Here is a 57,276-nt window from a genome sequence, read left to right as displayed (position 1 = left end):
TCCCGTTTTAGATTTAGATAAATTTTCAACGGCTTCACCAACTTCATTAATTACTCTTTCCATTACTTCATCATCATCTAAAAGATGTTTTTCAGTAAAAGTACTTCTTCCTATATGTTCTAATGCTCTTCTTATTTCTGGCTGAAATATTATTATAATTGTAAGAATACCTATTGTTATTGTTTTATTTAAAATCCAGCCTAACATTGTAAGTTTAAGAATTGAACTTATAGGTATAAGCAAAAGAATTAAAAGTATTCCCTTTAAAAGCTGTTCAGCTCTTGTTTCTCTTATAAGCATATATGCTTTATAAAAAATATATGATACCACAATAATATCCAGTATAGAAAACACGCTTATAGTTTTTATACTGTTTAATAACATTTTAAAGAATTCTTCCAAAATTCCCCCTCCTTTGTTGTATATTTTTGCTACTTCTATTTATATACAATTATACACCAACACATCCTTTTATAGTATAAAATTATTGCTAATTTTTTTAACTTTAATCAACTTATGTTCATAATATTTAAATTCTGTATAAATTTTAAAGTTTGGTGTTTAGTCTATGTTTAGTCTAGTAAAATAATAATCCTCTCTGGTCAGATAAAAGATATTCCCTGCTCGGATTATTATTTTACTAGACTAATATTTAAAGTTTAGTGTTAATATCTAGTAAAATAATAATCCTCTCTGGTCAGGCAAAAGATATTCCCTGCTCGGATTATTATTTACTAGACTAATATTTAAAGTTTAGTGTTAATATCTAGTAAAATAATAATCTTCTCTAGTCAGGCAAAAGACATTCCCTGCTGGGATTATTATTTTACTAGATTGTATCTAATTTTTATGTTTTATATATAATAAAAGTAATTTTTAAGATTATAATGGAATATTTATATATAAGTACAAATGATAGTAAAATAAGTTTACATTTAAAGGGTTGGTGATAATTTTGGAAAATAAAAAAATCAAGAAAAATAAATTATTTATTTTTGAAATTTTAGTTTTTATAATTTTAATTGGAGTAATTTTTTATGAAACATATTTTATATTTATAAATAATTCTTCAAGTTCTTATGAAAAAAACATTAAAAACAATATAAAAGAATTAAACATTATAAATGATGAAATGGGGAAATACAATTTAGGGCAAGCACTTAATGCAAAAAAACTTGAAAATTTAAGGGAGAGCATGCCTCAATATGTTGAAAAACTTAATAATATTAAAAATAATTTTGATAAGATGGTTCCAGAAGAAAAGTATAAATCAGACCATACTAATTTAATGAATGGTTTAGAAAAAAATATACTTATATTTAGACAAGCTGAAGCTATATTGAAAGATCCTGAAGGAAAAGATGTAAATGTAGCTGCAGATAATTTGAAAAAGTATCGTGATGATTGTTTAAATTATTATTCAAAAATAAATTCAAAAAAAATGAAAGTTTCTTTATCTTCAAATTGCATAAATTTTATTAATAACACTTTAAATTATGCAAACACTATGGCTAGAATTACAAAAGATAAAGAAATATCTTTAAATCAAAATATTGAATTTATAAACAATATGGATTTAATTATATCTAAATTTTCTTCTATAAAAATAGATCTTTCTCCCGAGTTATTAAACGAAAATAAAGATTTAAATAAGATTATTTCTATTGCATCTAATAAAAGTGATGAACTTTATATTTTAAAACAAGATTTTTCAAATATAAGTGTTCCACCTAAAGCATTAGAAACATATAAGCTTTTAAATGAAACTATTGAAAGTTATGCAAATTATCTTCAAAAATTTACAGATTTAAGCCAAAATCAAAATGAATCAATATCTAATGTTTCTTCAAAAATTATTGATAATCTTTATAAAGACAGCAGTTCTTTATTTAATACAGTAGAAACAAATTTTAATAAATTTTTAAAATCTTACACTGAATTTAAAAATTCAAATCTCTAATAAAATAATATTTAATATAGTAAAATAATAATCCGAGCAGGGAATATCTTTTATATGATAAGAGAGGATTATTATTTTACTTAATATTAACATTAAATTTTAAATATATAACATAGTAAAATAATAACCCGCGCAGGGGATATCTTTTATCTGATCAGAGAAAATTATTATTTTGCATATTATAAAATATTATTTGGCATACTATAAAAATGGTATGCTGATTTTTTTGAACAATTTTGTATTATTTTTTAAAACTGTGGAATAATAATCCTAGCCTAAGTTTTAAAAACGCGGGGAAACCACTTTTTTGGGGTGAATCGTTTTTTGTAGGTTATGCCTTTACCGAACCCGTCAGCTAACCCCGTAGGTAAAAGGAGGAAAATAATGAAAAAAACTATTTTTATATTATTTCTTATTTGTGTTATTTTAACTATTCCTTGGTCTAAAGTTAGTGCAAAAGATGAAATGGAATGCGATCTATACAAAGAAGAAATAAATACTGTTCAAGTTTTTAATCTATCTGAAAATAAAACTATAAATATAACTGAAGATGATTTATATCTTATGGCTCAAGTAGTATATGCAGAAAGCTGCTCAGAACCTTATGAAGGAAAAGTTGCTGTGGCTTCAGTTATATTAAACAGGGTTAAAAGCCCAGGTTTTCCTAAATCTATAGAAGGCGTCATAAAACAAAAAAATGCTTTTTCTTGTATTAGAAATGGCAAAATAAATGTTATACCTGATGATGCAAGTTATAAAGCAGTCTTAGACGCATTAAAAGGCATAGATCCAACTAATAATGCACATTTTTTTTATAATCCTAAAATATCAACTTCAAAATGGATGGATCAAGTAAGTAAAGTTAATATTAAACCTATAGGTAATCATGTTTTTTTTGCCGTAAATAAATAGTAACATTAAAAACTTTCGCAAAATAAATTATTCATATCTACGTATTAAAAAAACATATCTATATATTAAATTAAAGTAAATGACATATGTGTAATGAACATTTAGTAAAGTCATTTAATAAAATATAGAATTTCTTTACTAAAGAATAGCCGCAAATTAAGTGCTTTCTCTTTGTTTAAACATTAAAGTTTAATTAAAGCACTTAACTTGCGGCTATTTTAATTTTAAAGTTTCTTTAAAGAGTCAATATAAGCTACTGCATTTAAAGCTGCTACTTGACCTTCTCCAGCAGCCTTCATGTATTGGTATGGTCTGCCAACACAATCTCCAGCAGCATAACACCCTTTTATATTTGTTTCCATATTTCTATTTACTTTTATATGAGAGTTTTCTATAAGAAGTCCAGGTACTAACTGCCCTGGAGGTACACTATCTTTTAAAATAAATATTCCATCTGTTTCTATTTCTCTATTGTTTAAAATTAACTTTGATACAAAATTATTACCTTTAATTTCCAAAGGTTTGCCATTTAATAATTCAATTTTTTCTTTAAGCTTATATTCTCCTTTATACATTGGAATATAATAAGTCTTAGATGCAAGTTCACTTACATAATTTGCATCTTCTTCAGCTTCATTGTTATATCCTATAATTGTAACTATTTTACCTTTATAAAGCGGTGCATCACAAGTAGCACAATAACCTACACCTTTTCCTAAAAATTCTTCTTCACCTTTAATAGATTTTGTATACTCTACACCTGTGGCTAAAATTAAGGCAGTAGACTCATATATTTTTTCATTTACCATCAAGGTAAAATAGTCTCCCATAGAATAAACAGCATTTATTCTTTCATAAGTTATATTAATATTCATTTTATCAAGATGTTTTTCAAATTCTTTTTTTAAAATTTCACCTGATATTTCTGGAAAGCCTAAATAATTATTTATTTTAGGTGCTTTATAAAGCTTTGCACTTAAATTTTTGCTTCCAAATATTATTATATTTTTATTTCTTATTTTAGCATTAATTGCAGCTGATATACCAGCTGGTCCACTGCCTACTATAGCTATATCATATCTATCAACCACGTGATCCACCTCATTTGTATTAAAATATGCTTTTAGTTAAATATGTTTTTCAATAAATTCTTTCATAGCATCCTTTGGTCTAAATCCAATTATTTGATCTTTAACTTCACCATTTTTAAATATCATAACTGTTGGTATACTTGCAATTCTAAATTTTTGTGAAACTATAGGATTATTATCTACATTCACCTTTATGAATTTTACCCTTCCTTCATATTCTCTCTCAAGTTCCTCTAAAACTGGTCCTAACATCTTACATGGTCCACACCATGGAGCCCAAAAATCAACTACTACAGGCATATCACCTGCATTTATTTCTTCATTAAAATTATTATCCATTACTTCTTTAATCATTTTTATCCCTCCTATATTTATCATACCCAATAGGGGTATAAACATATTATAATTTTAACTTATATTTTTATAAAAATCAATACTTGTAACAATTATTTAATAATAATTATTGTATCTAATATTATTTTTACAAAGATTTTTCATAATGTAAAATAGCTTCCATAGCCATAACATATCCAAAAATCCCAAAACCACATATCTGTCCAATGCAAGCAGGTGCTATTACAGATTTTCTCCTAAATTCTTCTCTTTTATGTATGTTGCTTATATGTACTTCAACAGTTTTTATATTTACACTTAAAATTGCATCATATATAGCTATGCTATAATGTGTATATGCTCCAGGATTAATTATTATTCCATCATATTTTCCATATGCATCTTGAATAAAATTTATTATTTCTCCTTCTATATTGCTTTGAACCATATCTAATTCTATATTTAATTCCTTTGCTTTTTCATTAAGATATTTGCACATAGTATCAAAGCTTTCGCTACCATAAATATTTTTTTCTCTTATACCAAGCATATTAATATTAGGACCATTAATAATAAGTATTTTCATTATAAATCACCTTCTAATATTTTTATTATTTTATTTATAGATTCTTCGATTGTTCCAGAATTTTCCACTTCAAAATCACAATATTTTTTGTATAGATTATATCTTTCTTCGTAAAGTTTGTATAATCTGTTTTTTTCTTCCTTAAGAAGCGGTCTTTTAGATACATCTATATCAAGAGCTATTTTATCTACTGGTCTATTTATAAAAATTATAATTCCATTTTCTTTTAAAAAATCAATATTTGTTTTTCTTAATACAATACCACCGCCAGCAGAAATAACATAACCTTTTAATTTGCTGATTTCTTTTACAGATTTTTCTTCTATATCTCTAAAATATGTTTCACCATATTTAAAAATTTCGTCTATGGTCATATTTTCTTTTTCTTCAATATATATATCTAAATCACAAAATTTCATATTAATTTTTTCTGACACTATTTTACCAATTGTTGATTTCCCACATCCTGGCATACCTATAAATACAATATTTTTATTTAAATTTCTCATAAACTTCATCTACAACTTTCTCTTCAATTTTTTTATTCATCCATAACTCTTGCGATTTTACAGCTTGAGCAATAAGCATATATAAGCCATTTATAGTTTTAAGTTTTTTTTCATAAGCATATTTCAAAAATTTAGTTTCTTTAGGATTATAAATTAAATCTATTGCTGTGGCATAATTTTCAAAAATTTCTTTGTTTACAGGAGATTCTTCAATGTTAGGAAACATTCCACATGGCGTACAATTTATAATTATATCTTGATTTTTTATATTATTTAATTCATTATAATCTATAATTTTATTTTTATTTCCACAAAATTTATTTTTATCTCTTGTAACATATGTTATCTCTTTTGCATTATTATCATAAAGATATTGAACTATTGCTTTTGAAACTCCACCTGTACCTAATAATACTATTTTTTTATCTCTTACATTAATATTAAACTTATCAAGTGTCATTCCAAATCCATAATAATCAGTATTATATCCATAAGTCTTATTATCTTTAAACACTATTGTATTTATAGCACCTATCTTTTTGGCTTCAATGGATATTTCATCTAAAAACTCCATAATTTCTACTTTATATGGAATAGTAACATTTACACCTGCTACCCTTAAAACTTGAAGAGCTTTTACAGCATCTTTAATGTCTTCTTTTTTTATTTCAAATAAATGATAATAAGCATCAGCATTAGTCTTTTCAAATATAATTGAATGAATTTCAGGCGAAAAACTATGAGAAAGTTTTTCGCCCAGTAGACCATATAACTTTTTCAAATATTTTCACCTTCTTAAACGATATATTTTATACACTAAAAACATAATTCAAGATAAATTTTCCATACATATTTATTGCCGTTTATTATAACATTTCACCTAAAATTTGTAAAGATAATAATGTTTATATTCTCACCTTATTGAGAATATTTTAATAATTTATAATTATTAAAATTTAATTATTTTTTAGTATTTCTTTAACTATAGAATTATTATAAATAGAGTTAGGATATAATTTAATTAATTTTCTCGCATAATTTTTAGAAGCTTCATCATCTATGTCTTTATATATTAAAGCAAGCTCATAAAGCACTGTTTCTTCATAATCTCCATTTGGATATTGGCTATCATATTGTTTATAATATTTTATTGCATTTTCTATATCTCCCATTTCTTTATATGTTAATCCAAGCATATAATTTATATGAGAATATAAATAACTTTCACTTCCATATATATAAGCTTTATTTAAATTTTCTATAGCTTTAGTATAATCTTTCGAAGATAAATATTCTCTTCCTTTATTATAAAAATATAAAGCTCCATTATTTTTTAAAATTTCTTCAGCTTTTGCAATTAATTTAGTATTTTCATATGATGTATTATCATTTTTTAAATTTGATAATATAGTATAAAGTTTTTCATAATCTTTATTTTCTAAAGCTTTATTTATTTCTTCTTTAGGGAAAATTTTATAAGAATTCTCTTTTATTTCTTCTTTTTTATTTTCGCTTTCATTTTTTAAATCATTTTTTATGCTCATATTATTTTGAATTTTATTGCTTGAATTATTATTTATGCTTTCTATGTTTTTACTATAATCTTTAGTTTTTTTTGAAATTTTTATAAATGTACTAGAAATTATAAATATTAAACTTAAAATTATTATAGGTGCAAAGTATCTATTGTATGATTTATTTTTAATAATTCCAAAATCTATAAGTTCTTTTTTTAAAGAAAGAGCTGTTTTATTATTTTTATCTATATTTAACACTTTTTCTATAAAAATTTCAGCCTTATTATACTCGCCAAGTTTAATATAACAAAAGGCAATAGAATTATTTACATTTATAAAATTAAAATCACTTTCAAGGCAACTTTCAAGTTTGTACAAAGCCTCTTTTATCTTTATTTCTTTAATATAATTAATAGCTTCTTTATAAAGCTTATTCTTTTCTTTATCATTTTTACTATCTTCTAAATATTTTTTAGATACCATATCTTCATTAATTTGATAGTTCATATTCCATAAAGCTTGTGCATTGTCAAGTTCTCCCTTTAAATAGTATAAAAGTCCTTTAAGGTTAATGGCTGATGAATTTTTTAAATTTTCAGATATACTTTTTTCGCAAAACTCTAAAGACTTATCTATATACCCATCATTATAAAACTTAATTGCCTTTGCATATAATTTAGTAGATTTATCCATATAACTATTACCTCTTTATATCTTAAAATAAAGTTTTTATCATTATTAATTATAATATCATGATTATTTTGCAAAAAGTATGTAAAAAGTATTTTTATTAAAAATTTACTGAAATATTTATTACTAATATCTATATAATAAAATTTATCTCTAAATAAAAACAGGCACAAATCCTATCTCTTTTGGTTAAACTTTAGTGAGTTAAACCAAAACACTTGATTTGTGCCTGCTTTATTATTTTATGATAGTGCAGTTTATTACATATTCATAATAATCTGTTTAGCTTTAAGTATAGATGAAGCACTCATAGAAAATTCATCTAAACCATATTCAACTAAAGTAGGTATTGCTCTTTCATCTCCTGCCATTTCTCCGCACATACCACACCATTTTCCTGCTTTATGAGCTGCATCTATAGTCATTTTTATAAGTTTTAAAACTGCTGGATGCATTGGATCATATATATAAGAAACTTTTTCATTCATTCTATCTGCTGCTAAAGTATATTGAATTAAATCATTTGTTCCTATGCTAAAGAAATCAACATATTTTGCAAATTCATCCGCAATAACAGCAGTAGCAGGTATTTCTACCATTATTCCTATTTCTATATTATCATTGAAAGCTTTTCCTTCTTTTCTTAATTCTTCTTTACATTCTTCTAAAAGTTTTTTAGCTTCAAGAAATTCATTAACTGAAGAAATCATAGGAAACATTATTTTGATATTTCCAAAAGCTGAAGCTCTTAAAAGTGCTCTAAGCTGAACCTTAAATATATCCTTTCTATCAAGACATAATCTTATAGCTCTATATCCAAGGAAAGGATTCATTTCTTCTGGCATTTCAAGATAAGGAAGTTTTTTATCTCCACCTATATCAAGAGTTCTTATAACTAATGGTTTACCTTCTAATTTTTCTGCTACATATTTATAAGATTCAAATTGCTCTTCCTCTGTAGGCATGCTATCTCTATCCATATATAAAAATTCAGTTCTAAATAAACCTACACCTTCTCCACCATTTTCTAATACTTTATGTATATCTTCGCTTTTACCTATATTCCCAACTACTTCAATTCTTTTGCCTGATTTTGTTTTTGTTTTTACTTCTACTAATTTTTTTAGTTCTTGTTTTTCTTTTTCAAATTGTTCCATTTTAACTTTATATTCTTCAATTTGAGCACTAGATGGATTTACTATAACTATTCCTTCTATTCCATCTACTATAACAGTATCACCATTTTTTACACAGTTAGTTATATCTCCTAATCCAACTATAGCAGGTATTTCTAAAGTTCTAGCCATTATAGCACTATGAGATGTTCTTCCTCCTATATCTGTTAAAAAAGCCACTACCTTACTTTTATCAAGTGAAGCAGTATCAGAAGGAGTTAAATCATGAGCAACTATAACTGCATTATTAAAAGAAATATTCATTCCTTCTGCACCTTTTCCTAAAAGATTATTGGTAATTCTATCACCAACATCTTTTATATCTGCTGCTCTTTCTTTCATGTATTCATCTTCCATAGCCGCAAAAATGTCCATATACATATCTACTACATCTTTTAAAGCTTTTTCAGCATTAATCTTATTTGTATCTATTTTAGATTCAATACTTCCTATAAATTCAGGATCATCTAAAAGCATTATATGACTGCTAAATACAGCTGCTTTATCTGTTCCCATTTCTTTTTCTGCTTTTTCCCTTATTTTCTCCAATTGCTCTCTAGAGGCATTTACAGCATCTTGAAGTCTATTTTTTTCTTCTTGTACATTTTGTATACTTTTTTCTACTATTACCTCTTCATTTTTTTCTTTTAAAACGACCTTCCCAATTGCGTATCCTCTTGAAGCTGCAATTCCTTTTTTCATGTCTTTTACCTCCATACTAAAATATATCATATAAATATTAATAGCAAAATTCGTGCCAATTCTACACTTATTTATTATCAATATTTTTTAAAATGTTATTGATATTTTTTATCATCATTCTTATAGTTTATTATTTGTAAACTATATTTTTTTATTATAAAATTATTATAAATTAATGTGGACATGCTGTTTTGTTTAATGTATTATATAGTTGATACTTTTTATCATATTTATAATTGTTATTGATATTTTTTATTAAGAGGAGGGTTTTATGTATAAAAATAGTGTTGTAGTAAATTCACGTTATGGAATACATACTAGAATTGCAGCTATGATAGTTAATAAAGCTGCTGAACTTAAAGGAAAATATAATATAAATTTATATATAAGAACTATGGAAAGTAAAGAGCCTATAGCATTAAGCATGCTTGCTCTTTTGTCTTTAAAAATTAAACAAAATGAAATAATTGAAATTTCATGTAAAGAAGATAATTTAAATGGAAGAAAAGCTGTGCTTGAGCTTTCAAATTTTATAAATACTCAAATTGAAAACGAAACTTCTTCTAATATGTCAAATATAGATAAATTAATTGAAGAAAGTACTATAGCAAATGAACAGATAATTCAAAGTCTTCCTCTTGGAATAATTATTATTGATATAAATAGTAACATAACTTCTGCTAATTCTTATATTTTAAATATTTTAAAAAAGAATCCTAAAGAAGTTTTAGGAAGAAATATAAAAGATATAATTCCTTCTTCCAAGCTTTCTGATACTATAAAAAATAAAGAAAAAAGTATAGGAGAAACTATAGAAATTAAAGATACAATAGTTATATCTAACCGTTCTCCAATTTTTTTAAATGATAAAGTAATTGGTGCTATTGGCGTTTTTCAAGATATTTCAGATCTTGCAAGAAAACTTGAAAATTATAAAGAAGAATTAAATTATTATAAAGAAGAATTAAAAAAACATACTAAATTAAATAGTTCTTTCTATAATATAATAGGTTCTAGCAGCAATTTAAGAGAAGCTCTTATTATTGCAGAAAAGGCATCTCTTTCTACATCAACAGTTTTAATAAGGGGAGAAAGCGGAACTGGTAAAGAACTTATTGCTAAAGCTATACATAATCATAGCAATAGAGCAGATAAACCTTTTGTAAAAGTTAATTGTGCATCTATTCCTGAAAATCTTCTTGAAAGTGAACTCTTCGGTCATGAAAAGGGAGCTTTTACTGGTGCTATTAAAAACAAGCCTGGTAAATTTAAAATTGCAGATGGCGGTACCATATTTTTAGATGAAATAGGGGATATGCCAAAATCTATGCAAGTTAAACTTTTAAGAGTACTTCAAGAAAAAGAATTTGAAAGTGTAGGCGGAGTTGAAACACATAAAGTAGATGTAAGAGTTATTGCTGCAACAAATAGAAATCTTGAAGAAATGATAGAAAAAGGTGAATTTAGAGAAGATTTATATTATAGGTTAAATGTATTATCAATAACTCTTCCTCCTCTTAGAGATAGAAAGTCAGATATAAATTCGCTTACAGAGTATTTTATAAAAAATTTAAGCAAAAATTTAAATAAAAAAATAACAGGAATTTCTTCAGAATGTTTAGATAAATTTTATAAATATCATTGGCCAGGTAATATCCGTGAACTTCAAAATATAATTGAACGTGCTATAAATATGTGTGATGGTTCTATTATAACTTGTAAAGATCTTCCTTTTTATATAAACAACTCATCATCAAACAGTGAATCTTTAATAAATTTAGTTAATGAAGAACTTCTTCCACTTGAAGAATACGAAAAGGAAATTATAACTATAGCTATGAAAAAATACAAAAGCTATAATAAGGCTGGAAAAGCTTTAGGCATTACCCATAGAACTGTGGCATTGAAATGTAAAAAATATGGCATTGAAATAGAAAAAGATTAACAGAGGTTTAATTTTCTGTTAATCTTTTTTAATTTTAAAAAATAATATTATTATCTCATAAAAGTCTTTTTATTAAATATTTACCACTATATAAATATATATATATTTGTAATGTAAATTTAGAAACACTATAAATTGTATAGTGGAAATTAATTTACAGCCTATTGTAAATTAATTATAGTATTAAATAACTTATAAACAAATCCTAGAAATTATTCTATCAATAAAGTAAAATCATTTTTCAAAATATTTAGCAACTCGTTTAAGATCATCAATAATATGTAAATGTTGAGGACATACTCCTTCACATTGTCCACATTCTATACAATCACTTGCTTTACCAAATGTTTTTGTTAGGTTTGCATAATATTCACCTTGTGGTGTCCAACCTTTTTCTTTAATTTCTTGTAAATCTGCATTATACAAAGAAAAATATTTAGGAATTGCTATATTCATAGGACATCCATCTATACAATATGAACATCCAGTACAAGGTATTGCAATCGTTGAATTAATAATATCAACAGCTTTATGAATAAGTTCATACTCTTTATCATTTAGAGGTTTAAAATCTTTCATATAATTAGTATTATCTAATAATTGCTCCATATTAGACATACCACTTAATACCATCATCACATTATCCAAACTTGCAGCAAAACGAATTGCCCACGAAGGAATAGACATATAAGGAGCATAATCTTTAAACATCTTTTCAACTTCAATAGGTACATTTGCTAAAGTTCCACCTTTTACAGGTTCCATAACAATAACTGGTTTATTATGCTTTGTAGCCACTTCATAACATTTACGTGATTGGACACCAGCACTATCCCAATCTAAATAATTAATTTGCAGCTGAACAACTTCAAACTCTGGATGTTCAGTTAAAACTTTGTCTAATAATTCAGGACCATCATGGAAAGAAAAACCAATAGTTTTAACCAAACCTTGTTTTTTCTTTTCAAGTATCCAATTGAAACAATCTAACCTATTATAAACTTCAATACTATGAGTATTAATATCATGTAATAAATAATAATCAAAGTACTCAACACCTGTTTTCTTTAATTGCTCATTAAATATACGATCTCTATCTTCCTTTGTCTTTATAAATCCAGAATGAAGCTTTGTCGTTAATGTAAAACTATCACGGGGATGACGAGCTACTAATGTTTCTTTTGCAGCATTTTCACTATTAAAACCACAATACATCCAAGCCGTATCAAAATAAGTAAATCCTCTCTCTAAAAAAATATCTACCATTTGTTTTGTCTGTTCAATATCAATCTTTGATGGATCATTTTCATTCAATGAAGGTAATCTCATTAATCCAAAACCTAATTTTTTACTACTCATATTTTCTCCTCCATTACTATTATTAGTTTATTATATTATTAAAGTTAGTTTTAAAACAAACTTTTTAAACTATTAAGTTGTTACAAAAATGGTTATATATATTTTATCTTAAAGTGTTTAATATATCTAATGCCTATTCTTTATTATTATCTATAACTTTAAAGCATTTATAATTATTTCAATGAATTTTGCTGCTGCTTTAGAAAATACCTGTTGTTTTTTCCATACTATAACTGTTCCTGTTTCAAGCTTCTGCCATGATTATAAAATTCTTTGGAAAATTTTAAAAATATTTGCGCAAACGGTTGTATATTTTCTTATTTATTATTATAATTTAATTATAATAATATAATAATAATGCTTTATATAAGTATTATTAAATACAGGGAGGGTTAAAATGAATAATAATTTACCTAAAGTTGCCTATTTTTGTATGGAATATGGGCTTGATTCTGATTTTAAAATGTATGCAGGGGGGCTTGGAATACTTGCTGGAGATTATTTAAAAGGAGCAAAAGATTTAAATCTACCTTTAGTTGGCATCGGTATAAAATGGAAGCAAGGTTATGGAGATCAAGTTATTGATAAAGATGGGAAACCTTATGATGCTTATAAAAATTATGTATACGATTTTTTAGAAGATACTGGAGTTAAAGTTACAGTTAAAATAAGAAATATAGATGTAGTATGTAAAGTATGGAAAACTGAAAAATTTGGAAATAACCCTCTGTATCTTTTAGATACAGATATCCCAGAGAACAGCGAAACTTGGATTACTGGACAATTATATGGATGGTTTGGCGAAGAAAGAATTGCTCAAGAAATGGTGCTTGGAATAGGTGGAGTAAGGGCTCTTAGAGCATTAGAAATTCCTGTAGATGTTTATCATTTCAACGAAGGTCATGCAGATTTTGCAGCTCTTGAACTTATAAGAGAAAAAATGTGTTCTGGATTAACATTTGAAGAAGCTTGGAAATCTACAAGAGAAGAAGTTGTATTTACAACTCATACTCCAATAATTCAAGGAAATGAATCTCACCCAATTGAAAAATTAGAATATATGGGTGCTTTTAATGGTTTAACAAAAGATCAAATGATAAGAATTGGTGGAGATCCTTTTAATATGACAATAGCAGGGCTTAGGCTTTCAAGAAAATCAAATGCAGTTTCTGATCTTCATGCACAAACTGCAAACAAAATGTGGAAAGAAGTAGCTGGACGTTCTGAAATAATAGGAATTACAAATGCTATTCATATTCCAACTTGGGTTGATGATAGAATAACTAAAGCTTATGAAGAAAATGGAGATATTTGGTCTGCTCATATGGAAATCAAAAAAGAACTTATTTCTTTTGTTAAAGAAAGAACAGGCATAACTCTTAATTTGGATAATCTTTTAATAGGTTTTTCAAGAAGAGCTGCTCCATATAAAAGAAGTGATCTTATATTTAGTAGACCTGAAGTCATTGAACCTTATTTAAATGAAGGAAAAATTCAAATAGTATTTTCAGGTAAAGCACATCCTCTTGATGACACTGGAAAAGCAATAGTTGCTAATTTGGTTTCTATGATGAAAAAATATCCAAAAGCTGTAGTATTCCTTGAAAACTATGATATGAATATAGGTAGAATGCTTACTCGTGGAAGTGATATATGGCTTAATAATCCAATTAGACCATTGGAAGCTTCAGGTACTTCTGGAATGAAAGCTGCAATGAACGGTGTTCTTAATTGTTCAATTTTAGATGGCTGGTGGCCAGAAGCTTGTATAGATGGTATTAACGGCTGGCAGTTTGGAGATGGAGTTTCCGAAGGAGAAGTAGACGATATCAACGCTCATGATATAGACGCTCTTTATGATACACTGCTTAATAGAGTTGTTCCTACTTATTATGAAAATAGACCTAAATGGATAGAAATGATGAAAGAAAGTATTAAAACAACTAAGGAAAATTTTGGTACAAAGAGAATGCTTGAAGATTATTATAATAAATTATATATAAAATAATTAATAAAAATAAAAGATAAAAAAGAAGTTTATAGTTTGGTATAAAATTCTTTATATTTCTTTCTAACCTTAAAAATATTTATGTTATTTTTTACAAATATCAGCTAATTCTAAAAAAGAAGCGTAATTAGATTTGATTTTATATAAAACTAATTACGCTTCTTTTTTATTTATATACATTTAAAACAAATTTTTCATTAATAATTATTATGCACTTTTATTATTTTATTTTTATCTATCTATGTGTTTACTTTGTCCTATAAACTGCATAAGCTGCTCAAATGTTGGAAAACCTTCCATATCTCCTTTTACTAAAGTTGCCATTGCACCTACTCCATTTGCATATTCTGCTGCTTGTTTAATATTTAAGTTTCTAAGCAAACCTGATAAAAATCCAGCAGCAAATCCATCTCCAGCTCCAACAGTATCTTCAATATTGTCTACATTATATCCCTTAACAAAATGTCTTTCTTTTTTATTAGCAACATAACAGCCATCTTTACCAAGTTTAAGTGCTATGGTATCACAACCTAATTCTATAAATTTATCTATAATTTTATCTTTATCTTTAGTTGAGAGAAGTAATTCCCCCTCTTCAATTCCAGGAAAAACTATATCAGACATTTCAGCTATTTTAAGAAGTACTGGTTTTGCTTCTTCTATACTCCAAAGCTTAAGTCTTATATTAGGGTCAAAAGATACTATAACTTGATTTTCCTTTGCTATTTCTATAGCTTTAAATACTGCTTCTTTACAGCTTTTAGAAAGTGCAGGAGTTATACCAGTTATATGAAATATTTTACATGATTTTATATATTCATAATCTATATCCTCTATAGAAAATTTACTTGCAGCTGAATCATTTCTATAATAATATACAGTTGGGTTTGCATTAATAAATCTTTCTTTAAAAAGTATACCTGTATTTCTTTTTTTATCTATTTTTACTTTAGATATATCAATACCTTCTCCTCTTATAATAAGCTGAATATATCTTCCAAACTCATCATCTCCAAGCTTTGAAAACCATCCTGCTTTATGCCCTAGTCTGCTTAATGCTATGGCTGTATTTGATTCAGCCCCTCCTATAGATTTAGTAAAGTTATTAACATATCTTAAAGGACCTTTAGTATCTGGAGAGAAGATAACCATACTTTCTCCAAAAGTTATCATATCAAATTCTCTTTTATCAGTTTTTATAACACTATTTACTAAAGCATTCATAAATTCCATAACCTCATCTTTAATAAAATTTATTTTAATCTGGCTTTTTTAACTTCTTCAACAAATTTAGATGCTGTTTCTGTTATCAATTGATAATCTCCAGTTTTTGCTCCCTTTGTTAAATCACTTCCTGTTCCCACAGCAACAGCACCAGATTTTATCCAGTCTTTAACGTTATCTAAATTTACTCCTCCTGTTGGCATAAAATTACCTTGAGGTAGAGGCCCTTTAAATGCACTTATTATAGATGGTCCAAAAGCACTTCCTGGAAAAACTTTAATTATTTCCGCTCCTAATTCAAGAGCTTGAATAGCTTCTTTAACAGTCATTGCTCCTGGCATAATTGGAATTCTATATCTATTACAAAGCCTTATTGTTTCTTCATTTATACTTGGGCTTACTATATATTTTGCACCTGATAATATACATAATCTAGCTGTTTCTGGATCTAAAACTGTTCCTGCTCCAATTATTACATCTTCATTTTTATAGATTTCTGAAAGTTCTTTTATAATATCAACTGCTCCTGGAACTGTCATAGTTATTTCTAACGCTTTAATTCCGCCTTTTTTAACTGCATCAATTATTTTTATTCCTTCATCTTTAGACTCTGCTCTTATTACAGCAACTACTCCGCTTTCAATTATTTTTTCAATTGTCCTAATTCTTTCCACAAAAATTCCCCCAATCATCAACTCTTTTGACATAGTTTCATAATATGAAACTATGTTTCATATTTATATTGCTATTATTATAATACTACTATGTAAAAAAAATTACTAGCTATTTTAATAAAATAACTAGTAATTTTTTAAATATCCAAGCTGTTTTGAAATTTCTTTTGCAGTATTAAGTAGTTCTTTTTTTATATAGGGTAATTTTTCTTCTGTAATATAAAAAACTGGACCAGATACACTTATAGAGGCAGTTATATCTCCTTTTCTATCATATATTGGTGCAGCTATACATCTTATTCCTTCCTCACATTCCATTTCATCTACAGCATATCCATTTTTTCTAACATCTATTATTTCTTTTATAAAATCATCTATATTTGTAATAGTATTATTTGTATGCTTTTTCATCTCTTTATTTTTTAATATATTAATAATTTCTTCGTTATTAAACTTTGAAATCAATATTTTTCCCATAGCAGTACAATATAAAGGTACTCTCTTACCAATTTGAGAATTCATTCTAACACTTCCGTGTCTTAATCCTTCAACCTTATCTATATATACTGCTTCATCTCCATCTAATATTGAAAGATGAATAACTTCGTTAACTTTTTCAGACAATTTTTCTATATAAGCTCTTGCAATATTTCTTACATCCATTCTATCTAAAACAGCACTTGCAAGAAATAGTACTTTAGTTCCTAATAAATATTTATCTGAATCTATTTCTTTTTCTATATAGCCTTTATTCATTAATGTTTTAAGAAGTCTATGAACAGTGCTTTTATGAAGATTAACTGCATTAGCTATTTCAGTGATTCTGCAAGATTTTTTTTCTTCTGCTAAATACTCAAGTATAGATAAAACTCTTTCTACAGATTGAACAGAATTTTCTTCTTTAAGTGGCAATTCCATCTCTCCTTCTTGTTTCATATTATAAAACTTAGTTTTATAATATTTATTTTATATATAAACTAGCAATAAAGCAATTAGTTTTTATTTTACTATTTCACGCAAGATATTGCTAGTTGAAAATATTAACTAATACTCCAATGGAGAGATTTGGAAATCCAGAAGAGCTCTGTGGTGCACTTTTAATCACTACAAAAAATAAACTTTTAAAACATTTACATTTTCTTATTCCTATTGAATATAATTAAATTTAGCTGTATAATTTAAAGAACATATATTTTATGAGTGGGGGCAAAGCTTTTATGAGATCTGTTATTACTGTAATTGGAAAAGATAAAGTAGGAATTATTGCTGGTGTAAGTGATATTTTAGCAAAAGAAAATGTAAATATCCTTGATATATCACAAACAATTATGCAAGGTTTTTTTACAATGGTTATGTTAGTAGATTTAGAACAATCAAAACTTCCACTTGTTGAATTATCTGATAAGCTTCTTGAAAAGGGAGCTGAAATGGGAGTTGAAATTAAATTACAACATGAAGATATTTTTAATTCTATGCACAGAATATAATTAAAATATTGTAGGGGAGCTATTATGTTAAGAGATTACGAAATATTAGAAACTATAAATATGATAAAAAATGAAAATCTCGATATTAGAACTATAACAATGGGAATATCACTTAGAGATTGTTCTGGTTTTAATGGAGCAGAAGTTAGAAGAAAAATTTATGATAAAATAACTAAATATGCTGAAAATCTTGTTAAGGTCGGAGAAGATATTGAAAAAGAATATGGAATCCCAATAATAAATAAAAGAATATCTGTTACACCTATTTCTCTAGTTGCAGAAAGCTGCGATGATGAAAATTATGTAGAATTTGCTAAAACATTAGATAAAGCAGCAGATGCAGTAGGAGTTAATTTTATTGGTGGTTTTTCAGCTCTTGTTCATAAAGGCTATACTTTAGGAGATTCAAAACTCATTAAATCTATTCCTGAAGCTTTAATGGTAACAAATAAAGTATGCTCATCTGTAAATATAGGTAGTACAAAAGCTGGTATTAATATGGATGCAGTTAAAGAAATGGGAGAAATAGTCAAAAAAACTGCAGAAATTACCGCCGATAAAGATGGTCTTGGTTGTGCAAAACTTGTTGTATTTTGTAATGCAGTAGAAGATAATCCCTTTATGGCAGGAGCATTTCATGGAGTTGGTGAGCCTGAATGTGTTATAAACGTAGGTGTTTCAGGCCCTGGTGTAGTTAAATCTGCATTAGAAAAAGTAAAGGGAGCAGATTTTGGAGTTGTATCAGAAACAATAAAAAAGACTGCTTTTAAAATAACTCGTATGGGGCAGCTTGTAGCTCAAGAAGCTTCAAAAAGATTAAATGTTCCTTTTGGTATTGTAGATTTATCTTTAGCTCCTACTCCTTCTATAGGAGATAGTGTAGCTCATATATTAGAAGAAATGGGACTTGAAAAATGTGGTACCCACGGAACCACTGCAGCTCTTGCACTTCTTAATGATGCAGTAAAAAAGGGTGGAATAATGGCTTCTTCATATGTAGGAGGTTTAAGTGGTGCATTTATTCCTGTAAGCGAAGATGCTGGTATGATATCTGCAGCTGAATGTGGAGCACTTACTATTGATAAGCTTGAAGCAATGACTTGTGTATGTTCAGTTGGTCTAGATATGATTGCAGTTCCAGGTTATACAACTGCCGAAACTATATCAGCTATAATTGCCGATGAAGCTGCAATAGGTATGATAAATAATAAAACTACCGCAGTAAGAATAATACCTGTACCAGGTAAAGATGTAGGTGATAAAGTAGAATTTGGTGGACTTCTTGGATTTGCACCTATAATGCCTATTCATAATTACAAAAGTACTGAATTTATAAATCGTGGTGGGAGACTTCCCGCTCCTATTCAAAGTTTAAGAAATTAATAATAAGTGCCGTATTTGCAATAATTATAAATACGGCACTTATTTTAATATATTATTTTTTATATTTTGTTTATTTAAACACACTTAATAATTCTGCTGCAAAACACATAATATCATTATTTTAAACTATATAAATATTGATTTGGCCCTATTTCATATAAATTATTTCCTTCACAATCTATAACTACTATTGCTGGAAAATCTACTACTTCTAATTTTCTTATAGCTTCTGCACCTAAATCTTCATAAGCTACAATTTCTGATTTTACAACTGACTTTCCTATAAGAGCCGCTGCTCCTCCTATGGCTGCAAAATAAACACCTGTATTATTTTTTATACTTTCTATAACTTCTGCATTTCTTAATCCTTTTCCTATCATTCCTCTTAATCCTTTTTCTATAAGTCTTGGTGAATAAGAATCCATTCTATAACTTGTAGTTGGTCCTACTGAACCTATTACTTGACCAGGTTTTTCTGGTGTAGGTCCAGCATAATATACTATAGAATCTTCTATATCTATAGGAAGCTTTTCTCCTTTATCTAAAAGTTCAATAAGCCTTTTATGAGCTGCATCTCTTGCTGTATATATAGTGCCTGTAATAAGTACGCTATCTCCTGCTTTAAGTTCTTTTATTTTTTCTTTTGTAAGTGGAGTTGTTATCTTTTTTTCCATAGCCATGTAACCTCCATTATAATTTTATTTCTTTATGTCTTGTAACATGACAGCTTATATTTACTGCTACTGGAAGACCAGCAATATGAGTTGGATATGTTTCTATGTTTACAGCAAGTGCCGTTGTTCTTCCTCCAAAACCTTGAGGCCCTATGCCTAAAGAATTTATCTTTTCTAAAAGTTCTTCTTCAAGTTCTTTATAAAAAGGATTGCTATTTCTTTCATTAATTGGTCTTAATAAAGATTTTTTTGCCATAATGGCAGCTTTTTCAAAATTCCCCCCTATACCTACTCCCACAATTATAGGAGGACAAGGATTAGGGCCAGCTTCTTTTACAGCTTCAATTATAAATTCTTTAACACCTTTAATTCCGTCTGAAGGCTTTAACATTTTTATTTTACTCATATTTTCAGAACCAAATCCTTTAGGGGAAACAGTTATTTTTAATTCATCTCCTGTAACTATTTCATAATTTATAATTGCAGGTGTATTATCTTTAGTGTTAATCCTATTTAAAGGATCCTTTACTACAGATTTTCTTAAATAACCATCTATATACCCTTGTCTAACTCCTTCATTTATTGCATCTTCAAGACTTCCTCCTATAATATGAACATCTTGTCCCATTTCTATAAAAACACATGTCATTCCAGTATCTTGACAGATAGGCATATTCTCCTTTTTAGCTATATCAGCATTTTCTAATATTTTTTCTAATATTTCTTTTGCAAAAGGCCAATTTTCTTTATTACAAGCTTCTTCTAATTTTTGTTTAATGTCTTCTGATAAAAAATAATTGGCTTCTATACATAAATTTCTAACTGCTTTTGTAATTTCTAAAACATGTATTTCTTTCATTTATTATCCTCCATTTTATATAATATTATTATCTCACAAAAAGACTTATTGTTAAATATTTACAAATATATAATAGAAATTTAAAAATATTATATATTGTATAGTGAAAATTATTTTACAACTTATTGTGAATTAATTATGATATTAAATTTTATAAAAACTAAAAAATATTATTTGCTTTTGTACTTCATTTTATCATAATTATTTATAAATTTTAAAGGCCATCAGCGTATAAATGCTAATGACCTTTATTATATTATATACTAACTTAATAATAGCATTAAATTTCTTCAATGATATTATTAATAGGCTCCCCAGGAGGTACTATTGGAAAAACTTTATCATCACAGTTAATATCGCATTCTATAAGCATAGGTTCATTGCTTTTTAGTCCTTCTATTAATGCACCTTCAATTTGATTATCTTCTTCTATTCTTATAGCTTTTATTTTATATGCTTTTGCTAGATCTACAAAATCTACATCTGGCTGCAGAGTAGTTTCAAAAAATCTGCCATTGTAGAACAAATCCTGCCATTGACGTACCATTCCAAGAGCATGATTATTAAATACAATCTGTATAATAGGAAGTTTATTTCTTGAAATAGTAGCAAGTTCAATAGAATTCATTTTAAAACTTCCATCACCTGCAATATTTATTACTTTAGCATCAGGTCTACCTATTGAAACTCCTATTGCTGCACTTAGTCCATACCCCATAGTACCAAGACCACCAGATGATATGAAAGTTCTAGGTTCTGAATATTTATAAAATTGTGCTGCCCAAATTTGATTTTGCCCTACTTCTGTAGTAATAATTGCTTTTCCATTAGTAAGCTCATACAGCTTTTCTAATACTTTTTTAGGACTTACTCCTCCATTATTTTTATATTTTAAAGGATAATTTTCTTTAAAATATTGTATTTGCTTATTCCATTCACTTTCTTCTTTTTCTTTTACTTCTTTATTAAAAATGTTTAAAATATTCTTTATATCGCCCCAAAGCTCTATATCATTTTCTATTATTTTACCAAATTCTCTTTTATCTATATCAATATGAATGATTTTTGCATTTTTTGCAAAACTTTCTTTATTACTAACAACTCTATCGCTAAATCTTACCCCAATAGCAATAAGTACATCACATTTATTTATAGCAATATTTGAACACTTAGTTCCATGCATTCCTACCATTCCAGTAAAATACGGATGAGTTCCTGGAAAAGCTCCAAGGCCCATAAGAGAACATGTAACAGGTGCTTTTATTTTTTCTGCAAATTCAAGCAATTCTTTATTTGCTCCAGAAATATTTACTCCTCCACCTGCAAAAATCATTGGCATTTCACTTTTATTAATTATTTCAACAGCATCTTTTAATCTTATCCTTAATTCTTCTTTATAATCATCATTATAACAAATATCTTTTTCTGGTTTAAAAGAAATATCTATGCATTTAGGCTCATATTCCATAGTCATAGCTTGTAAATCCTTCGGGATATCTATAAGTACAGGACCCGGGCGTCCAGAGCGAGCAATCTCAAAAGCTTCTCTAACAATTTTGGGGATATCCTCTATATCTTTAACTTGATAATTCTTTTTAGTTATAGATTTTGTTATGTTTATAATATCAACTTCTTGAAAAGAATCTTTGTTTAATAAATCACGAGATACTTGACCCGTAATAACTACAATAGGAACAGAGTCTCTATAAGCTGTTGCAATTCCAGTTACAGTATTAGTAGCCCCTGGACCTGAGGTTGCTATAACAACTCCTACTTTGCCCGTAGCTCTTGCATATCCATCAGCTGCATGTGTTGCCCCCTGCTCATGTGCTGTAATTATATGCTTTATATCTTTTCTATCATATAAAGCATCGTAAATTGGTAATACTGTTCCTCCTGGATATCCAAAAATAACATTAACCTCTTGCTCTTTCAGGCATTCTAATAGCACCTCTGCGCCCTTTAGCTTCATTATATTATAGCCCCCTTTTATTAGAATTTGTCTAAATTTTTTCTACTATTAAATCTCCCATTTTTTCTGTACCAACAACTTTTGTCCCCGCTTCATAAATATCTAATGTACGATATCCTTCATCTAATACTTTTGATACAGCTGATTCTATATCATTTGCTGCATCATCCATATCAAAACTATATCTAAGCATCATAGCAACACTTAAAATTGTAGCAACTGGATTTGCTTTATCCTGTCCAGCAATATCTGGGGCAGAACCATGAATAGGTTCATACAATCCTCTTTTACCTTCTCCAAGACTTGCAGATGGAAGCATACCAAGTGAACCTGTAAGCATTGATGCTTCATCACTTAAAATATCTCCAAATAAATTTTCAGTTAATATTAAATCAAACTGTCTTGGATTTCTTATAAGCTGCATAGCAGCATTATCTACATACATAGTATTAAGCTGTACTTGTGGATATTCTTTAGCAATTTTAAATACAATTTCTCTCCAAAGCCTTGAACTTTCTAAAACATTAGCCTTATCCACTAATGTAAGCTTATTTTTTCTCTTCATTGCTGTTTTAAATGCAACATGAGTAATTCTTTCAATTTCATAAGCTGAATACATCATAGTATCCCAAGCTTTAGGTCCCTCTTCTGTTTCTATTCTCTTTTTTTCTCCAAAATATGCCCCTCCTATTAGCTCACGAATAACCATAATATCGAGTCCATCTCCAAGGACTTCCTCTTTTAAGGTGGAAGCGGATTTTAACTGAGGAAATAATATAGCTGGTCTTAAATTTGCAAAAACTCCAAGAGCTTTTCTTATACCCAAAAGTCCTGCTTCTGGTCTAAGATGTCCAGGAAGAGTATCCCATTTTTCTCCTCCTACAGCCCCTAATAAAACAGCATCACTATTTTTACAAATATTAATAGTTTCTTCAGGTAAAGGTACACCAGTTTTATCTATAGCAATACCTCCCATAAGTACTTCTTCAAACTCAAAAGAACAATTGTATTTTTTAGAAATTGTATTTAAAACTTTTAAAGCTTGTTTTATAACCTCTGGTCCTATTCCATCTCCTGGAATAACAGCAATTTTCATTATTTTTTCACCGCCTTTGCTATATAATTAATCAATCCTTCTGCATTAATAATTTCCTGAATAAAAGGTGGAAAAGGCTCTGCCTGATAAGTTTTATTTTTTGTAATATTTGTAATAATCCCAGTATTTACATCTATAGTAATTTCGTCATTATCTTCTATATCTTGTACAGCTTCAGGACATTCCATAATAGGAAGGCCTGTATTAATAGCATTTCTATAAAAAATTCTAGCAAAGGTTTCTGCTATAACACATCCTATTCCTGATGCTTTAATAGCAATTGGCGCATGCTCTCTTGAAGATCCACAGCCAAAATTTTTTCCAGCAACCATTATATCACCTGGTTTTACTCTACTAGAAAAATTTTTATCTAAATCCTCCATACAATGCATTGCTAGTTCTTTAGGATCACTAGTATTTAAATATCTTGCAGGAATAATTACATCTGTATCTACATTATTTCCATATACAATAGCTTTTCCTTTTAACATTTTATCTCCCGCCTTTCCTACATTCCAAGTTCTTCTGGTGAAGATATTTTTCCAGTTACTGCAGAAGCTGCTGCAACTGCAGGACTTGCTAAATATACTTCACTTTCTGGATGACCCATTCTTCCTACAAAATTTCTATTAGTTGTTGCAACTGCTCTCTCACCTTTAGCTAAAATTCCCATATGACCTCCTAGACAAGGTCCGCAAGTAGGAGTACTTACCGCTGCTCCTGCTTCTACAAAAATTTCTAAAAGCCCTTCTCTCATAGCTTGTAAATAAATTTTTTGTGTTGCTGGGAAAATAATTACCCTTACATTAGGATTTACTTTTCTACCTTTTAAAATTTTAGCAGCAGTTCTCAAATCTTCAATTCTTCCATTAGTACAAGAACCAATTACAACTTGATCTATTTTGATATCTCCAACTTCATCAATAGTTCTTGTATTCTCAGGTAAATGTGGGAAAGCCACTGTAGGCTTAATAGTTGATAAATCTATTTCTATAACTTTAGCATATTCTGCATCTTCATCTGCTTTATAAATTTTATATTCTTTTGTAGAATGAGCTTTTATATATTCAATAGTTTTTTCATCTACATCAAAAATTCCATTTTTAGCTCCAGCTTCAATTGCCATATTTGCCATTGAAAATCTATCGTCCATAGATAAGCTTTTTAGTCCATCACCTGTAAATTCCATAGACTTATAAAGAGCTCCATCCACTCCTATTTCTCCTATTATATGAAGAATAACATCTTTTCCGCTTACCCAAGGATTTAATTCTCCTTTAAGAACGAATTTAATAGCCTCAGGTACCTTAAACCAAGCTTCACCTGTAGCCATCCCTGCTGCCATATCAGTACTTCCTATACCAGTAGAAAAAGCTCCTAACGCTCCATAAGTACAAGTATGAGAATCTGCACCTATAACAACATCACCTGCAACTACTAATCCTTGTTCAGGAATTAAAGCGTGTTCAATCCCCATTTGACCAATTTCAAAATAATTTTTAATTTCCATTTTTCTTGCAAATTCTCTTATACATTTACACTGTTCTGCAGATTTAATATCCTTATTAGGAGTAAAGTGATCTGGAACAATTGCTATTTTTTCTTTATCAAATACATTATTTATTCCTATTTTTTGAAACTCTTTTACCGCAACAGGTGTTGTTACATCATTTCCTAAAACTAAATCTAATTTTGCTTTTATTAATTCTCCTGCTTTTACGCTTTTAAGCCCTGCATGAGCAGCCAGAATTTTCTGTGTCATCGTCATGCCCATTATTATCTCCTCCTTGTTGTTCCATTTCTTTATAAAGAAAATATTCTATAGAATCCACTAAGGCAATCCAGCTTGCTACTATTATATTGCTAGATACTCCTACATTCCCCCAAACATTTTCTCCATCTGTTGACTCAATATGAACTCTTACTTTTGCAGCAGTTGCTTCATTTGACCCAAGTACTCTTACTTTATAATCGGTTAACCTTACTCTTTTAAGAGCAGGATAAAAGCTCTCTAATGCTTTACGAAGTGCTGTATCTATAGCATTTACAGGTCCATCACCTTCTGCAACTGTAAGTTTTTCTAATCCATCAACTTCAACTTTTATTGTAGCTAAAGAATTATACTCTCCATTATATTTTTCCTGACATATTATATTAAAATCTTTAACCGAGAAAAACTCTTTACCTTTCCCCAAAGCTCTCTTTACTAAAAGTATAAAAGAACTTTCTGCTCCTTCAAATTGATAACCTTCATGTTCTAATTTTTTGAGTTTATCAATTATTTCTTGCACTTCTTTTGAATTTTTTGTAACCCAAGGAGCTTCCTTTTGAATTTTTGAAAGAATAGTACTTTTCCCTGAAACTTCTGACATTAATATTTTTCTTTCATTTCCAACTAATTCTGGAGAAATATGTTCAAAAGATTTTGAATTTTTATATACTGCGTCAATATGCATTCCACCTTTATGTGCAAATGCACTATTCCCTACATATGGTAAATGTTCATTGTGAGGTAAGTTTGCAATTTCACTTATATAACGAGATAAAGATGTTAATTCACGTATTTTATCTTCAAATACACAATCTTTTTTCATCTTAAATTTAAGATTAGGAATAATAGTACATAGATTTGCATTCCCACAACGTTCTCCATATCCATTTATTGTACCTTGAACTTGTAGCGCTCCATTTTCTACTGCTACTAGCGTATTAGCAACAGCCATTCCTCCATCTTCATGACAATGAATTCCTATAGGAACATTAAATGTACTTGTAACTTTTTTTACAATTTCAGCTATTTCTGAAGGTAAACTTCCACCATTTGTATCACAAAGAACAACCCAATCTGCCCCTGCTTCTATAGCTGTTTCTATTGTTTTCATTGCATAATTTTCATTTTCTTTATATCCATCAAAGAAATGTTCTGCATCAAAAATAACTTCTTTTCCCTTACTTTTAAGATAATATATAGTATCTTTAATCATACTTAAATTTTCTTCTAAAGAAGTCCTAATAATTTCAGTAACATGGAAATCCCAACTTTTCCCGAATATAGCTACTGCTTTTGTATCTGCCTTTAATAAAGATTGAATGTTGGAATCTTCCTCTACACTTATCCCTGCTCTTCTTGTGCTTCCAAATGCAGTTAGAACGGCATTTTTGAATTGATATTTTCCGACTCTGTAAAAGAATTCTAAATCTTTTGGATTGGAGCCGGGATTCCCGGCTTCAATATAATCTACTCCAAAAGCGTCTAATTGAAGTGCAATTTTTAATTTATCCTCTACAGTAAAAGATATTCCCTCCGATTGTGCACCATCTCTTAAAGTCGTATCGTAAATAAATATTTTATTATTATTTTTTAAATTCCCAATTTTTCACCACTCCTTTATTCTTTTTTATTCTTAAATATATAACCTAAAAATATATTTTATTTATTTGGAATCCAAGACATCATTTTTCTTAATTCTTTGCCTACTTTTTCAATTTGATGTTCTTGTTCTCTTTTTCTAATAGCATTAAATGAAGGACGGTTTGCTTGATTTTCTAAAATCCATTTTCTAGCAAAAGTTCCATCTTGAATTTCTGAAAGTACCTTTTTCATTTCCTTTCTTGTCTCTTCAGTAATTAATCTCTTACCAGTAGAGTAATCTCCATATTCAGCTGTATCACTAATAGAGTATCTCATGTAGCTTAATCCTCCTTGGTTGATTAAGTCTACAATAAGTTTCATTTCATGAAGACATTCAAAATAAGCACTTTCTGGTTGATATCCTGCTTCTACTAAAGTTTCAAAACCTGCTTTTATAAGCTCTGTAACTCCTCCGCAAAGAACTGCCTGTTCTCCGAAAAGATCTGTTTCAGTTTCTTCTTTAAAAGTAGTTTCAAGTACTCCAGCTCTTGTTCCACCTATTCCTTTTGCATAAGCTAAAGCATATTCTTTTGCTTTACCAGAATAATCTTGATATACTGCAATTAAGCAAGGTACTCCTTTTCCTTCTTGATATTGACTTCTTACTGTATGACCAGGTCCTTTTGGTGCTACCATAAATACATCAACAAATGCTGGTGGCTTAATTTGTCCAAAATGAATATTAAATCCATGGGCGAATAGTAAAGATTTTCCTTCAGTTAAATTAGGTTCTATACTATTTTTATAAAGCTCAGCTTGTTTTTCATCTGGTATAAGAATCATAATAAAGTCTGCATATTTTACAGCTTCATCTGTTTTCATAACTTTAAGCCCTGCATCTTCAGCTATCTTCCAAGATTTACTTCCTGTATACAAACCTACAACAACATCTACACCACTATCTTTAAGATTTAATGCATGTGCATGCCCTTGACTTCCATAACCAATTATTGCTACCTTTTTCCCCATTAATAATTCTAAATTTGCATCATAGTCATAATACATTTTTGCCATTTTTTATTCCACCTTTCAAGATTTTATTATTTTTATTTTTTTATGCTAAAACTAATTAAAAATTAAACTATTTTAATTTTTAGGTATAAAAAAACAGACCTCCACCCTGGGGCGAAAAGTCTGTCGCGGTACCACCCAAATTTTTACTCATTTATATAACGGCAACAGCCGGCACAGCTTACTATAAGTTCAGCCTGCAGCTCCGGGGTGATTTTCTGCAACATTTTGTTTACGGGCTTTCACCTTACCCCGCTCTCTTTTAAACAACACTATTGCATACTCTTCCCTTCATAGCTTGTATTTACTTATATTTTTTATTTGTTATTTATTAGTTTAATTTTATGAAAATTATTAATTATTAATTTACTATGTTTAAGTCAAAAAGTCAACATTCTTTTTTCTGAAATTTGAATTATTTTTAATTATTTTGTTGAAATCATTTCTGAATTATTAAGCATTCTATTTATTGCATTTATATATGCTTTTGCACTAGCTTCAATTATATCTATGCTAATTCCTCTGCCTGTAAAAATTTTCCCATTATTTTCAATTCTTACAGAAACTTCTCCTAATGAATCAGTTCCTCCTGTAATTGATTTTAAGAAATAATCTTTTAAGTTTATTTCAAGTCCTACAGCTCTATCTATAGCTTTGAAAACCGCATTAATAGGACCTTCTCCGCAAGCAGCTTCTTCTGATATGCCTTCTTCATTTTTTATTCTTACTGTAGCAGTAGCACTTAAATTATTGCCACTTGAAATATGGAAAGATTCTAATTGGAAAATTTCTTTTTCATGAACTATTTCTTGTCTAATTAATGATTCTATATCTTCATCGCATATTTCCTTTTTTCTATCTGCCAAATCTTTAAATTTTTGAAACGCTTCATTTATTTTTTCTTGACTTAAATTGGTATAGCCTAATTCTTTTAATCTTTGTTCAAAAGCATGAGTTCCTGAATGTTTGCCCAAAACCACTAAACTTTTCTTTAATCCAATGGATTCAGGTGTCATTATTTCATAAGTTTCTCTGCAACTTAATACACCATGTTGATGAATACCTGATTCATGTGCAAAAGCATTTGCACCAACAATAGCTTTATTAGGCTGAATTTGAATTCCAGTAAGCTGTCTTACTAATTCACTTGTATTATGAATTTGCTCTGTAATAATATTGTTTTCAATTTTATCAAATAAATCTTTTCTTGTCTTAAGAATCATTACTAATTCTTCTAAAGCAGCATTTCCAGCTCTTTCTCCAAGCCCATTTATTGCACATTCAACTTGTGTTGCACCATTTTCAATTGCAGCAAGAGAATTAGCTATAGCAAGGCCTAAATCATTATGACAATGTACACTAATAATTGCTTTGTCAATATTTCGAACATTATTTTTAATTGAACGAATAAATTCACCAAACTCATTAGGTATTGCATAACCTACCGTATCTGGTATATTAACTACTGTAGCTCCGGCATCTATTACTGCTTCCAATACTTTATATAAAAATTCAGGATTTGTTCTTGTTCCATCTTCTGGTGAAAATTCCACATCATTGCATAATGACTTAGCATAACTTACCATTTCAGTTGCTCTTTTTAAAACATCCTCTGGAGACATATTTAACTTATATTTCATATGCAAATCTGAAGTTGCAATAAAAGTGTGTATTCTTGGTCTTTCTGCGTATTGTAATGCTTCCCAAGCTCTATCTATATCTTTTTTTACAGCTCTGGCTAAACCTGTAATTATAGGTCTTTTTACATTTTGAGCAATTAATTTTACTGCTTCAAAATCTCCATGACTAGCTATTGGAAAACCTGCTTCAATAACATCTACACCTAATTTATCTAACTGCTTTGCAATTTCAAGTTTTTCTAATTTATTTAAATTCACTCCAGGAGTTTGTTCTCCATCTCTAAGCGTTGTATCAAATATAAAAATCCTATTTCCCATATTCCTCCACACACTCCCTTAAAATTGAAATAAAAAAAGACAGACCTCTTGCTTGGGGCGAGAGTCTGCCGCGGTACCACCCAAATTTTTACTTACTTTAATAACGGCGTAAACCGGCACAGCTTACTATAAGTTCAGCCTGCAACTCTAGGGTGAGTTTCTGCAGCAATTATCTACGGAATTCCACCTTTCTCCGCTCTCTGTGAGATAAAAGCTCTGCATACTTATCCCTATCTTTGTTTTTCACGTATTGAATGAAATAATAATTTTACATGCAGTAATCTGAAGATTGCTACATCATTTTTTTAAATAAGTTTTTGTGTTTATAATAAATAATACTTTTTTTATCTTTGTTTGTCAAGTATAAATTTATATTTTTAAAAAAATTAATCAATTGACACATTTCTAAAATAAGAGTATATTAATTTTAAAATATCAAAAATCATAAAAATCTGAAATTTAAAACTGCATATTTTAAAAATTCATTTTATTTAACTGGAGGAATTTTTATGGAGGAATCTTATACAAATTCTAAAATTAAAAGAACTAAATTAGCTTTTGATTCACTTTCTATATATAGAAATTTATTAGAAAACAAAACTCTTAACAAATTATATGAGCTTTTTGATTATCTAAATCAAGAAAAAATTGATTTATCTTATTTTACTAATCTTTATAATGATTTTTTCCTAAAATTATGCTATAGTTCTAATAAATCTTTAAAAGATCTTGTCATAGAATTAATTCTTTTTGACGAAAATCCATTTTCTTTAAAATTACAGTCGAAAAATAAAGAAGCATATATTTTGCAAAAAACTGTTGAAAAAGATTTGAATAATTTACAAATTATATCATCAATTTCTTCTAGTATGATAAAAACTTATGCATTAGAAATTTTTAATAATATTGAATTTAGTTATGAAACAATAAAAAATCTTCCGGATTGGGAAACAGAATATAAGGATTTATCTGAAAATGAACAATATCCAAATCATTATAAATCAATGAGAAAGTATTTATATGATTGTAACAGGTGGAATGAATGCATTAAATATTTAATAGAATATTATGAAAAATATGGCTGCGGTATATTTAGCCGTTATAGAGCGTTTGTTTGGGAAAATTCAGGGTATGAAAGAAATTTTAAACCAATTTATGAGTTTGACACAATTTCTCTTTCAGATTTTATTGGATATGAATTAGAACGTTCAAAAATCATAGAAAATACATTACAGTTTTTAAAAGGTTTTAGTGCAAATAATGTTCTTTTATATGGAGATAGAGGTACAGGAAAGTCTTCAACAGTAAAAGCTCTTTTAAATGAATATCACAATCAAGGGTTAAGAATAATAGAAATACCTAAATCTTATCTTACAGATTTTCCTCTTATTTTAAGAGCCGTAAGAAATAGACCTCAAAAATTTATTATTTTTATAGATGACTTATCATTTAAAGAAGATGATGAAAATTATACTGCATTAAAAGCCTTACTTGAAGGAGGTTTAGAAAATAAACCAAATAATGTTTTAATTTATGCTACATCAAACAGAAGACATTTAATAAAAGAGACTTTTAATGATAGAAATGGTCTTTCATCATCTAATACAAATGAAGAAATACATGCAGCAGATACTATTCAAGAAAAACTATCTCTTGCAGATAGATTTGGCATAACAGTAGTATTTTCTGCTCCAGATAAAAATCAATACTTAAAAATAGTAAATGGTATTGCAACAAAAAGAAATATTTCAATAAATAAAGAAGAACTATGCAAAGAAGCTTTAAAATGGGAGCTCTCATACAATGGACGTTCACCAAGAACAGCTCGTCAATTTATTGATTGGTTAGAAGGTCATAAAAATTTATATTAAACTAAAACCATGCTATTTATGCATGGTTTTTATTTATATAAAAATAAAGATATTTTCATAATATAATTAACTTTCAATAAGCTGTAAATTAATTTATACTATACAATTTATAGTGTTTCTAAATTTCTATTATATCTATATATAATAAAATGGTCGACATTTAATAAAAATGTTTTTTGTAAGACAATATTTCTATATAAGCTTAAAAATTACATTATAAAATTCATATGTTGCATTAAATTATTTATTATTTTATTGAAAAATATTAATGCTTATTGTATTCTTTAAGTATTTAATAAAAGGAGATGTTGTTTTTATGTCTAAAAGGGAAAAAATTTTAGCAGAAACTATTGCTGATGACATACTTGCAATGATTACAATAGATAAAAAATTCGCCCCAGGAGATAAACTCCCCAATGAAAATGAGCTTTCTTCTGAACTTGGTGTAAGTAGAACTACATTAAGAGAAGCCATACGCATTTTAGTTGCTCACAATGTATTAGAAATTAAAAGAGGCAAAGGTACTTTTATCACTAACAATCCAAATTTTTATGAGCATTTTAATTTGTCAGAACTTTCTAGTATAAGACTTAATATAAAAGATTTATATGAAATGAGACTTATATTTGAACCTAAAATAGCCTATTATGCAGCAAAGCGGGCTACTGATAAAGATTTAGAACGAATTATTTATTATGGAAAACTTGAAGAAGAAAAAATTTTAAAAAACGAAGATAGAACAGAGGTTGAGCAAGCATTTCATAATTCTATTGCTAAAGCAACTCATAATGAATTTATGGATAAACTTATGCCTATTATTTATAAAGCTATTTATAAAGGTGTAATTTTATCCGAAGATAACCCCATACTAATACAAGATACAATTAATGATCATAAAATGGTTATGGATTTTCTCTCTAAAAAAGATGCTCAAGGAGCTGAAACCGCTATGAAACTTCATATTATCCATGCCATGAGAGGATTAGGAATTGATAATGAATAAAAACTAAATTTCCCAAATAAAAATTAATTTTTATTTATAGAATAAATAAAATATGGTTCATAAACTAATTTTTTATAAAAATATTTAATATTAAAATAGCCATAAATCAAAAGTATTTTCGTTAAACTTAACTAACGCTTAAACAAACGAAAAATATTATAGATTTATGGCTATTATTTTATAATATTAAACTAAATGTGTTATAATACTAATTAATATATTATTGAAAAAGGTTAAAAAATTTATATGCTTTAGTAAATTTTCATTTATATTATTTCTTATTTATATTATTTATCTTTTAGGGATTTCTAAAACAGCACCTCTATTCCCTGATGTTACTAGTTCAGCATATCTTGAAAGATACCCAGTTGTAATTTTAGGCTCTCTAGGTTTCCAATTAGCTCTTCTTCTTTCTAATTCCTCATCACTTACAAGAAAATTAATTGTATTAGCTGTAATATCTATTTGAATTATATCTCCTTCTTCAACTAATGCAATATTTCCTCCAACAGCTGCCTCTGGAGAAACATGGCCAATTGCAGCACCTCTAGTAGCACCACTAAAACGTCCATCTGTTATAAGAGCTACTGAACTCCCTAATCCTCTTCCTATAATTGCTGAAGTTGGATTAAGCATTTCTCTCATTCCAGGGCCTCCTTTAGGACCTTCATACCTTATCACAACAACATCTCCGGCAACTATTTTCCCTGAATTTATAGCATCTAGGGCATCTTCTTCGCAATCAAATACTCTTGCTGGTCCTTCATGTTTTAACATTTCAGGTGCAACAGCAGAACGTTTAACTACACATGAATCTGGTGCAAGATTTCCTCTAAGGACTGCTATTCCTCCAGTTTCACTATAAGGGTTATCAACAGGTCTAATTACTTCAGTATTTTTGTTATAACAACCTTTGATATTTTCAGCAATAGTTTTTCCAGTACATGTAATTAAATCTGTTTTTAATAAACCAAGTTTATTTATTTCATTCATAACTGCATAAATTCCACCAGCTTCATGTAAATCTTCAATGTATGTATTCCCTGCAGGGGCAAGATGACAAAGATTTGGTGTTTTTGAACTTATTTCGTTAGCTAAATCAATATTTAATTCAACTCCTGCTTCATGGGCAATTGCTGGCAAATGAAGCATACTATTTGTACTGCATCCAAGAGCCATATCCATAGTTAATGCATTTTTAAATGCATCTTCTGTCATAATATCCCTTGGTCTTATATCTTTCTCAAGTAATTCCATAATTTTCATACCTGTATGTTTTGCCAGCTTAATTCTTTCTGAATAAACTGCTGGAATAGTACCATTACCTTGTAATGCCATTCCAAGAACTTCTGTTAAGCAATTCATACTATTTGCTGTATACATTCCAGAACAAGAACCACATGTTGGGCAAGCCTTATTCTCAAATTCTTCAAGTTTTTCTTCTGTAATTTTTCCTGCATTAAAAGCTCCAACTGCTTCAAACATACTTGAAAGACTTGTTTTACAGCCATCTACTTTCCCAGCGAGCATAGGGCCTCCGCTTACAAAAATTGTTGGAATATTAATTCTTGCTGCTGCCATTAAAAGTCCCGGCACATTTTTGTCACAATTAGGAACCATTACAAGAGCATCAAATGCATGTGCCATAGCCATTGCTTCAGTTGAATCTGCAATAAGCTCTCTTGTAACAAGTGAATATTTCATACCTTGATGTCCCATTGCTATACCATCACAAACAGCAATTGCAGGAAAAACAATAGGTGTACCTCCGGCCATTGCTACTCCAATTTTAACTGCTTCTACAATTTTGTCTAGATTCATATGACCTGGTACTATATCATTTTGTGAACTTACAATACCTATAAGCGGCCTATCCATTTCTTCTTTAGTAAGCCCTAAAGCATTTAATAAAGAACGATGTGGTGCGCTTTTGCTACCTTTTTTTATTGCATCACTTCTCATAACTATACCACCTTTTTATATATTTAATCGCTCAAAATAGTTGTCTAACATTATTTTACGTTGTATGATGTCTATTGTCAATTAAATTATCTTTAATACAATCTAAAATTTTTTAATTTTTTAATTTTTCTATAAATTAATTGTAAAAAACGACATATTCCCTGGGAAATATGTCGTTTTTATAATTACATATTTTCTTTTTTAAAATACTCATTTATTGATTTTACTAAAGATTCTACAATTTTTTCTTGATAATTTTCATCTAAAAGTCTCTTTTCTTCTTCATAGTTTGATAAAAAACCACATTCTACTAAAATTGATGGCATTTTATCACTGCAAGATAAAATTTTATAATTATTTTTTGCAGGTTTTTCTACTCTTTTATTATCATGATTTAAATCTATTTTTAAATTTTCCTGTACTATATGAGCCAATGTACTGCTTTTTTCATTATTAGAATACCATACTTGTGCACCATAATATTTCTCTTGTGGAAAATGATTTTGATGTATACTTATAAATAAATCTGCATTGGACTCTTCTTTTATTTTACATCTATTTTCCATATCTTGTGCTTTTTTAGTAGTATTTCTTTTTCCTTCTTCTATAAGTGCTTTATCTGTTTCTCTAATCATAACAACTTTGTATCCATTTTTTATTAAAGCATCTTTTAGTTTAAGACTTATAGCTAAATTAATATCTTTTTCTTTTATTCCTGTTTTACCTATTGCTCCGCCATCATATCCACCATGTCCTGCATCTATAAGAATAGTTTTCTTATCATTTGTACCTTTATTTCGTGCTGATACTGGTAATATACTATATATAGCTAAAATTACTGCAAAAAAAGCAATTATGCCCAATTTACCTTTTATTTTTTGTATAATCATCAAAAATACCTCCTTTAAAATTTTGTTCAAGAGAAATATTTTTAATGAATAGATTTATTGCATAGATAATTTTATTGTTTTTAATGTATTTGTTCATTTCTTATATGAGTTTTATTATTTTCCTTATTTATTATAAGAACATAAAACTTACTACTTTTATAAGGTTTTTTATTTAGATTTAATTTAAAACCTTTATTATAGTTTTGACTAAATTTATTTTTTTAAATTATAAAATTTTTGGTAATTTTTTTGAAATAAAAAAACGCCAGAGGCTCTTCCCCTGACGTTTGTATCTTCTTTGAGCAAATTTTGAAATTCCAAGCGTACTTTCTTGGAAAAAGATATTTTTATCTCTTTGAGAATTGTGGTGCTCTTCTAGCTTTCTTAAGACCGTATTTCTTTCTTTCTTTCATTCTTGGATCTCTTGTTAAGAAACCAGCTTTCTTAAGTTCTGGTCTAAGATTTTCATCAGCTTTAACTAATGCTCTAGCTATTCCATGTCTAATAGCACCAGCTTGACCTGTATATCCTCCACCATTAACATTTACTATAACATCAAATTTTTCTTTAGTTCCAGTTAATACTAATGGCTGATTAACTATAAATCTTAAAGTTTCTAATCCAAAATAATTTTCTATATCTCTTTTATTAATTGTTATTTTACCTTCACCTGGTACAAGTCTAACTCTAGCGACTGATTTTTTTCTTCTTCCAGTTCCTATATACTGAACTTTAGCCATTTTAAATCCTCCCTCCTGCTTCCAATAACTAGTACTTTAACTCAAGTACTTCTGGTTTTTGTGCTGCATGTTCATGTTCAGCACCTCTATATACTTTTAATTTGCTAAGCATATCTCTTCCTAATGGTCCACTTGGAAGCATTCTTCTTACTGCTTCTTTGAAAGCATATTCAGGTTTCTTTGCTAAAACTTCTCTATATGGAGTTTCTTTTAATCCACCTGGATATAATGAGTGATGTCTCATCATTTTTTGATCAAGTTTCTTTCCTGTTAAAACAACTTTTTCAGCATTAATAACTATTACGAAATCTCCAGTATCAACATTTGGTGTAAATATTGGTTTGTGTTTTCCTCTTAAAATTGTAGCAACTTGGCTTGCAACTCTTCCTAGTGGTTTCCCTGCTGCATCAATTACATACCATTTTCTTTCAATTTCATTCTTTTTTGCTAAGTATGATTTCATCTTTTTCCCTCCCTGAACTCTACATAAAAAACGTTTATCTATGTCAAGACCCGGGGCTAGTGGATCTTATACACTACATAATACAACATTATTCATTATAATACATTCGACCTGGTGTGTCAATAAATTTCCTTTATTTAATAATAGACAAATTCAAGACATAATCCACTTGCCGGAACTGTTTTCGAAGCTCTTTTTCTATCTTTAGATTTTATTATTTCTAACACATATTCTGGATTTATTTTATGAATACCTACATCAATTAAAGTACCTACTATTATTCTTACCATATTATACAAAAACCCATCAGCTTCAATATAAAAAATTATTTTATCTGCATTTACTTTGAAATAAGCTTTTTGTATAGTCCTTATAGTGTTTTTTACTGAACTTCCTGAACTTTTAAAAGCCGCAAAATCATGTGTGCCTAAAAAAAATTTACAAGCTTTATTCATTGCTTCAACATCTAGTTTTCTTTTATAATGATAAACATAATTTCTGCCTATAGCAGCTGGCTCTTCTTTATTTAATATGGTATAGCTATAAAGTTTTCCTTTACTTGAATACCTAGAATGAAAGTCTAAAGAAACTTCTTCTGAATTTATTATTACAATATCAGAAGGAAGATTACTGTTTAAAGCAGCTTTAAAATTTTTATAAGGTATTTTACTTTCTGTTTTAAAATTAGCAACAAATCTTCTTGCATGTACTCCAGCATCAGTTCTGCTGCATCCTATAACTTCAATATCTTCACCTGTTATTTTTTTTAATGTTTCTTGAAGTTTTCCTTGAACACTTGTAGCATTTTTTTGTATTTGCCAGCCAGAATAATTTGTTCCATCATACTCTATTACGAGCTTTATATTTCTCATATTTTTACCTCATAAAAAATTATTAGCTTCTACTAAAAATACATAATAATACATACAAAACAGTGAAACTACTTGCTATATAATCTCTATTTTCTAACTTTAATACCTTCATCCTTGTTCTTCCTTCTCCACCTCTATAACATCTTGCTTCCATAGCCATAGCAAGTTCATCTGCTCTTCTAAATGAACTTATAAATAAAGGTACTAATAATGGAATTAAATTTTTAGCCCTAGCAAATAAGTTTCCGCTTTCAAAATCGGCTCCCCTTGCCATTTGAGCTTTCATAATTTTATCAGTTTCATCCATAAGAGTTGGAATAAACCTTAAAGCTATAGTCATCATCATTGCTAATTCATGAGAAGGTATACCTATCTTTCTAAAAGGATTTAATAATTTCTCTATACCATCTGTTAGTTCAATTGGAGAAGTTGTCAATGTTAATAGTGATGTTCCTATTATAAGGAAAGTAAGCCTTATTATCATAAAAGCTGCTAGTATAAGTCCTTCTTTATATATTTTTATAAATTTCCAATGAATTAAAGGTGTGCCTTCACCAGTTGTCATAAATATATTTATAAAAGCGGTAAATATAAGTAATATGAATATTGGTTTTAATCCTTTGTATATAAATTTAAAAGGAACTTTTGATATTATTATAGTGGTTGCAATAAATGCAACTACAAATATATATCCTTTAAAATTATTTATTATAAAAAGAGAAGATATAAAAATTATAGAAATTATTATTTTAATTCTTGGATCAAGCTTATGTACAAATGATTCACCAGGTATATATTGTCCTAGAGTAATATCCTTAATCATTTTTTGCTCTCCTTAAAATCTTTAATATTTCATTTTTAGCTTGATTTATGGTAAATGCATCTTCTGATATATCAAAGCCTTTTTCCTTAAGAGCTTTCATTAAATACGTAACTTGTGGGACTGCTAAGCCAACACTTTCTAAAGTATCTATTTCTTTAAATATTTTTTCTGGTTTCCCATCAAGTATACATTTACCTTTATGCATAACTAATATTCTATCAGCAACTTTAGCTACATCTTCCATACTGTGAGAAACTAAAATTACTGTCATTTTATACTCTTTATGAAGTAACTTTACCTGGTTTAATATATCATCTCTTCCTTTTGGATCTAATCCAGCAGTTGGCTCATCTAAAATAAGTACATTAGGTTCCATAGCAACAACTCCTGCTATGGCAACTCTCCTTTTTTGACCTCCGCTTAAATCAAATGGAGATTTGTTTTTATAAGTTTCATAATCAAGTCCAACCATATTCATAGCTCTTTTTACCCTATTATTTATTTCTTCTTCACTTAAGCCTAAATTTTTAGGACCAAAAGCTATATCTTTTTCTATAGTTTCTTCAAAAAGTTGATATTCTGGATATTGAAAAACAAGTCCTACTTTTTTTCTTATTTCACTAAGTTTTATATTCTTACTTGTAATGTCTATGTCATCTATAAATATTTTACCATTGTCAGGTTTTAATAATCCATTTATATGTTGTATTAAAGTAGATTTCCCTGAACCAGTATGACCTATAAGTGCAATAAACTCACCATCATTTATTTTAATAGATACATTATCTAAAGCTTTTTTTTCAAAGGGAGAACCTTTCATATATATATGTGTTATATTCTCTATATTAATTGACATAATGCTTCCACCATTTCTTCTATAGTTAATATGTTAGTATCAATTTTAATACCACTCTTTTGTAATTCATAAGCTAATTCAGTAACTTGTGGGACATCTAATCCAATATTTTTCATTACTGAAACTTTACTAAATATATCTCTCGGAGTCCCTTCCATTATTAAGCTTCCTTTGTCCATTACAATTATTCTATCAGCTTCTGCAGCTTCTTCCATAAAGTGAGTTATAAGCACTATAGTAATACCATAAATTTTATTTATTTCTTTAATAGTTTTTATTACTTCTTTTCTTCCAGATGGATCAAGCATTGCAGTAGGTTCATCAAAAACAATACATTCTGGTCTCATAGCTAATATACCAGCTATAGCAATCCTCTGTTTTTGACCTCCTGATAAAAGATGAGGAGCATGTTTTCTATATTCATACATATCTACTGTTTTAAGAGCATCATTTACTCTTTTCCTTATTTCACTTGGTTCTATACCCAAATTTTCTGGTCCAAAAGCTACATCTTCTTCAACAATAGTTGCCACTATTTGGTTATCTGGATTTTGAAACACCATACCAGCTTTATTTCTTATATTCCATAAATTATTTGGATCTGATGTATCTAATCCATCTACATATACTTTGCCAGAAGTAGGAAGAAGTAAAGCATTAATATGCTTAGCTAATGTTGATTTTCCAGAACCATTTCGTCCTAATATTACAAGAAATTCACCTTTTTTTATGTTTATATCTATATTATTTATTGCAATTTTACCATTTTCTTCTTCTGTCCCTGCGTATTGGTATTTAAGCTCCCTGCACTCTACCATATTTCCCATAATAAAACACCTCTATTTAAAAAGGGACTAAGCTAATTTAACTTAATCCCTTTTAGTTAGCTTACAACATCACCTTTTGATGTGTTACTTTTACTATTACACTAACTCTAGTATAACCATTTCTGCTCCGTCGCCTCTTCTTGGACCTACTTTATACATTCTAGTATATCCGCCATTTCTTTCAGCATACTTTGGAGCTATATTATCAAATAAATTTGTAACAACACTCTCTTCTGTTACAAATGAAAGCACTTGTCTTCTAGCATGAAGATCTCCTCTTTTAGCAAGAGTAATCATTTTTTCAGCTATATTTTTAGTTTCTTTTGCTCTAGTTTCAGTTGTTTGTATTTTACCATTTTTTAAGAAACTAGTAACAAGATTTCTTAACATTGCTTTTCTTTGATCAGTTGGACGACCTAATTTACGATATCCTGCCATGTCTTTACCTCCTTTATCACAATTGGTGGGCACACAAAGTTTTATTCTTCACTTTGTTTTAAGCTTAAACCAAGAGTAGCAAGCTTTTGCTCTACTTCTTCAAGTGATTTTTTACCTAAGTTTCTAACTTTCATCATATCATCTATAGATCTTTGAGTTAATTCTTGTACTGTATTAATTCCAGCTCTCTTTAAGCAGTTATAACTTCTTACAGATAAATCAAGTTCTTCAATTGTCATTTCAAGAACTTTTTCTTTTTTATCTTCTTCTTTTTCAACCATTATTTCAACATTATTAGCTTGATCTGTAAGAGTCATAAATAATTTAAAGTGTTCTATAAGAATTTTAGCAGATAATCCTATAGCTTCATCTGGTTTTATTGTTCCATTAGTCCACACTTCAAGAGTTAGTTTATCATAATCTGTAATTTGACCAACTCTAGTATTTTCTACATTAAAATTAACTCTTTTTACTGGAGTATATATTGAATCAACAGGGATTGTATTTATAGGTAGATTATCTTTCTTGTTTTTAGTTTGAGAAACATATCCTCTTCCTCTGTCAACAGTGATTTCCATATATAGCTTACCATCTTCATCTAATGTTGCTATATGTAAATCTTTGTTTACAATTTCTACATTTCCATCAGTTTTTATATCTGCTCCAGTTACTTCTCCTTCCCCATTGGCATCTATATATATAGTGCTAGGGCCTTCACCATTCATCTTCAATGCTAAACTTTTTATGTTTAGTATAAGTTCAGTGACATCTTCTTTTACTCCTTGAACACTTGAAAATTCATGAAGTACATTTTCTATTCTAACAGAGGTTGCTGCTGCTCCAGGTAATGAGGAAAGTAAAATTCTTCTTAATGCATTACCTAGAGTTATTCCATAACCTCTTTCTAATGGTTCTACTACAAATTTACCATAAGTACCATCTTCTTTAAGTTCAACACATTCAATTTTAGGCTTTTCTATTTCTAACATTTTATATACAAACCCTCCTTATTATTCAATTTTTCGCTATTTTGAGGGCAACTGATTCTATTTTAATTACTTGCTGTATAACTCAACTATTAGTGTTTCATTAACTGGAACGTCAATATCAGCTCTAGTTGGCTCAGAAATCACTTTACCTTCAAAGTTTTCTAAGTTGCCTTCTAGCCAATTTGGAAGAGCTTTTGGATTTTCAATAAACATCTTAAATCTTTCACTGTTTCTGCTTTTTTCTGCAACAGTTATTACATCACCAACAGATACACTATATGATGGTATATCTACTTTCTTACCATTTACTAAAAAATGTCCATGAGTAACTAATTGTCTAGCTTCTCTTCTTGAACTTCCAAATCCTAGTCTGAATACTACGTTATCTAATCTCATTTCAAGAAGTTTTAATAAGTTTTCACCTGTTATTCCCTTCATTCTTTCAGCTTTATCGTAGTATGTTTTAAATTGACTTTCTAATAATTCATATATTCTCTTAGCTTTTTGCTTTTCTCTTAACTGAACACCATAGTTTGAAAGCTTCTTCTTATTTTGTCCGTGTTGTCCTGGTGCATATCCTCTTCTAGCAAATGCACATTTATCTGTATAGCATCTATCCCCTTTAAGGAATAGCTTTATTCCTTCTCTTCTGCATATTCTGCAGTGAGCTCCAGTATATCTTGCCATTAAAATTTACACCTCCTGCATTTTTCTATATATATAATTAAACTCTTCTTCTTTTTGGTGGTCTGCATCCATTATGTGGTATTGGAGTAACGTCTTTAATTAAAGTTACTTCAAGTCCTGCTGCCTGAAGAGATCTTATAGCAGCTTCTCTTCCTGCTCCTGGTCCCTTTACATAAACTTCAACACTTCTTAAACCATGTTCCATTGCTGCTTTTGCAGCAGTTTCTGCTGCCATTTGAGCAGCGTATGGAGTACTTTTTCTTGATCCTCTAAAGCCTAATCCACCTGCACTAGCCCATGATAAAGCATTTCCATTTTTATCAGTAAGTGTAACTATAGAGTTATTAAAAGTGGATTTAATATGTGCAGCACCATGCTCAACATTTTTTCTTTCTTTTCTTCTTCTAGTAGTTCTCTTAACTTTTTGAGCTGCCATTTCCTTACCTCCTTACTATTTCTTCTTTTTAGCCCCTATAGCTCTCTTTGGGCCTTTTCTAGTTCTTGCATTAGTTTTAGTTCTTTGTCCTCTTACTGGAAGACCTTTTCTGTGTCTTATACCTCTATAACATCCTATTTCTATTAATCTCTTAATATTAAGAGCTACATCTCTTCTTAAGTCACCTTCAACTTTTAAGTTCTTTACATAATCTCTTAATGCATTAACTTCTTCTTCTGTTAAGTCTTTTACCCTTGTATCTGGATTAATTCCTGTTTCTTTTAATATTTTTTGTGATGTTGGTAATCCTATACCATATATATATGTTAAACCTATTTCAACTCTTTTTTCTTTTGGTAGGTCAACACCTGCTATTCTTGCCATTAAATCTTACACCTCCTAGGTATTAATGAAATAAACCAAATTTATTAGTTTTATATATATATTAAAGTTTTAGGCCAATAAAACTTTTGTTTTACTGTCAGCCGCCCCTAAAACATTTTAACCTTGTTTTTGTTTATGCTTAGGATTTTCACAGATAACCATAACTCTTCCTTTTCTTTTAATAACCTTGCACTTTTCGCATATTGGTTTAACTGATGGTCTTACTTTCATGGCTAACCCTCCTTATTACTTTGCTCTCCAGGTTATTCTACCACGAGTTAAGTCATATGGAGAAAGCTCCACAGTAACTTTATCTCCTGGTATAATTCTTATAAAATTCATTCTTAACTTTCCTGAAATATGAGCCAATATCTCATGACCACTCTCAAGTTCAACTCTAAACATAGCATTAGGCAAAGCTTCTAAAACCTTACCTTGCATTTCAATAACATCATCTTTTGACATAAGGTAATCAAACCTCCTTATTAGAGTTCATATGCTGTAAACACTTTTTTATCTCTTTGTTACTAACTCTATCTTTTTTTTCAAGCTTATTTTTGATTTCATCTATATATATATTAGTTATATTAAGATGCTTAATTTTCTTTTTTTTAGGCTTTTCAACAGTTCGCAAATCTCCATCGCATATATATACATAATTCTCATCTATTGTATCTATTATAATAAAAGCTCTATTTGCGTCCCTGCCTGATTTTGAATAAACCAGCCTTCCAATATAATCATTGTTAATCAAATTAACCACCTCATTAGATAAGAGTTAGTATTTCAGGTCCATCATTTAAAATAGCTACTGTATTTTCATAATGGGCTGAAAGAGAACCATCTTCTGTTACCACTGTCCAGCCATTAGGCTGTATTAAAACATCATATCTCCCTATATTAACCATAGGTTCTATAGCTAGAACCATACCATGACTTAATTTAGGTCCTCTACCTGGTCTCCCAAAATTAGGAACTTCAGGATCTTCGTGCATATCTCTTCCTATTCCGTGACCTACAAAATCTCGTACAACAGAAAAATTAAAGCTTTCTACATAATTTTGTATTGCTGAAGATATATCTGTGAGTCTATTCCCAACTAGTGCTTTTTCTACCCCTTTAAAGAAACTTTCTTTAGTTACTTCAATTAAAGTTTCAGCTTCTTTAGATATTTTGCCAACTCCTATAGTTCTAGCAGCATCACCTTGGTACCCATTTAATATAGCTCCACAATCAATACTAATTATATCGCCTTCTTTTAATATTCTTTTTCCTGGAATTCCATGTACTACTTCATCATTTATTGATGTACATATAGAAGCCGGAAATCCTTGGTAACCCTTAAATGATGGTTTTGCATTATGCTTTACTATGAACTCTTCTGCTATTCTATCCAATTCTGCAGTGGTTATTCCTGGTTTTATTACCTCTTCAAGTTTTTCTAAGGTTTCACCTACAAGCTTTCCCGCACTCCTCATATATTCAATTTCTTTATCATTTTTTATTATTATCATTTTTTATCTCTCCTAGAATTTCACAAATATTTTTAAAGACATCGTTTATGGCTTTCGTTCCGTCTACAACATTTAATAAATTTTTATCTTTATAATATTTTATTAAAGGTTGCGTTTCTGCGTCATAGATTTCAAGTCTTTCTATAACTGTTTCTTCTTTATCGTCCTTTCTTTGGATTATGTCATTTCCACATACATCACATTTACCTTCAAAAACAGGAGGATTAAATTTTATGTGATAACTTGCTCCACAAGATGGACAAACTCTTCTTCCGCTCATTCTTTCTATTATAAAATATTTTGGAACATCTATTAATAATGCTGTATCAAGTTGACTTTTCGATTTAAAAAGAAAATCATCCAATGCTTTTGCTTGATAAACAGTTCTTGGAAAACCATCTAGCAAAAATCCTGTTGTACAATCATCTTTTTTTAATCTATCTATTACAATATCAATTGTTATATCATCAGGAACTAATTGCCCTTTTTCGATGTATTTTTTTGCTTCAATTCCTAGAGAAGTCTCCATAGATATATGTTTTCTGAAAATATCGCCTGTAGATATATGTGGTATAGAAAATTTATTGCATATTGACTTAGCTTGAGTTCCCTTTCCAGCACCCGGAGGGCCTAATATAACTATCTTCAATAGCACCATCTCCAATTTTTATTTTAAAAATCCTTGGTAATGACGCATTACTAATTGTGACTCTAATTGTCTTACAATTTCAAGAGCAACTCCAACTAGAATTAATAAACTGGTTCCTCCAAATGATATCCCTTTAAACTTTGTATAACCTTCAACGATAATTGGGAACACTGCTATAATGGCTGCAAAGGCTCCTCCAAGTAATGAAACTTTTGTTAGTACTTTTTCAATATATTTTGCCGTATACTCTCCTGGTCTTATTCCAGGTATAAAACCAGAAGATTTATGCATATTTTCTGCCATTTCATCTGGTTTAAATGTAATTTGAGTATAAAACCAAGAGAAAAATAATATTAACAAAAAGAACACAAGCGCATATAACCACGTATTAGGTTTAAACGGACTATAGTCACTTGAAGTAATTGCTCTGAATATTTTTGAATTTGGGAACAATTGTGCTATAGTTGCTGGAAATTGCATTACAGAAGATGCAAAAATTATTGCTATTACTCCTGATGCATTTAAATTTATAGGAATATGTGTCGATTGTCCTTTAAAAGTTTTATTCCCAACTGTTTTTCCTGCATACTGCACAGGTATTCTTCTTTCTGCCAAACTCATTATCGTAACTACAATTAATAATGCTGCTGCAACCGCTATAAATATTATAACCTCTACTATATTAACTTGTTCCATGCTTTGGAGACCTACAATCTGGTATATGGTAAAAGGAATTCTTGAAATAATATTAATAAAAATAATTAATGAAATACCATTCCCTATACCTTTAACTGTTATTTGATCACCTAACCACATCAAAAAAATTGATGCAGTAGTAACCGTAAGCATAATTATAAACATTGTTAGCTTCGAAGTATCTTTAAGTGCATTTGTATTCCATATTATAACATATATTGTATATGACTGTAATATAGCAAATGCTATTGAAGCATATCTAGTATAATTTTGTAATTTTTTTCGGCCTTCTTCGCCTTCTTTTGAAAGCTGTTCTAAATATGGAATAGCTACTGTAAGCAGCTGAATAATTATAGATGCGTTAATATATGGTACTACTCCTAAAGCAAATATATTAAATTTGCTAAATGCTCCACCAGAAATTAAATCATAAAATCCAAATAAAGTACCTGATGTAGCCATATTTTTGAGTACATTTGTATCAACCCCAGGAACGAGGATACTATTCCCCATCCTGTAAATTGCAACTAAAAACAGCGTCCATAATATTCTTTTCCTTAATTCAGGAGTTCTCCATGCATTACGTAGGGTTGATAACATTTATACCACCTCAACTTTTCCCCCAGCCGCTTCAATTTTTTCAGCTGCAGTTTTAGAAAACTTTGATGCCTTAACTGTCAAGCTTTTTTGTAATTCTCCATTTCCTAATATTTTTACACCATCATATAATTTACTTATTACTCTTTTTTCAAGAAGAAGTTCAGGTGTAACTACTGTACCATTTTCAAATATGTTTAATCTATCTACATTTATGGTTGCATATTCTTTAGCGAATATATTAGTAAAACCTCTCTTTGGAAGTCTTCTGTATAAAGGCATCTGACCTCCTTCAAAACCTGGTCTTACTCCACCACCTGATCTAGCCCATTGTCCTTTTTCACCTTTTCCGGCATTTCTTCCAAGCCCTGAACCAGTACCTCTACCTACTCTTTTAGGACTTTTTCTAGCGCCTTCTGCTGGTTTTAAGTCATGAAGTTTCATTTATTACACCTCCTCTTAATTTTATATTTCTTTTACATCTAAAAGATAGCTTATTTTATTTATCATACCTCTAATTTGAGGAGTATCCTCTTTTTCAACGCTTTTTCCTATTTTAGATAGCCCAAGAGCTTTAGCAGTAGCTATGTGACTATCTAATCTTCCAATTAAGCTCTTTTTTAATGTGATTTGTAGCTTAGCCATGGTCAAGTCCCTCCTAACCTAGAATCTCTTCAACGGTCTTACCTCTAAGCTTAGCAATTTCTTCAGCTGTTCTTAAAGAAGCTAACCCGTTTATTGTAGCATTAACCATGTTTCTTGGATTATTAGAACCAAGTGATTTAGCTCTAACATCCTTTAATCCTGCAAGCTCAAGTACTGCTCTAGCTGGACCTCCAGCTATAACTCCAGTACCTTCTGCTGCTGGCATAATAAGAACTTTACCTTTTCCAAATACTCCTAAAACTTCATGAGGAACTGTAGTCCCAACTATAGGTACTTTAATAAGATTCTTTTTAGCATCTTCAATTCCTTTTCTAATAGCTTCAGGAATTTCTATTGATTTACCAATTCCAACTCCAACGTGGCCATTTTCATCTCCAACTACTACAAGAGCACTGAATCTGAAATTTCTACCACCTTTTACAACCTTGGCAACTCTATTTATAAAAACAACTTTTTCTTTTAGCTCTAGTGTGCTAGGATCTATTCTCATTTATTTCCCTCCTTCTTATTAAAATTCTAGTCCAGCTTCTCTTGCTCCTTCAGCAAGTTCTTGTATTCTTCCATGATAAATATATCCGCCTCTGTCAAATACAACAGACTTAATTCCTTTTTCTAACGCTCTTTTAGCTATTAAAGCACCAACTTTTCTTGCTGCTTCTTTGTTGCTTCCAACTCCTTCAAATTCTTTATCAAGACTTGATGCAGAAACTAATGTTTTTTGAGCAACATCATCGATTATTTGAGCATATATGTTCTTTTCACTTCTATATACTGATAATCTTGGTCTTTCAGATGTACCAGAAACTTTTTTACGTATTCTTAAATGACGTCTTACTCTAGCTTCTTGTCTATCTTCTTTTTTAATCATAAAGTTCACCCCTTCTCATAATTGTCAATACTCCAAACTTAATTTGTACGCATTGACGGTTTGTAAACTAATTATTTCTTACCAGTTTTTCCTTCTTTACGTCTTATTACTTCATTATCATATTTAATTCCTTTGCCCTTATATGGCTCTGGCTTTCTCCATGTTCTTATATCTGCAGCAACTGCACCAACTAATTCTTTATCAATTCCCTTAACAACTACTTTTGTTGGAGCTGGAGTTTCAAATTCAATGCCAGGTACTGCTTCTATTTCAACTGGATGTGAATATCCAAGATTTAATACTAATTTTTTACCTTGTAGTGCTGCTCTATAACCAACACCAACTAATTCTAATGTTTTTTGATATCCTGAAGTAACTCCTACAATCATATTATTTATTAAAGCTCTAGTTAATCCGTGAAGAGCTCTTTCTTCTTTATCATCACTATTTCTTGTAACAACTACAGAATTATTTTCAACAGCAATATTAATTTTATTACTCATAGCCTTTACAAGTTGACCTTTTGGTCCTTTAACAGTAACAACATTGTCTGGTGTTACTGTAACTGTTACACCATTTGGTATAGATACTGGAAGTCTTCCTATTCTTGACATTAATTACACCTCCTCTGTTAAACTACCAGATGTAGCAAATAACTTCTCCACCTAGTCCTAATTTTCTTGCTTCTCTATCTGGAACTATTCCTTTAGAAGTTGATATAATAGCAACCCCTAAGCCATTAAGTACTTTTGGTATTTCTTCTTTCTTACAATAAACTCTAAGTCCTGGTTTAGATATTCTTCTAAGTCCAGTTATAACTCTTTGTTTATTAGCACCATATTTCATTGTTAATCTTAACATAGGTACTGAACCATCATTATATTCCTCTATATTTTTAAGGTATCCCTCTTGTAGCATTATATTTGCAATAGCCTTCTTTATATTTGAAGACGGTACTTCTACTATTTCATGTCTAACAACATTAGCATTTCTAATACGTGTTAGAAAATCTGCAATAGGATCTGTCATTGCCATTTATTTGTGCCTCCTTTCATCTAATAAGTTTTATTACCAACTTGCTTTTTTTACGCCAGGTATTTGACCTTTATAAGCAAGTTCTCTAAAACAAATACGGCATACACCAAATTTTCTTAATACAGCATGTGGTCTTCCACATATTCTGCATCTTGTATAAGCTCTAGTTGAGAACTTTGGTTCTTTATTCCACTTTTCTATTAAAGCCTTACGTGCCATGTTTTCCCTCCTTAATTATTGAGCAAATGGCATACCAAGGAATCTTAATAGCTCTCTTGCTTCCTCGTCTGTCTTTGCAGTAGTTACAAATATTATATCCATACCTCTTACTTTATCAATTTTATCATATTCAATTTCTGGGAAAATTAGTTGTTCCTTAATTCCTAATGAATAATTTCCTCTTCCATCAAAAGATTTATCTGAAACGCCTCTAAAATCTCTAACTCTTGGTAAAGCTACATTTATAAGTTTATCAGCAAATTCAAACATTCTATCTTTTCTAAGAGTAACTTTACATCCTATTGGCATGTTTTCTCTTATTTTAAAATTAGCTATAGATTTCTTAGCTCTAGTTAGAATTGGCTTTTGACCAGTTATTAACTGTAAATCAGACATAGCAGATTCTAATACTTTAGGATTATCTTTAGCTTCTCCTACACCCATGTTCACAACTATTTTATCTAATTTAGGAACTTCCATTATATTTTTATATCCAAACTTTTCCATTAAAGCTGGGATAACTTCTTTTTCATATTTTTCTTGTAGTCTTGGAACCATTAGTTAAACCTCCTTTCAAACATTAAAATGTTTCTCCGCACTTTTTACATACTCTAACCTTAGTTCCGTCATCAAGTATTTTATGACTTATTCTTGTTACATTTTTACAGTTATTGCAATATAACATAACCTTTGAACTAAATATTGGAGCTTCTTTTTTTATAATTCCGCCTTGCATATTTGTTTTGTTTGGTTTTGTATGTCTGCTAACTACATTAACATCTTTAACAATAACTTTGCCATATTTAGGTAAAACTTTTAAAACTTCTCCTATTTTACCTTTATCTTTTCCGGATATAACCATAACTGTATCTTTTTTTCTTACATGTACCTTTGTTTTTTCCACAATAGCCACCTCCCTATCTTATAGAACTTCAGGCGCCAATGAAAGAATCTTTGTATATTCCTTATCCCTTAGCTCCCTAGCCACAGGCCCAAAGATACGAGTTCCTCTTGGCTGTTTATCATCTTTTATTATAACTGCTGCGTTTTCATCAAATTTTATATATGAGCCATCAGCTCTTCTTACTCCTTTAACGGATCTAACTATTACTGCTTTTACAACATCACCTTTTTTAACAACTCCGCCAGGTGTTGCACTTTTAACGCTAGCAACTATTACATCTCCAATGTTTCCATACTTTCTTTTAGAACCGCCTAATACTCTAATGCACATTATTTCTTTAGCACCAGTATTATCAGCTACCTTTAACATTGTTTGTTGCTGTATCATGTAAATACCCTCCTTTCAATGTTTAAGCTATTTAGCTTTTTCAACTATCTCAACAAGTCTCCATCTTTTATCTTTAGATAATGGTCTAGTTTCCATTATTAAAACTCTATCATTAATTTTAGCTTCATTGTTTTCATCATGTGCCTTAAACTTAGTAGTTCTGTTAACTGTTTTACCATATAATGGGTGACGAACTTTTGTTTCAACAGCAACTACTATGGTTTTATCCATTTTATCAGAAACAACTCTTCCAATTCTTGTTTTTCTATTTGCTCTTTCCACTTGGACGCTCCTCCTTTCGGCATACTACTTTATTGCCCTTAACTCAGCTTCCCTAAGGATGGTTTTAATTTGGGCTATAGATTTTTTTACTTCTCTTATTCTCATTGGATTTTCAAGCTGACCAGTAGCTAGCTGAAATCTTAAATTGAATAACTCAGCTTTTAGGCTATTTAACTTTTCTTTTAAATCTTGAGGGGTACTTTCTCTTAATTCTCTTAAATCATTAGCCTTCATTAATTTCACCACCCATTTCCTCAAAATCTTTCCTTGTAACAAACTTAGTTGATACAGGAAGTTTATGTGATGCTAGTCTCATTGCTTCTCTAGCTACTTCTTCTGATACTCCTGATAATTCAAATAATACTCTGCCTGGTTTTACAACTGCAACCCAAAATTCTGGTGAACCTTTTCCGGATCCCATACGTGTTTCTGCAGGCTTTTCAGTAACTGGTTTATCTGGGAAAATCTTTATCCAAAGTTTTCCTCCTCTTTTAATATATCTATTTATAGCTATTCTGGCTGCTTCTATCTGATTGCTTGTAATCCATCCTGGTTCAGTGGCTTGAATACCGAAATCTCCATAAGCAATAAAGTTACCTCTTGTAGCTTTACCTCTCATTCTGCCACGCATTTGCTTACGATGTTTAACTCTTTTAGGCATTAACATAGCGTATTCCTCCTTCCTTATGCGTTTACTTCTTCCTTCTTAACTTTCTTAGTTGGAAGAACTTCTCCTTTATACACCCAAACTTTAACTCCAATTTTACCATAAGTTGTATCTGCTTCTGCAAAACCATAATCTATATCGGCTCTTAATGTTTGTAGTGGAATTGTTCCTTCATGATATCTTTCAGTTCTAGCTATTTCAGCACCAGCAAGTCTTCCTGAACATTCAGTTTTAACTCCTTTAACTCCTTGCTTCATAGCTCTTTGTATAGTCTGCTTCATAGCTCTTCTAAATGCTATTCTTTTTTCTAATTGCGCTGCTATATTTTCAGCCATAAGCTGAGCATCTGTTTCAGCATTTTTAACTTCTACTATATTTATAAGTACAGTTTTATCTTTAACAATAGCTGAAATATCTTTTTTTAATTCTTCTATTCCTGCTCCACCTTTTCCTATAACCATTCCTGGCTTAGCAGTATATATATTTAATTTAATTCTTTTTGCAGCTCTTTCTATTTCAATTTTAGAAATACCAGATTGGTATAGTCTTCTTTTTACAAATTCTCTTATTTTGTTATCTTCTATTAAATTGTCAGCAAAATTTTTCTTATCAGCGTACCATTTTGCATCCCAATCTTTAATTACACCAACTCTTAAGCCGTGTGGATGTACTTTTTGTCCCACTATATATCCCTCCTTCTTATGCTCTTTCCTTAACTACAAGTGTAATATGACTAGTTCTCTTCTTTATACTAAACGCTCTACCTTGTGCGTGTGGTCTATATCTTTTCAATGTTGGTCCTTGACCTACATATGCTTCAGAAACATATAATCTATTAACATCTAAATTTAGATTATTTTCTGCATTTGCTACAGCTGACTTTAATAATTTATTTACTACGACAGCTGCATCCTTTGGAGTATATTGTAATATAGCAAAAGCTTCATTTACATTTTTATTTCTAATTAAATCAAGAACTACCCCAACTTTCATTGGTGACATTCTTATATATTTAGCTATAGCTTTAGCTTCCATAGTTAGCTACCTCCTTCCTTAAATTACTTTAAGCCAGTTTTCTTTTCAGTTTTATCTACATGGCCTTTAAAAGTTCTAGTTAATACAAATTCACCTAGCTTGTGTCCTACCATATCTTCTGATATGTAAACTGGAACATGTTTTCTTCCATCATGCACAGCTATTGTGTGACCTATCATTTGTGGGAATATAGTTGAACTTCTAGACCAAGTTTTTATAACCTTCTTTTCTCCTGTTTTGTTCATCTCATTTATTTTCTTTAATAAACCTTCATGAACAAAAGGTCCCTTTTTTACTGATCTACTCAATTAATTTGCCTCCCTTCATATTACCTATTGAGATAATATAGGAAGAGAATTATAAATTCTCCCCTAATTATTTAGTATTTCTTCTCTTAATTATGAATCTATCTGAATATTTCTTATGCTTTCTTGTCTTATATCCAAGCGCAGGTTTACCCCAAGGAGTAAGTGGTCCTGGATGACCTATTGGTGATTTACCTTCTCCACCACCATGTGGGTGATCAACAGGATTCATTACTGAACCTCTTACAGTAGGTCTCCAACCCATATGTCTTTTTCTTCCTGCATTACCTAAGTTAACAATTTCGTGTGTTAAGTTAGAAACTGTTCCTATAGTAGCTCTGCATTCAAGTCTTACATATCTCATTTCGCCACTTGGTAATCTAAGTGTAGCATAATCTCCTTCTTTTGCCATAAGCTGAGCAGAAGCACCTGCACTTCTTACTAATTGTGCTCCTTTTCCAGCAGTTAATTCAATATTATGAATTACAGTACCAACAGGTATGTTTTTAAGTGGAAGGGTATTACCAACTTTTATATCTACATCTGGACCAGACATTACTACATCTCCAACTTTAAGTCCAACTGGAGCTATAATATATCTTTTTTCTCCGTCCGCATAAGTTACCAATGCTATATATGCTGATCTATTTGGATCATATTCTATAGTAGAAACTTTAGCTGGAATTCCATCTTTATTTCTCTTAAAATCTATTATTCTATATTTTTGTTTTGCACCACCACCGTGATGTCTAACAGTTATTTTACCTTGGTTATTTCTACCAGCATTCTTCTTCAATGGCACTAAAAGAGATTTCTCTGGTACATCAGTTGTTATCTCTTCAAATGTTGGCATTGTCATTTGTCTTCTTGAAGGTGTGGTAGGTTTAAACTTTTTAACTGCCATTTTATTCCCTCCTTTTTTTAGCTTTTCTGGCCCTCAGCCAATACTTGCTTTTTATACACTTATATTAATTATTGCATTTCTTCAAAGAATTCTATATTTTTGCTATCTGCAGTTAACTTAACTATAGCTTTTTTGTAGTCAGGTCTTTTTCCTATATGAACTCCAACTCTCTTAGTTTTTCCCATTATGTTCATAACTTTTACATCTTCAACCTTAACTCCAAAAACTTCTTCTACTGCTTTTTTAATCATTGTTTTATTAGCATGCACATCAACTATGAAGGTGTATTTTTTGTCTGCCATTGAAGCCATGCTTTTTTCAGTGATAACTGGTTTTCTTATTATATCGTAATTAGTTAGCTTCATTATGCATACACCTCCTCAATTTTTGATACAGCATCTTTAGTTACTATAAATTTTTCATATTTTAATAAATCATATACATTTAAATTATTTATAGGTAATACTGCAACTCCTTCAATGTTTCTTGCTGATTTATATACATTTTCATTAACTTCAGCAGTTACAATTAATGTATTTTTTGCATTTAAAGCATTTAACATTGAAACTATTTCTTTAGTTTTTGGAGCTTCTAATTCTAAACTTTCTAATACAATTATATTATTATCTGCAACCTTTGAAGAAAGCGCTGACTTTAAAGCCACTCTTTTTAACTTCTTAGGTACTGACATGCTGTAGTCTCTTGGCTTTGGTGCAAATACTATACCACCATGAGTCCATTGTGGTGATCTGATTGAACCTTGTCTTGCTCTACCAGTTCCCTTTTGCCTCCATGGCTTTATTCCACCTCCAGAAACTTCAGCTCTAGTTTTAGCAGATTGTGTTCCTTGTCTTTTATTAGCAAGCTGTGCTAATACAACTTGGTGCATTGCATAAGTATTTATTGGAGCAGCAAATACATTTTCTGATAATTGTATATCTCCAACTTTTTGTCCTTCTTTATTATATAATCCTACTGTAGGCATTCTGTATCCTCCTTTCTACCAAAACTTAGGCTTTAACAGTATTTCTAATTACTACTAAACCTTTATTAGGTCCTGGTATTCCGCCTTTAATAAGAATAATGTTCTTTTCAGGCATTACCTTTGCTACTTGAAGGTTTAATACTGTTGTATTGACATTTCCCATATGTCCAGGCATTTTCTTGTTTTTAAATGTTCTTGATGGATATGATGAAGCACCCATTGAACCTACTGCTCTGTGAAATTTAGAACCGTGGCTTTCTGGTCCTCTGTTAAAATTCCATCTCTTTATAACACCAGCAAATCCCTTTCCTTTTGAAACACCTGAAACATCAACTCTTTCACCTGCTTCAAATATGTCAACTTTAATTTCTTGACCTACTTGATATTCGCTAGCATTTTCAAGTTTTAATTCTTTAACAAATCTCTTTAAAGGCACACCTGCTTTTGCAAAATGTCCCTTTATTGGTTTATTTCTTAATGATTCTCTTATATCTTCAAATCCAACTTGTATTGCATCGTAACCATCTTTAAGAACAGTCTTCTTTTGAATTACAACGCATGGACCTGCTTCAACAACTGTAACTGGAACTACTTTCCCATTTTCATCGAAAATTTGAGTCATACCAAGTTTTCTACCTAGTATAGCCTTTTTCATATCTCTTGCACCTCCTAAACATATTAGCGGATCACCTTAGCAATCATAATAGTTCAATTTTTATTTCGTACTTATATTATGTACGATTATAATTTTATTTCAATATCAACGCCTGCTGGCAAATCTAATCTCATAAGCGCATCAACAGTTTTAGGTGATGGACTAAGTATATCTATTAGTCTTTTATGAGTTCTCATTTCAAATTGTTCTCTTGAATCTTTATATTTGTGTGGAGCTCTTAAAATTGTTATAACATCTTTTTCAGTTGGTAGTGGAACTGGTCCTGCTACTTTAGCTCCTGTAGATTTTGCAGTTTCTACAATTTTTTCAGCTGATTGATCTAATATGTTATGATCAAAAGCCTTTAATCTAATTCTAATTTTTTGTTTTGCCATTTTATTTCCCTCCTTTTCATCGCACGCTTTGCTTCCTACGTACAACAGCGGATGTTCTGTAAACTGTTCCGGGTGTTGCATATACTTAAACATAGCAACACTTTACAGACTCTCCGTCGCCCAGTTCATGACTTGAGCATACTCAGCAAAAATTCCCCGGAAGCCGGCCACCTCTTGCCTCATCGCTGTTATTACATCGCAACTCCTATATTGTACACTAAATTTTATATTTTGACAAGTATTTTTTAAATACAAAGAATAATGTTATATAATTTATTTATATATTTAATATTGTTTACTTATACTGAATTAAAAAAACTAGTGAATATAGGTTCAATAATTTATAATATTTAATATTATTAACTTATAAGTAATAAATTAATCACATAAAAATAAAAAGAACCTTCTTATTTTTATAAAAGGTTCTTTTTATTTGGTGCAGGCGAAGGGAGTCGAACCCCCACGCCATAGGCGCTAGATCCTAAGTCTAGTGCGTCTGCCAATTCCGCCACGCCTGCATATTATGGTGACTCCTAGGGGAATCGAACCCCTGTTACCACCGTGAAAGGGTGGTGTCTTAACCGCTTGACCAAGGAGCCATAAAATCTGGCAACGTCCTACTCTTCCACTCGGTCTCCCGAGCAGTACCATCGGCGCTGAGAAGCTTGACTTGCGTGTTCGGAATGGGAACGGGTGTTACCTTCTCGCCATCGTCACCAGATATATTGTTCTTTC

The 57,276-nt window shown here is 29.6% G+C and carries 69 protein-coding genes, 2 tRNA genes, 1 rRNA gene, 1 riboswitch and 2 other annotated features (1 of these 75 only partly in view); of the genes, 8 read left to right on the top strand and 64 right to left on the bottom strand.

Going from position 1 to position 57,276, the window contains the following annotated elements; translation table 11 throughout:
* Positions 1 to 384, bottom strand: partial view of a diadenylate cyclase CdaA gene (gene cdaA / locus EGD97_RS04490; RefSeq protein WP_078682351.1) — the 5' end (the start) only. Its footprint begins 444 nt before the window's first position; 384 of the gene's 828 nt are visible here — the first part of the coding sequence; its start codon is at positions 382 to 384; the stop codon falls past the left edge of the window.
* A gap of 571 nt (positions 385 to 955) precedes the next feature.
* Here cdaA and EGD97_RS04485 point away from each other — a divergent pair.
* Both EGD97_RS04485 and EGD97_RS04480 read left to right on the top strand, forming a co-directional pair.
* The gene (locus EGD97_RS04485) at positions 956 to 1,960 is read left to right on the top strand and encodes a hypothetical protein (RefSeq protein WP_127836570.1); all 1,005 of its coding nucleotides are present in this window, start codon (positions 956 to 958) and stop codon (positions 1,958 to 1,960) included.
* Between the two features lie 262 nt (positions 1,961 to 2,222).
* Positions 2,223 to 2,345, top strand: a riboswitch (cyclic di-AMP (ydaO/yuaA leader).
* Positions 2,345 to 2,872, top strand: coding sequence for a cell wall hydrolase (locus EGD97_RS04480; RefSeq protein ID WP_127836569.1), 528 nt, complete (start codon positions 2,345 to 2,347; stop codon positions 2,870 to 2,872). (Overlaps the previous riboswitch by 1 nt.)
* Positions 2,873 to 3,096: 224 nt before the next feature.
* Here the strand turns inward: EGD97_RS04480 and EGD97_RS04475 are convergent, their stop codons facing one another.
* The 7 genes from EGD97_RS04475 to ptsP all read right to left on the bottom strand — a co-directional run bounded on the left by EGD97_RS04475 (position 3,097) and on the right by ptsP (position 9,475).
* Positions 3,097 to 3,963, bottom strand: coding sequence for an NAD(P)/FAD-dependent oxidoreductase (locus tag EGD97_RS04475; RefSeq protein ID WP_127836568.1), 867 nt, complete (start codon positions 3,961 to 3,963; stop codon positions 3,097 to 3,099).
* Between the two features lie 36 nt (positions 3,964 to 3,999).
* The gene (trxA, locus tag EGD97_RS04470) at positions 4,000 to 4,317 is read right to left on the bottom strand and encodes a thioredoxin (protein WP_127836567.1); all 318 of its coding nucleotides are present in this window, start codon (positions 4,315 to 4,317) and stop codon (positions 4,000 to 4,002) included.
* 127 nt (positions 4,318 to 4,444) lie between these two features.
* Positions 4,445 to 4,882 (bottom strand): type II 3-dehydroquinate dehydratase, encoded by a 438-nt coding sequence (gene aroQ / locus EGD97_RS04465; protein WP_127836566.1) that lies wholly within the window; start codon positions 4,880 to 4,882, stop codon positions 4,445 to 4,447.
* On the bottom strand, positions 4,882 to 5,391 hold the full coding sequence (locus EGD97_RS04460; protein WP_127836565.1) for a shikimate kinase: 510 nt from the start codon (positions 5,389 to 5,391) through the stop codon (positions 4,882 to 4,884). Before EGD97_RS04460 ends, aroQ begins: the two co-directional genes overlap by 1 nt.
* Positions 5,375 to 6,172 (bottom strand): shikimate dehydrogenase, encoded by a 798-nt coding sequence (gene aroE, locus EGD97_RS04455; RefSeq protein WP_127836564.1) that lies wholly within the window; start codon positions 6,170 to 6,172, stop codon positions 5,375 to 5,377. The genes EGD97_RS04460 and aroE overlap by 17 nt, the downstream gene beginning before the upstream one ends.
* Positions 6,173 to 6,347: 175 nt before the next feature.
* Positions 6,348 to 7,601, bottom strand: a complete 1,254-nt coding sequence (locus EGD97_RS04450; RefSeq protein WP_127836563.1) for a tetratricopeptide repeat protein — start codon at positions 7,599 to 7,601, stop codon at positions 6,348 to 6,350.
* A 257-nt stretch (positions 7,602 to 7,858) separates the two neighbouring features.
* Positions 7,859 to 9,475, bottom strand: a complete 1,617-nt coding sequence (gene ptsP / locus EGD97_RS04445) for a phosphoenolpyruvate--protein phosphotransferase (protein WP_127836562.1) — start codon at positions 9,473 to 9,475, stop codon at positions 7,859 to 7,861.
* Between the two features lie 271 nt (positions 9,476 to 9,746).
* Here ptsP and EGD97_RS04440 point away from each other — a divergent pair, with 271 nt between their 5' ends.
* Positions 9,747 to 11,420, top strand: a complete 1,674-nt coding sequence (locus tag EGD97_RS04440; RefSeq protein WP_127836561.1) for a sigma 54-interacting transcriptional regulator — start codon at positions 9,747 to 9,749, stop codon at positions 11,418 to 11,420.
* Between the two features lie 234 nt (positions 11,421 to 11,654).
* Here EGD97_RS04440 and EGD97_RS04435 read toward each other — a convergent pair whose 3' ends face one another.
* Entirely contained in the window at positions 11,655 to 12,779 is a 1,125-nt protein-coding gene (locus tag EGD97_RS04435) for an aldo/keto reductase (RefSeq protein ID WP_127836560.1), read from the bottom strand.
* A 397-nt stretch (positions 12,780 to 13,176) separates the two neighbouring features.
* Here EGD97_RS04435 and glgP point away from each other — a divergent pair, with 397 nt between their 5' ends.
* The gene (gene glgP, locus EGD97_RS04425; protein ID WP_127836559.1) at positions 13,177 to 14,787 is read left to right on the top strand and encodes an alpha-glucan family phosphorylase; all 1,611 of its coding nucleotides are present in this window, start codon (positions 13,177 to 13,179) and stop codon (positions 14,785 to 14,787) included.
* 231 nt (positions 14,788 to 15,018) lie between these two features.
* On the opposite strand, the gene EGD97_RS04420 is transcribed toward glgP, so the two are convergent.
* From EGD97_RS04420 to EGD97_RS04410, 3 genes are all read right to left on the bottom strand, one after another.
* On the bottom strand, positions 15,019 to 16,011 hold the full coding sequence (locus EGD97_RS04420) for a sugar kinase (protein WP_078682256.1): 993 nt from the start codon (positions 16,009 to 16,011) through the stop codon (positions 15,019 to 15,021).
* Positions 16,012 to 16,040: 29 nt separating this feature from the next.
* Positions 16,041 to 16,685 (bottom strand): bifunctional 4-hydroxy-2-oxoglutarate aldolase/2-dehydro-3-deoxy-phosphogluconate aldolase, encoded by a 645-nt coding sequence (locus EGD97_RS04415; protein WP_078682255.1) that lies wholly within the window; start codon positions 16,683 to 16,685, stop codon positions 16,041 to 16,043.
* Between the two features lie 126 nt (positions 16,686 to 16,811).
* Positions 16,812 to 17,597: an IclR family transcriptional regulator gene (locus EGD97_RS04410; RefSeq protein WP_164850157.1), complete on the bottom strand. Its 786-nt coding sequence runs from the start codon at positions 17,595 to 17,597 to the stop codon at positions 16,812 to 16,814.
* A gap of 305 nt (positions 17,598 to 17,902) precedes the next feature.
* Between EGD97_RS04410 and EGD97_RS04405 the strand changes: the two genes are divergently transcribed.
* Together EGD97_RS04405 and EGD97_RS04400 are read left to right on the top strand one after the other, a co-directional pair.
* Positions 17,903 to 18,172, top strand: a complete 270-nt coding sequence (locus EGD97_RS04405; RefSeq protein WP_078682239.1) for an ACT domain-containing protein — start codon at positions 17,903 to 17,905, stop codon at positions 18,170 to 18,172.
* 24 nt (positions 18,173 to 18,196) lie between these two features.
* Positions 18,197 to 19,555, top strand: a complete 1,359-nt coding sequence (locus EGD97_RS04400; protein ID WP_078682238.1) for a PFL family protein — start codon at positions 18,197 to 18,199, stop codon at positions 19,553 to 19,555.
* Positions 19,556 to 19,671: 116 nt separating this feature from the next.
* Here the strand turns inward: EGD97_RS04400 and EGD97_RS04395 are convergent, their stop codons facing one another.
* The 9 genes from EGD97_RS04395 to EGD97_RS04355 form a co-directional block, all read right to left on the bottom strand.
* A complete protein-coding gene (locus EGD97_RS04395; RefSeq protein ID WP_127836558.1) occupies positions 19,672 to 20,229 on the bottom strand; it encodes a Fe-S-containing hydro-lyase in 558 nt (185 codons plus the stop codon).
* A 16-nt stretch (positions 20,230 to 20,245) separates the two neighbouring features.
* Positions 20,246 to 21,088 (bottom strand): fumarate hydratase, encoded by an 843-nt coding sequence (locus EGD97_RS04390; RefSeq protein ID WP_127836557.1) that lies wholly within the window; start codon positions 21,086 to 21,088, stop codon positions 20,246 to 20,248.
* A gap of 280 nt (positions 21,089 to 21,368) precedes the next feature.
* The gene (ilvB, locus tag EGD97_RS04385) at positions 21,369 to 23,060 is read right to left on the bottom strand and encodes a biosynthetic-type acetolactate synthase large subunit (protein WP_078682236.1); all 1,692 of its coding nucleotides are present in this window, start codon (positions 23,058 to 23,060) and stop codon (positions 21,369 to 21,371) included.
* A 31-nt stretch (positions 23,061 to 23,091) separates the two neighbouring features.
* Positions 23,092 to 24,156 (bottom strand): 3-isopropylmalate dehydrogenase, encoded by a 1,065-nt coding sequence (gene leuB, locus EGD97_RS04380; RefSeq protein ID WP_078682235.1) that lies wholly within the window; start codon positions 24,154 to 24,156, stop codon positions 23,092 to 23,094.
* A complete protein-coding gene (gene leuD / locus EGD97_RS04375) occupies positions 24,156 to 24,647 on the bottom strand; it encodes a 3-isopropylmalate dehydratase small subunit (RefSeq protein WP_078682234.1) in 492 nt (163 codons plus the stop codon). Before leuD ends, leuB begins: the two co-directional genes overlap by 1 nt.
* Before the next feature lie 17 nt (positions 24,648 to 24,664).
* Positions 24,665 to 25,930 carry a 3-isopropylmalate dehydratase large subunit gene (gene leuC / locus EGD97_RS04370; RefSeq protein WP_127836556.1) on the bottom strand — a complete coding sequence of 422 codons (1,266 nt, stop codon included), beginning with the start codon at positions 25,928 to 25,930 and terminating at the stop codon, positions 24,665 to 24,667.
* Positions 25,881 to 27,530 (bottom strand): citramalate synthase, encoded by a 1,650-nt coding sequence (gene cimA / locus EGD97_RS04365; protein ID WP_078682232.1) that lies wholly within the window; start codon positions 27,528 to 27,530, stop codon positions 25,881 to 25,883. The genes leuC and cimA overlap by 50 nt, the downstream gene beginning before the upstream one ends.
* A gap of 56 nt (positions 27,531 to 27,586) precedes the next feature.
* Positions 27,587 to 28,582: a ketol-acid reductoisomerase gene (gene ilvC / locus EGD97_RS04360; protein ID WP_078682231.1), complete on the bottom strand. Its 996-nt coding sequence runs from the start codon at positions 28,580 to 28,582 to the stop codon at positions 27,587 to 27,589.
* A gap of 104 nt (positions 28,583 to 28,686) precedes the next feature.
* Positions 28,687 to 28,883, bottom strand: a binding site (T-box leader).
* A 121-nt stretch (positions 28,884 to 29,004) separates the two neighbouring features.
* On the bottom strand, positions 29,005 to 30,537 hold the full coding sequence (locus EGD97_RS04355) for a 2-isopropylmalate synthase (RefSeq protein ID WP_127836555.1): 1,533 nt from the start codon (positions 30,535 to 30,537) through the stop codon (positions 29,005 to 29,007).
* 50 nt (positions 30,538 to 30,587) lie between these two features.
* Positions 30,588 to 30,783 (bottom strand) — a binding site (T-box leader).
* Positions 30,784 to 31,046: 263 nt separating this feature from the next.
* Between EGD97_RS04355 and EGD97_RS04350 the strand changes: the two genes are divergently transcribed.
* Positions 31,047 to 32,408 (top strand): ATP-binding protein, encoded by a 1,362-nt coding sequence (locus tag EGD97_RS04350; protein WP_127836554.1) that lies wholly within the window; start codon positions 31,047 to 31,049, stop codon positions 32,406 to 32,408.
* Between the two features lie 316 nt (positions 32,409 to 32,724).
* Positions 32,725 to 33,411, top strand: a complete 687-nt coding sequence (locus EGD97_RS04345; protein ID WP_078682228.1) for a FadR/GntR family transcriptional regulator — start codon at positions 32,725 to 32,727, stop codon at positions 33,409 to 33,411.
* 291 nt (positions 33,412 to 33,702) lie between these two features.
* Here EGD97_RS04345 and ilvD read toward each other — a convergent pair whose 3' ends face one another.
* From ilvD to rrf, 43 genes are all read right to left on the bottom strand, one after another.
* Positions 33,703 to 35,373 carry a dihydroxy-acid dehydratase gene (gene ilvD, locus EGD97_RS04340; RefSeq protein WP_078682227.1) on the bottom strand — a complete coding sequence of 557 codons (1,671 nt, stop codon included), beginning with the start codon at positions 35,371 to 35,373 and terminating at the stop codon, positions 33,703 to 33,705.
* 185 nt (positions 35,374 to 35,558) lie between these two features.
* The gene (cwlD, locus tag EGD97_RS04335; RefSeq protein WP_078682226.1) at positions 35,559 to 36,263 is read right to left on the bottom strand and encodes an N-acetylmuramoyl-L-alanine amidase CwlD; all 705 of its coding nucleotides are present in this window, start codon (positions 36,261 to 36,263) and stop codon (positions 35,559 to 35,561) included.
* Positions 36,264 to 36,610: 347 nt separating this feature from the next.
* A complete protein-coding gene (gene rpsI / locus EGD97_RS04330; protein ID WP_078682225.1) occupies positions 36,611 to 37,003 on the bottom strand; it encodes a 30S ribosomal protein S9 in 393 nt (130 codons plus the stop codon).
* Between the two features lie 28 nt (positions 37,004 to 37,031).
* Entirely contained in the window at positions 37,032 to 37,466 is a 435-nt protein-coding gene (rplM, locus tag EGD97_RS04325; RefSeq protein ID WP_078682224.1) for a 50S ribosomal protein L13, read from the bottom strand.
* 137 nt (positions 37,467 to 37,603) lie between these two features.
* Positions 37,604 to 38,338, bottom strand: a complete 735-nt coding sequence (gene truA / locus EGD97_RS04320; protein ID WP_078682223.1) for a tRNA pseudouridine(38-40) synthase TruA — start codon at positions 38,336 to 38,338, stop codon at positions 37,604 to 37,606.
* A 22-nt stretch (positions 38,339 to 38,360) separates the two neighbouring features.
* Entirely contained in the window at positions 38,361 to 39,161 is an 801-nt protein-coding gene (locus EGD97_RS04315) for an energy-coupling factor transporter transmembrane component T family protein (protein WP_127836553.1), read from the bottom strand.
* On the bottom strand, positions 39,154 to 40,017 hold the full coding sequence (locus tag EGD97_RS04310; RefSeq protein ID WP_078682221.1) for an energy-coupling factor transporter ATPase: 864 nt from the start codon (positions 40,015 to 40,017) through the stop codon (positions 39,154 to 39,156). The genes EGD97_RS04315 and EGD97_RS04310 overlap by 8 nt, the downstream gene beginning before the upstream one ends.
* Positions 40,002 to 40,844: an energy-coupling factor transporter ATPase gene (locus tag EGD97_RS04305; protein ID WP_078682220.1), complete on the bottom strand. Its 843-nt coding sequence runs from the start codon at positions 40,842 to 40,844 to the stop codon at positions 40,002 to 40,004. The genes EGD97_RS04310 and EGD97_RS04305 overlap by 16 nt, the downstream gene beginning before the upstream one ends.
* A gap of 96 nt (positions 40,845 to 40,940) precedes the next feature.
* Entirely contained in the window at positions 40,941 to 41,282 is a 342-nt protein-coding gene (gene rplQ, locus EGD97_RS04300; RefSeq protein ID WP_078682219.1) for a 50S ribosomal protein L17, read from the bottom strand.
* Between the two features lie 41 nt (positions 41,283 to 41,323).
* Positions 41,324 to 42,271: a DNA-directed RNA polymerase subunit alpha gene (locus EGD97_RS04295; protein WP_078682218.1), complete on the bottom strand. Its 948-nt coding sequence runs from the start codon at positions 42,269 to 42,271 to the stop codon at positions 41,324 to 41,326.
* 66 nt (positions 42,272 to 42,337) lie between these two features.
* Entirely contained in the window at positions 42,338 to 42,958 is a 621-nt protein-coding gene (gene rpsD / locus EGD97_RS04290; RefSeq protein ID WP_078682217.1) for a 30S ribosomal protein S4, read from the bottom strand.
* 37 nt (positions 42,959 to 42,995) lie between these two features.
* Complete coding sequence (gene rpsK / locus EGD97_RS04285; RefSeq protein WP_078682216.1) at positions 42,996 to 43,394, bottom strand: 30S ribosomal protein S11; 399 nt, start codon at positions 43,392 to 43,394, stop codon at positions 42,996 to 42,998.
* A 15-nt stretch (positions 43,395 to 43,409) separates the two neighbouring features.
* Positions 43,410 to 43,778 (bottom strand): 30S ribosomal protein S13, encoded by a 369-nt coding sequence (gene rpsM, locus EGD97_RS04280; protein ID WP_078682215.1) that lies wholly within the window; start codon positions 43,776 to 43,778, stop codon positions 43,410 to 43,412.
* Positions 43,779 to 43,895: 117 nt separating this feature from the next.
* Positions 43,896 to 44,009 (bottom strand): 50S ribosomal protein L36, encoded by a 114-nt coding sequence (gene rpmJ / locus EGD97_RS04275; protein ID WP_003373491.1) that lies wholly within the window; start codon positions 44,007 to 44,009, stop codon positions 43,896 to 43,898.
* 15 nt (positions 44,010 to 44,024) lie between these two features.
* A complete protein-coding gene (infA, locus tag EGD97_RS04270) occupies positions 44,025 to 44,243 on the bottom strand; it encodes a translation initiation factor IF-1 (RefSeq protein WP_078682214.1) in 219 nt (72 codons plus the stop codon).
* A gap of 7 nt (positions 44,244 to 44,250) precedes the next feature.
* Positions 44,251 to 44,529 (bottom strand): KOW domain-containing RNA-binding protein, encoded by a 279-nt coding sequence (locus EGD97_RS04265; protein WP_078682348.1) that lies wholly within the window; start codon positions 44,527 to 44,529, stop codon positions 44,251 to 44,253.
* A gap of 16 nt (positions 44,530 to 44,545) precedes the next feature.
* Positions 44,546 to 45,292 (bottom strand): type I methionyl aminopeptidase, encoded by a 747-nt coding sequence (gene map / locus EGD97_RS04260; RefSeq protein WP_078682213.1) that lies wholly within the window; start codon positions 45,290 to 45,292, stop codon positions 44,546 to 44,548.
* The gene (locus tag EGD97_RS04255) at positions 45,273 to 45,941 is read right to left on the bottom strand and encodes an adenylate kinase (protein ID WP_078682212.1); all 669 of its coding nucleotides are present in this window, start codon (positions 45,939 to 45,941) and stop codon (positions 45,273 to 45,275) included. Before EGD97_RS04255 ends, map begins: the two co-directional genes overlap by 20 nt.
* 18 nt (positions 45,942 to 45,959) lie before the next feature.
* The gene (gene secY / locus EGD97_RS04250) at positions 45,960 to 47,237 is read right to left on the bottom strand and encodes a preprotein translocase subunit SecY (RefSeq protein WP_078682211.1); all 1,278 of its coding nucleotides are present in this window, start codon (positions 47,235 to 47,237) and stop codon (positions 45,960 to 45,962) included.
* Positions 47,238 to 47,678 (bottom strand): 50S ribosomal protein L15, encoded by a 441-nt coding sequence (gene rplO / locus EGD97_RS04245; RefSeq protein ID WP_078682210.1) that lies wholly within the window; start codon positions 47,676 to 47,678, stop codon positions 47,238 to 47,240.
* A gap of 21 nt (positions 47,679 to 47,699) precedes the next feature.
* Positions 47,700 to 47,879, bottom strand: a complete 180-nt coding sequence (gene rpmD / locus EGD97_RS04240; RefSeq protein ID WP_078682209.1) for a 50S ribosomal protein L30 — start codon at positions 47,877 to 47,879, stop codon at positions 47,700 to 47,702.
* Between the two features lie 13 nt (positions 47,880 to 47,892).
* A complete protein-coding gene (gene rpsE, locus EGD97_RS04235; protein ID WP_078682208.1) occupies positions 47,893 to 48,390 on the bottom strand; it encodes a 30S ribosomal protein S5 in 498 nt (165 codons plus the stop codon).
* 18 nt (positions 48,391 to 48,408) lie between these two features.
* Entirely contained in the window at positions 48,409 to 48,768 is a 360-nt protein-coding gene (rplR, locus tag EGD97_RS04230) for a 50S ribosomal protein L18 (RefSeq protein WP_078682207.1), read from the bottom strand.
* 71 nt (positions 48,769 to 48,839) lie between these two features.
* Positions 48,840 to 49,382 carry a 50S ribosomal protein L6 gene (rplF, locus tag EGD97_RS04225; protein WP_078682206.1) on the bottom strand — a complete coding sequence of 181 codons (543 nt, stop codon included), beginning with the start codon at positions 49,380 to 49,382 and terminating at the stop codon, positions 48,840 to 48,842.
* 22 nt (positions 49,383 to 49,404) lie between these two features.
* Entirely contained in the window at positions 49,405 to 49,803 is a 399-nt protein-coding gene (gene rpsH / locus EGD97_RS04220; RefSeq protein ID WP_078682205.1) for a 30S ribosomal protein S8, read from the bottom strand.
* Positions 49,804 to 49,836: 33 nt separating this feature from the next.
* Entirely contained in the window at positions 49,837 to 50,022 is a 186-nt protein-coding gene (locus tag EGD97_RS04215; RefSeq protein WP_078682204.1) for a type Z 30S ribosomal protein S14, read from the bottom strand.
* Positions 50,023 to 50,037: 15 nt separating this feature from the next.
* A complete protein-coding gene (gene rplE / locus EGD97_RS04210) occupies positions 50,038 to 50,580 on the bottom strand; it encodes a 50S ribosomal protein L5 (protein WP_078682203.1) in 543 nt (180 codons plus the stop codon).
* 22 nt (positions 50,581 to 50,602) lie between these two features.
* Positions 50,603 to 50,926, bottom strand: a complete 324-nt coding sequence (gene rplX, locus EGD97_RS04205; protein ID WP_127836551.1) for a 50S ribosomal protein L24 — start codon at positions 50,924 to 50,926, stop codon at positions 50,603 to 50,605.
* Between the two features lie 18 nt (positions 50,927 to 50,944).
* Positions 50,945 to 51,313, bottom strand: a complete 369-nt coding sequence (gene rplN / locus EGD97_RS04200; protein ID WP_078682202.1) for a 50S ribosomal protein L14 — start codon at positions 51,311 to 51,313, stop codon at positions 50,945 to 50,947.
* A 27-nt stretch (positions 51,314 to 51,340) separates the two neighbouring features.
* The gene (rpsQ, locus tag EGD97_RS04195) at positions 51,341 to 51,595 is read right to left on the bottom strand and encodes a 30S ribosomal protein S17 (protein WP_078682201.1); all 255 of its coding nucleotides are present in this window, start codon (positions 51,593 to 51,595) and stop codon (positions 51,341 to 51,343) included.
* A gap of 24 nt (positions 51,596 to 51,619) precedes the next feature.
* Entirely contained in the window at positions 51,620 to 51,829 is a 210-nt protein-coding gene (gene rpmC, locus EGD97_RS04190; protein WP_078682200.1) for a 50S ribosomal protein L29, read from the bottom strand.
* Complete coding sequence (rplP, locus tag EGD97_RS04185; RefSeq protein ID WP_078682199.1) at positions 51,819 to 52,262, bottom strand: 50S ribosomal protein L16; 444 nt, start codon at positions 52,260 to 52,262, stop codon at positions 51,819 to 51,821. Before rplP ends, rpmC begins: the two co-directional genes overlap by 11 nt.
* Before the next feature lie 17 nt (positions 52,263 to 52,279).
* On the bottom strand, positions 52,280 to 52,945 hold the full coding sequence (gene rpsC / locus EGD97_RS04180) for a 30S ribosomal protein S3 (RefSeq protein WP_078682198.1): 666 nt from the start codon (positions 52,943 to 52,945) through the stop codon (positions 52,280 to 52,282).
* Between the two features lie 16 nt (positions 52,946 to 52,961).
* Positions 52,962 to 53,297 carry a 50S ribosomal protein L22 gene (gene rplV / locus EGD97_RS04175; RefSeq protein WP_078682197.1) on the bottom strand — a complete coding sequence of 112 codons (336 nt, stop codon included), beginning with the start codon at positions 53,295 to 53,297 and terminating at the stop codon, positions 52,962 to 52,964.
* Between the two features lie 23 nt (positions 53,298 to 53,320).
* Positions 53,321 to 53,605, bottom strand: coding sequence for a 30S ribosomal protein S19 (rpsS, locus tag EGD97_RS04170; RefSeq protein WP_078682196.1), 285 nt, complete (start codon positions 53,603 to 53,605; stop codon positions 53,321 to 53,323).
* Between the two features lie 67 nt (positions 53,606 to 53,672).
* On the bottom strand, positions 53,673 to 54,506 hold the full coding sequence (gene rplB / locus EGD97_RS04165; RefSeq protein WP_078682195.1) for a 50S ribosomal protein L2: 834 nt from the start codon (positions 54,504 to 54,506) through the stop codon (positions 53,673 to 53,675).
* Between the two features lie 68 nt (positions 54,507 to 54,574).
* Positions 54,575 to 54,871, bottom strand: a complete 297-nt coding sequence (rplW, locus tag EGD97_RS04160; RefSeq protein ID WP_078682194.1) for a 50S ribosomal protein L23 — start codon at positions 54,869 to 54,871, stop codon at positions 54,575 to 54,577.
* The gene (gene rplD, locus EGD97_RS04155; RefSeq protein ID WP_078682193.1) at positions 54,871 to 55,491 is read right to left on the bottom strand and encodes a 50S ribosomal protein L4; all 621 of its coding nucleotides are present in this window, start codon (positions 55,489 to 55,491) and stop codon (positions 54,871 to 54,873) included. Before rplD ends, rplW begins: the two co-directional genes overlap by 1 nt.
* 25 nt (positions 55,492 to 55,516) lie before the next feature.
* Positions 55,517 to 56,146 (bottom strand): 50S ribosomal protein L3, encoded by a 630-nt coding sequence (rplC, locus tag EGD97_RS04150; protein WP_078682192.1) that lies wholly within the window; start codon positions 56,144 to 56,146, stop codon positions 55,517 to 55,519.
* 86 nt (positions 56,147 to 56,232) lie between these two features.
* Entirely contained in the window at positions 56,233 to 56,541 is a 309-nt protein-coding gene (rpsJ, locus tag EGD97_RS04145) for a 30S ribosomal protein S10 (RefSeq protein WP_078682191.1), read from the bottom strand.
* 434 nt (positions 56,542 to 56,975) lie between these two features.
* Positions 56,976 to 57,059 (bottom strand) — tRNA-Leu (locus tag EGD97_RS04140).
* A gap of 6 nt (positions 57,060 to 57,065) precedes the next feature.
* A tRNA-Glu gene (locus EGD97_RS04135) sits at positions 57,066 to 57,140 on the bottom strand.
* A 5-nt stretch (positions 57,141 to 57,145) separates the two neighbouring features.
* Positions 57,146 to 57,262, bottom strand: a 5S ribosomal RNA gene (rrf, locus tag EGD97_RS04130).
* Positions 57,263 to 57,276: the final 14 nt, after the last annotated feature.

It is taken from the genome of Clostridium prolinivorans, from assembly GCF_004011155.1.
In the GTDB taxonomy this organism is placed as follows: Bacteria; Bacillota; Clostridia; order Clostridiales; family Clostridiaceae; genus Clostridium_AT; species Clostridium_AT prolinivorans.
The sequence above is the reverse complement of the archived record's forward strand: the minus strand, read 5'-3'. Positions and strand labels throughout refer to the sequence as shown.

Bases quoted from the DNA above. Each gene is read 5' to 3' on its own strand.
- EGD97_RS04480 (WP_127836569.1), top strand. From the start codon at position 2,345: ATGAAAAAAACTATTTTTATATTATTTCTTATTTGTGTTATTTTAACT.
- trxA (WP_127836567.1), bottom strand. From the start codon at position 4,317: ATGATTAAAGAAGTAATGGATAATAATTTTAATGAAGAAATAAATGCA.
- aroQ (WP_127836566.1), bottom strand. From the start codon at position 4,882: ATGAAAATACTTATTATTAATGGTCCTAATATTAATATGCTTGGTATA.
- EGD97_RS04460 (WP_127836565.1), bottom strand. From the start codon at position 5,391: ATGAGAAATTTAAATAAAAATATTGTATTTATAGGTATGCCAGGATGT.
- EGD97_RS04450 (WP_127836563.1), bottom strand. From the start codon at position 7,601: ATGGATAAATCTACTAAATTATATGCAAAGGCAATTAAGTTTTATAAT.
- ptsP (WP_127836562.1), bottom strand. From the start codon at position 9,475: ATGAAAAAAGGAATTGCAGCTTCAAGAGGATACGCAATTGGGAAGGTC.
- EGD97_RS04440 (WP_127836561.1), top strand. From the start codon at position 9,747: ATGTATAAAAATAGTGTTGTAGTAAATTCACGTTATGGAATACATACT.
- EGD97_RS04435 (WP_127836560.1), bottom strand. From the start codon at position 12,779: ATGAGTAGTAAAAAATTAGGTTTTGGATTAATGAGATTACCTTCATTG.
- glgP (WP_127836559.1), top strand. From the start codon at position 13,177: ATGAATAATAATTTACCTAAAGTTGCCTATTTTTGTATGGAATATGGG.
- EGD97_RS04420 (WP_078682256.1), bottom strand. From the start codon at position 16,011: ATGAATGCTTTAGTAAATAGTGTTATAAAAACTGATAAAAGAGAATTT.
- EGD97_RS04405 (WP_078682239.1), top strand. From the start codon at position 17,903: ATGAGATCTGTTATTACTGTAATTGGAAAAGATAAAGTAGGAATTATT.
- EGD97_RS04400 (WP_078682238.1), top strand. From the start codon at position 18,197: ATGTTAAGAGATTACGAAATATTAGAAACTATAAATATGATAAAAAAT.
- EGD97_RS04395 (WP_127836558.1), bottom strand. From the start codon at position 20,229: ATGGAAAAAAAGATAACAACTCCACTTACAAAAGAAAAAATAAAAGAA.
- EGD97_RS04390 (WP_127836557.1), bottom strand. From the start codon at position 21,088: ATGAAAGAAATACATGTTTTAGAAATTACAAAAGCAGTTAGAAATTTA.
- ilvB (WP_078682236.1), bottom strand. From the start codon at position 23,060: ATGAAGCTAAAGGGCGCAGAGGTGCTATTAGAATGCCTGAAAGAGCAA.
- leuB (WP_078682235.1), bottom strand. From the start codon at position 24,156: ATGAAAATTGCTGTTATTCCAGGAGATGGAATAGGACCAGAGGTTATA.
- leuD (WP_078682234.1), bottom strand. From the start codon at position 24,647: ATGTTAAAAGGAAAAGCTATTGTATATGGAAATAATGTAGATACAGAT.
- leuC (WP_127836556.1), bottom strand. From the start codon at position 25,930: ATGGGCATGACGATGACACAGAAAATTCTGGCTGCTCATGCAGGGCTT.
- ilvC (WP_078682231.1), bottom strand. From the start codon at position 28,582: ATGGCAAAAATGTATTATGACTATGATGCAAATTTAGAATTATTAATG.
- EGD97_RS04355 (WP_127836555.1), bottom strand. From the start codon at position 30,537: ATGGGAAATAGGATTTTTATATTTGATACAACGCTTAGAGATGGAGAA.
- EGD97_RS04350 (WP_127836554.1), top strand. From the start codon at position 31,047: ATGGAGGAATCTTATACAAATTCTAAAATTAAAAGAACTAAATTAGCT.
- EGD97_RS04345 (WP_078682228.1), top strand. From the start codon at position 32,725: ATGTCTAAAAGGGAAAAAATTTTAGCAGAAACTATTGCTGATGACATA.
- ilvD (WP_078682227.1), bottom strand. From the start codon at position 35,373: ATGAGAAGTGATGCAATAAAAAAAGGTAGCAAAAGCGCACCACATCGT.
- cwlD (WP_078682226.1), bottom strand. From the start codon at position 36,263: ATGATTATACAAAAAATAAAAGGTAAATTGGGCATAATTGCTTTTTTT.
- rpsI (WP_078682225.1), bottom strand. From the start codon at position 37,003: ATGGCTAAAGTTCAGTATATAGGAACTGGAAGAAGAAAAAAATCAGTC.
- rplM (WP_078682224.1), bottom strand. From the start codon at position 37,466: ATGAAATCATACTTAGCAAAAAAGAATGAAATTGAAAGAAAATGGTAT.
- truA (WP_078682223.1), bottom strand. From the start codon at position 38,338: ATGAGAAATATAAAGCTCGTAATAGAGTATGATGGAACAAATTATTCT.
- EGD97_RS04315 (WP_127836553.1), bottom strand. From the start codon at position 39,161: ATGATTAAGGATATTACTCTAGGACAATATATACCTGGTGAATCATTT.
- EGD97_RS04310 (WP_078682221.1), bottom strand. From the start codon at position 40,017: ATGTCAATTAATATAGAGAATATAACACATATATATATGAAAGGTTCT.
- EGD97_RS04305 (WP_078682220.1), bottom strand. From the start codon at position 40,844: ATGGGAAATATGGTAGAGTGCAGGGAGCTTAAATACCAATACGCAGGG.
- rplQ (WP_078682219.1), bottom strand. From the start codon at position 41,282: ATGGCAGGATATCGTAAATTAGGTCGTCCAACTGATCAAAGAAAAGCA.
- EGD97_RS04295 (WP_078682218.1), bottom strand. From the start codon at position 42,271: ATGTTAGAAATAGAAAAGCCTAAAATTGAATGTGTTGAACTTAAAGAA.
- rpsD (WP_078682217.1), bottom strand. From the start codon at position 42,958: ATGGCAAGATATACTGGAGCTCACTGCAGAATATGCAGAAGAGAAGGA.
- rpsK (WP_078682216.1), bottom strand. From the start codon at position 43,394: ATGGCAGCTCAAAAAGTTAAGAGAACTACTAGAAGAAGAAAAGAAAGA.
- rpsM (WP_078682215.1), bottom strand. From the start codon at position 43,778: ATGGCAAGAATAGCAGGTGTTGACCTACCAAAAGAAAAAAGAGTTGAA.
- rpmJ (WP_003373491.1), bottom strand. From the start codon at position 44,009: ATGAAAGTAAGACCATCAGTTAAACCAATATGCGAAAAGTGCAAGGTT.
- infA (WP_078682214.1), bottom strand. From the start codon at position 44,243: ATGTCAAAAGATGATGTTATTGAAATGCAAGGTAAGGTTTTAGAAGCT.
- map (WP_078682213.1), bottom strand. From the start codon at position 45,292: ATGATAATAATAAAAAATGATAAAGAAATTGAATATATGAGGAGTGCG.
- secY (WP_078682211.1), bottom strand. From the start codon at position 47,237: ATGTTATCAACCCTACGTAATGCATGGAGAACTCCTGAATTAAGGAAA.
- rplO (WP_078682210.1), bottom strand. From the start codon at position 47,678: ATGAAACTTCATGACTTAAAACCAGCAGAAGGCGCTAGAAAAAGTCCT.
- rpmD (WP_078682209.1), bottom strand. From the start codon at position 47,879: ATGGCTAAGCTACAAATCACATTAAAAAAGAGCTTAATTGGAAGATTA.
- rpsE (WP_078682208.1), bottom strand. From the start codon at position 48,390: ATGAGAATAGATCCTAGCACACTAGAGCTAAAAGAAAAAGTTGTTTTT.
- rplR (WP_078682207.1), bottom strand. From the start codon at position 48,768: ATGATTAAAAAAGAAGATAGACAAGAAGCTAGAGTAAGACGTCATTTA.
- rplF (WP_078682206.1), bottom strand. From the start codon at position 49,382: ATGTCAAGAATAGGAAGACTTCCAGTATCTATACCAAATGGTGTAACA.
- rpsH (WP_078682205.1), bottom strand. From the start codon at position 49,803: ATGGCAATGACAGATCCTATTGCAGATTTTCTAACACGTATTAGAAAT.
- EGD97_RS04215 (WP_078682204.1), bottom strand. From the start codon at position 50,022: ATGGCACGTAAGGCTTTAATAGAAAAGTGGAATAAAGAACCAAAGTTC.
- rplE (WP_078682203.1), bottom strand. From the start codon at position 50,580: ATGGTTCCAAGACTACAAGAAAAATATGAAAAAGAAGTTATCCCAGCT.
- rplN (WP_078682202.1), bottom strand. From the start codon at position 51,313: ATGATACAGCAACAAACAATGTTAAAGGTAGCTGATAATACTGGTGCT.
- rpmC (WP_078682200.1), bottom strand. From the start codon at position 51,829: ATGAAGGCTAATGATTTAAGAGAATTAAGAGAAAGTACCCCTCAAGAT.
- rplP (WP_078682199.1), bottom strand. From the start codon at position 52,262: ATGTTAATGCCTAAAAGAGTTAAACATCGTAAGCAAATGCGTGGCAGA.
- rplV (WP_078682197.1), bottom strand. From the start codon at position 53,297: ATGGAAGCTAAAGCTATAGCTAAATATATAAGAATGTCACCAATGAAA.
- rplB (WP_078682195.1), bottom strand. From the start codon at position 54,506: ATGGCAGTTAAAAAGTTTAAACCTACCACACCTTCAAGAAGACAAATG.
- rplW (WP_078682194.1), bottom strand. From the start codon at position 54,871: ATGAAGCTAACTAATTACGATATAATAAGAAAACCAGTTATCACTGAA.
- rplD (WP_078682193.1), bottom strand. From the start codon at position 55,491: ATGCCTACAGTAGGATTATATAATAAAGAAGGACAAAAAGTTGGAGAT.
- rplC (WP_078682192.1), bottom strand. From the start codon at position 56,146: ATGAAAAAGGCTATACTAGGTAGAAAACTTGGTATGACTCAAATTTTC.
- rpsJ (WP_078682191.1), bottom strand. From the start codon at position 56,541: ATGGCAAAACAAAAAATTAGAATTAGATTAAAGGCTTTTGATCATAAC.